The sequence below is a fragment of the Uliginosibacterium sp. 31-12 genome (genome assembly GCF_030548425.1).
GTDB classification, from domain to species: Bacteria; Pseudomonadota; Gammaproteobacteria; order Burkholderiales; family Rhodocyclaceae; genus Uliginosibacterium; species Uliginosibacterium aquaticum.
Map to the genome: position 1 here is coordinate 226,189 of NZ_JAUOOA010000002.1, position 57,671 is coordinate 283,859.

The window sequence follows — 57,671 nt, forward strand, 5'->3', positions numbered from 1 at the left end:
CGGACGCGACAGCTACCGCCTGATCTCCAAGCGCAGCAGCCTGGATGCCGAAGGCAACCCGGTGATCGTCGGCGCCAACTTCAATATCACCAGCTGGCGCGAAGCCGAGGAGCGCGCCGCGCGGGCCTCGGAAGCCAAGTCCATCTTCCTCGCCAGCATGAGTCACGAAATCCGCACCCCGCTGTCGGGCGTGATCGGCATGCTGCGGATCGCCTTACGCCGGGAAGCGCTCAGCGAAACTGCACGCGACAAACTCTCGATCTGCCTCGCCAATGCCGAGCACCTTTTGGCCATCATTAATGACATCCTCGACTTCTCGAAGATCGAGGCCGGCCAGCTGAGCCTGGAGAACATCGATTTCGCGCTGCGCCCCATGCTTGAAGAGGCCATGCAGCCCTTCCAGGTGCACGCCCAGGCCGCCAGCCTGTACTTCCGTATCGAACTGGATCCGGCCCTGCCCAGTGCGCTGCGCGGCGACCCCACGCGCCTGCGCCAGATCCTGATGAATCTGGTCAGCAATGCACTCAAGTTCACCGAACAGGGCGAAATCTGCTTGCGGGTCCAGAGCCTCATCACCACCGGCGGTCAGTGCACCCTGCGCTTTGCCGTGGAGGACACCGGCATCGGCATCCCGAGCGAGGCGCTACCGCGCCTCTTCGAGCAATTCCAGCAGGCCGACGCCTCCACCACCCGGCGCTACGGCGGCACCGGCCTGGGGCTCGCGATCTGTCGCCAGCTCGTGGATGCCATGGGCGGGCAGATCACGGTGCAGAGTCAGGTCGGCGTCGGCAGCTCGTTCAGCTTCGTGCTGAGCCTGCCGGTGGGCACGCTGGGCGAAACACAGAAAGCCTCGCCGCTGGCCCCGCATGCGCGCCGCCTGCGCATCCTGTGCGCCGAGGATTCCCCCACCAACCAGCTGATCGTGCAGGATCTGCTCGAAGAGATGGGCCACCATGTGGATATCGTCGCCAATGGTTTCGACGCCATCACGGCCCTCGCCCGCCGCGATTACGATCTGGTCCTCATGGACGGGCGCATGCCGCAGATGGATGGCATCGAGGCGACGCGCGCAATCCGCGCCGGTGGCCTGCCCGAATTCCGCGTGCGCAAACCACACATCCCGATCATTGCGATCACCGCCAACGCCAGCGAGGACGATCGCCAGCAGTGCCTGGACACCGGCATGGATGACTTCCTCACCAAGCCGATCAACGAACACAAGCTCCACACCATGCTTGCTGCATGGATCGAGCGCATCGAGCCGCCGCCCGCACCGCACCGCACCACGCATCACGGCGGCAGTTACACGCCCTCGCCACGCAAGGGGGATTTCGTCACCCGCCTGCGCAGCATGTTTGATGCAGAGCTGCCGCAACGCATCAGCGAAATCGAGCGCGCCATGGATGCGGAAGACTTCACCAGCCTGGCGCGTCAGTTCCACAGCATCCGTGGCGGCGCGGTCTATACCGGCGATGAACACCTGCTCGAGCTGGCCGAGGTGCTCGAAGCCAACGCCGATCAGCACGATCTGCCCAGCGTGCGCAAACTGTGGCCACAGTATCGCCGCCAGCTCGAAGAAACCGTCGCCAGCCGCGCCTCTGCCGAATCCTGAAAGCGGCCCAGCCTTGCGGGCAATCAAGCCCGCGCGGGGGGCGCCGTTAAGAAGCGGAAGAACCTTGCTTGCCGGAGCCCGCATGCCCCCTGCCTGGCGTCTGCCCGTACTGAGTCTGCTCGCCGCCCTGCTGCTCGCCAGCCTGCTGTGGCTGCTCGCCCTGCCCGCGCCGCTCAGTCTGGCGCTGGCGGCCCTCGGCGCCTGCGCAGTGCCCCTGCTCGGGCGACGCGGGCCGCACGAGCAGATCGATAGCGCCGACATGCAACACTTCGTGCAGCGCCTCATCGACGCGATTCCCCAGCCGATCTACGTCAAGGATGCCGAAGCCCGCTTCCTGATGGTCAATGAAGCGTTCGCCCACGAGCGCCGCCGCCCGGCCAGCGAGCTGATCGGCCTCTCCTCATTCGACCTCTCGCCCAGTGCGGCCATGAGCCAGACCATCAATGACGAGGATCACGCCGTACTGGCCGGCCACGCCGTGTTCAAGGAGCAGCACACCACCTACCCGGTCACCGGCGAGGAGTGCTATCGCCTCGTCTCCAAGCGTCTGTGCCAGGCCCCCAACGGCCAGCCCCTGATCATCGGCGCGCATGTCGACATCACCAGCCTGCGTCAGACCGAGGCGGGCCTGCAGCAGGCAGTGGCGCGCGAGAGCCTGCAGCGCGAACGCATCCAGACCTGGATGCAGCGCCTGATCAACGTGATCCCGCAACCGGTCTATGTGAAGGATGCCAACAGCCGCTACCTGCTGGTCAATGAAGCCTTCTGCAACGATCGCATGCTGGCGGCCGCCGAACTGCTCGGCAAGACGCCCTTCGACCTGGCACGGGATCCGGCTCACGCCCGCAAGGTGATGGCCGAAGATCAGGAAGTGCTCAATGGCGGCAAGGTCTACAAGGAAGAGCTGATCCAGCATCCTGTCACCGGCGAACCACGCTACCGCGTGATCTCCAAGGGCAGCTGCCCCGATGCTGATGGCCACCCGGTGATCGTCGGTGCCAACTTCGACATCACCAGTTGGCGTCAGGCCGAGCAGAACTGGCGTCAGGCCAGCGCCGCCAAATCCCAGTTCCTTGCCGCCATGAGCCACGAGATCCGCACCCCGCTCTCGGGCGTGATCGGTAGCCTGCGCCTGGCCCTGCGAGCGCCCGGTCTCGAAGACGAAGCCCGCAGCTACATCCAGACCGGCCTGGGTAGCGCCGAATCCCTGCTCACCATCATCAACGACATCCTCGACTTCTCGAAGATCGAAGCCGGCCAGTTGCGCCTCGAGCAGATCGATTTCGAACTCGCCACCACAGTGCGCGAAGCCACCCAGAGCTTCCGCGACAGTGCCCGCGCCCGCGGTCTGACCTTTGAAACCAGCATCGACCCGCAAGTGCCGCCCTTCCTCAAGGGCGACCCCACCCGCCTGCGCCAGATCCTCATCAATCTGATCGGCAACGCGGTGAAATTTACCGAGCGCGGCAGCGTGACCCTGCGCCTGCGCTGCAGCCCTGCTCCCGAAGGCAGCCTGCGCCTGTTCGGCGAAGTGGAAGACAGCGGCGTCGGCATTCCGCCGGAAGCCCAGGAACGTCTGTTCCAGGTTTTCCAGCAGGCCGACCTCACTACAACCCGGCGCTTCGGCGGCACCGGCCTGGGCCTCGCCATCTGCCGCCAACTGGTGGAAGCCATGGGCGGCAGCATCAGCCTGCGCAGCCAGCCGGGCCAGGGCAGCTGCTTCAGCTTTGATCTGCTCCTCGCCCCTGGCCGCAGCACGGCCCCCCCGGAAGAAGCGCCGATCACCCCGCACAGCCACCGCCTGCGCATCCTGTGCGCCGAAGACGTACGCGTGAACCAGCTGATCCTGCGCGGTCAGCTGGTTCACATGGGCCACGAAGTCGATATCGCCGAGAATGGTCGCGCCGCCGTACAAGCGCTGGCCCAGCAGGACTATGACCTCGTGCTGATGGACGGACGGATGCCCGAAATGGATGGCGCCGAAGCCTCCCGTGCAATCCGTGCCGGTGGTCTGCCCGGCTGCGCCGTGCGGAATCCATCGATCCGCATCGTGGCCGTCACCGCCAACGCCAGCGACGAAGATCGCGACTACTACCTCGCCGCCGGCATGGACGACTTCCTCACCAAACCCCTGCGCGAAGACGCCCTCCACACCATCATCAAAGACACCATCGCCGGCCTCGCCACCGAAGGCCGCCTGAATGCACGCCACGCCCTGCGGCAATGAGCGAAGCGATGCCGGCCACAGGCCTCTGCCCGGATCGCCACCCCGCCAGCTGCAGTGATGATGGGCGCCGCAGCGGCTTGCGCCACCTCGGGAAAGCCCGCCCGCTCAGCCACTCAAGCCACTATCCGGGCACGCCGTAATAATCCGTATCGCAGCCCCCGGAGAGATCTGCCCCCGGCCATGTCAGCCCTCACGCAGCGCATCCTCGCCCTGCTTGCCCAGAGCCTCGCCCTGGCCCTGATCGTAGCGGCGCTCAATCACGGGCTGGGCGCCGACCACGGCTTCGGCAGCAGCTTCCTGTCGGCCTTTTGTGCCCTGCTCCTGCTCGGCGGCCTGCACCTGCGCCAGGCCTGGTTGCAGCGCGAAGCCAAGCACACCCTGCACTCAGCCCTGGAGCGCGCCGGCCTGTCTCTGCTCCTGCTTGATGCCGAACGCGGCGTGCACCATGCCAATGCCAGCTTCCTCGCACTGGACGAGCGCAATCGCGAGGCCCGCAGCCTGCCGCACTTTGGCGTAGCCTGGCTGCACCCCCTGGAGCGCCACTTCAGTCAGGCTATGGGCAGCAAGGGTCAGTCGGAACCTGAAGAAGTGCTGCTCAAACCGGACGACGGCCGTGAGGCAATGCTCCTGCGCCTGTGCGCGACCCGTGTGAGCGACAGCCGAGGCGAGCCCTGCGTACTGATCAGTGCCGAGAACCTCAGCGCCCACAATCAGACCCTGGCGGCCGCCATCGCCCGCGAGCACGCCCTGCACACGCGCAGCCAGCGTTATGTGCAGACCCTCATCGACGTCATCCCGCAGCCGGTTTACGTGAAAGATGAGGAAGGCCGCTTCGTACTGGTGAACCAGAGCTTCTGCGCCCGCCACAACCTCACGGCCGGGGAACTCATCGGCCAGGCCCGTCAGGTGCTGGACGCCGACATCCTGCGAGCCGAGGATGCCTTGCACGAAGATCTGCGCGTGATGGCCGGCACCCCGATCTTCCGTGAGGAACATCTGCGCAAGAATGAGCAGGATCTCTACTTCATCATCAGCAAGCAAAGCTGCGAGGATCCGGAGGGGCGCCGCGTACTGGTGGGCACGCAGGTGGACATTACCCCCTGGCGAACGGCCGAGCAGGCCGTGAAAGATGCGCTGGAGCGCGAAACCGAGCGCCGCGAACGCACCCAGGCCTTCTTCCAGCGCCTGATCGATGTGCTGCCCTACCCGGTTTCAATCAAGAACGCCGAGAGCCGCTACCTGATGGTCAACGAGGCCTTCGCCCAGAGGCGCGGCATGCACCGCGACGCCTTGATCAACCTGACACCGCATGCCGTCATCGCCGCCGTCATCCCTCAGGACAGCCCCTATCGCGCAGTAGCGCTCCATCATGCCAGCCTGGGGCAGGAGGAAGACCGCCAGGTTCTGGCCGGTCTGCATCTGCGCAAGGAGGAAAACCGGCTCACTGGCCCGAACGGCGAGAGTCGCGACCAGATCGTCACCAAGACGGCCTGCGAAGATCCGGATGGCCAGCGCGTGATCGTAGTCTCCACCTTCGACATCACCGAACTGCGCAATGCCCAGCGCGAACTTCGCGCCGCTCTCGATGCCGAGCATGGCCGCGCCGAACGCATCCAGGCCTTCCTGCAGCGTCTGCTCGACGTGATCCCGGAACCCGTTTATGTGAAGGATGCCGAGGCACGCTACATCATGATCAACGAAGCCTTTGCCAGCCAGCGCCAGCAAACGGCCGCCGAGATCCTCGGCAAAACGGCACGCGAGCTGGCCCCCAGCCCCGAAGTGGCCGCCCGGGTACTGGCCGAGGATGAAGAAGTCCTCGCCGGCCGGATCATCCGCAACATTGACGACACCCCGCACCCGCTCACCGGCCAGGCACGCTGGCGGCTCATCACCAAGGGCTCTTGCCTCGACCCGGAGGGGCGCCCGGTCATCATCGGAGCGAACTTCGATATCACGGCGGTGCGCGAAGTCGAACGCCAGCTTGCCGCCTCCCTGGCTGCCGAGAAAGACCTGCGCAGCCGCACGCAGGACTTCATCCAGCGCCTCATCGATGCCATCCCCATCCCGATCGGCGTGCGCGATGCGGCAAGCCGCCATATGCACGTCAATGCTGCCTTCCTGAGCGATGCGGGCCTCGCGCGCGAGCAGATCATCGGTCAGCGCATGAGCGACTTTCTCACCGACCCGCTGCAGATCGAATCCTCGCTGCGCGAAGACCAGGCCGTGCTGGCCGGGCAAGACCTGTTTGAGGAAAAGCAGGATCTTGGCTTCAGCGGGCAGGATATCCGCGATCTGATTGTCTCCAAGCGTCGCTGCCTGGATGTGGACGGGCAGCCGGTGCTGGTCGTGGCCCAGATCGACGTGAGCTTGCAGCGCGAAGCCGAGCGCCAGGCACTGGCCTTGATGGCCAACGAGAAATCCCTGCGCCAGCGCACCCAGGCCTTCGTCCAGCGCATGATCGACGTCATCCCCCATCCCTTCTTCATCAAGGACCAGGCCGGCTGCTATGTGCTGGTGAACCAGGCCCTCCTCGATGAGCTGCAGCTCGACAGTGGAGCCCTGATCGGCCGCCACACCCTGGATATCGCCGCCAGCCCGGACGCCACCCGCGTGATCATTGAGGAAGAACAGCGCGTGCTGGCCGGCCAGGACATCAGCGAAGAGCGCCACGAACAGCCACTCAACGGCTGTGGCCCGTGGGCGGATCGCATCATCAGCAAGCGTCGCTGCCTGGACGTGGATGGCAAGCCGGTGATCGCCGTGCTGCATCTGGACATTACCGAACATCGCCGCATCGAACGTGCCCTGCAGGAAGCGCTGCAACGCGAAGCCGCCTTGCTCGGTCGCATGCAGGACTTCCTGCAACACGTCATCGACGTATTGCCGCAGGAGTTCTACATCAAGGATGCCGACAGCCGCGTCATGATGGTCAATCCGGCCTACCTCGCACGCCGCGGCCTGCTCGATGCCGCAGAAGCCCTTGGCAAGACTGGCCCACAGCTCGGCGCGGATTTCCTCGAACGCCACCCCCGCCTGCAGGCCGATCCGGCCTTGCTCGCCCAAGCCCGCGAAGCGCTGCAGCAGCGCTGGGCCGAAGCACGGAGCGAAGACCAGGAGGTGCTTGCCGGCAAGACCATCCTCAAAAAAGTGGCTCGTAGCCTGCCCGGCTGCTATGACGAGCATGTCGTAGTGATCGCCAAGGCTGGCTGTCTCGACCCCCAGGGGCGCCCGGTCATCGTCTGCGCGAGTTATGACCTGACCGAACTCGATACCCGCAGTCGCGCTGGTGACCCACCCGCCGCTACAGCTCGCGATACCTGAATGTGCGTCTGCAGCATCGAAAACCCTGCCAATTCCCGCAAATTGGCAACACAATCCATCCACTCGTATTGCTGCCAGGGCCACACACCGTGCGCAACCAATCCATCCTGATGCTCGCAGGCCTGGCCGCCCTGATTGCCGCGCTCCTCGCCGTCGGGCTGGAGCTGCCTCCGGCTGCTGCAGCCGTATTGGGCGCACTCCTCGTTGTGCCACTGCCACTGGCCCTCGCGCGCCAGCCAAGCCTCCGCCTGGCGGCGCAGCACGAAGACAATATCGCCGCGCTCGCTGCCTCGCCCCACCCACTACTCCTCCTGGATGCCGAGGGCCAGTTGCTCGCCTTCAGCCGGGGCCTGCACCAACTCGCCGCCCTTCCGCCCGCCGCACACCGACAGCCCATACAGGGCCTGCCAGCGCCCTGGCAGAGCCTGATCGTGGAGCTGCACGCCGAAGCCAGGCGTAATGGCAGCAGTCATCGCCAGCAGTGGTTGGCCCGCGCCGATGGGCAGCCCGCCCTCCAGATCGACGTGCATTGCGTACAACTATGCGGAGTGGATGCCAGTCCGCAGTTGCTGATGACCTGGACGCCACTGCCCCGCCCCGAACCGGCCCTGCACAACGAAGGCCCGCCAGAGCTCGCCGAGCGCAAGCGCGCCTTCCTGCAGACCCTGATCGACGTGATCCCGCAGCCGGTTTATATCCAGCGCCTGGAAGCCGATGGCAGCCACTACCTGCTGGTCAACGAAGCCTTCTGCGCCAGCCACAACCGCTCGCGCGAAAGCCTCATCGGCAGCGCCGCGGCCGAGCTGCTCGATCCGCTACAAGCCAATGCCCTGCTGCAGGAGGATCGTGCCATCGCCGCCGGCTCAGTGGTGTTCCGCGAGGAGCAGGCCGTCGATGCCAGCACTGGCCAGGAGCGCATCCTCATCGTCAGCAAGCAATCCTGCCTGTCGCCTGAGGGGGAGCGGGTGATTGTTGGCACCCACTTCGACATCACGCCCTGGCGCCTCGCCGAGCGTGAAGTACACCAAGCGCTCGACCGCGAACGCAGCCTGCGCGAGCGTACCCAGAGCTTCGTCCAACGCATCATCGATGTGATTCCCTACCCGGTTCACGTCAAGGATGCACATTCGCGCTACCTGCTCGTGAACGAAGCCTTTGTGCGCGAGCGCGGCTGCAGCCGCGCCGAACTGCTCGGCCATGATCCGAGCCAGATCGCTCGCCTGATGACCGACCACAAGGCCAGCGCACGCGAGGAAGAAAACCTGCGCGCCGAAACCTCCCTGCGTGAAGATCGTGCCGTGCTGGCCGGCGACACCGTGATCAAGGAAGAGCACAACCATCACAGCGTCACCGGCGAGGAGCGCTTCCGCACTGTGTTCAAGTGCGCCTGCGAGGATATCGAAGGCCAGCCGGCAATCGTCACGGCAATGTTCGACATCACCAAGTGGAGTATCGCCGAGCGCGAACTGCAGCAGACCCTGGCCCGCGAAAAGAGCCTGCGCGAGCGCACTCAGGCCTTCATCCAGCGCTTCATCGACGTCATCCCGCAGCCGCTCTACATCAAGGATGCGCAGAGCCGCTACCTGATGATCAATGAAGCCTTTGCCCGCGAATTGCGCCGCGATCGCAGCAGCGTCATCGGTCACAGTTCAAACGAACTGGCGCCCAGTGCTGGAATCGCCGCCGACTCAGCCCGGGAAGACGCGGCGGTACTGGGCGGGGCCGTGATCCTGTGCGAAAAGCGCGATCAACCCTACAGCGGCGCACCGGCACGTGAGCGCATCATTTCCAAGCGTCTGTGCCTGGATGTGGACGGCCAGCCGATCATCGTCGGCCACCATGTGGACATCAACGCACTGCGCGCCGCAGAGCAGGAACTGCAGGACGCGCGCCCAGGGCCGGCACCCGGATAGGAGCAAGCCCCTCTGCCGGGTTAAAATCGCCAATTCGCGAAAATTCAACCCGGATCCACCCCATGTCGTCCACGCAGGAAAAAGTCGCTTCCCATTACGACCACAGCGCCACCGAAAAAACCGCCCAGCAGTACTGGGAGCGCACCGCCGCCTTCAAGGCCGTCGAAGATGCGAGCAAGCCCAAGTACTACTGTCTGTCGATGTTCCCGTATCCGTCGGGCAAGCTGCACATGGGCCACGTGCGCAACTACACCATCGGCGACGTGCTCACCCGCTTCCACAAGATGCGCGGCTACAACGTGATGCAGCCCATGGGCTGGGACGCCTTCGGCCTGCCGGCTGAAAACGCGGCGATTGCCAACAAGGTGCCGCCTGCCAAGTGGACCTTCGACAACATCGACTACATGAAGGGCCAGCTCAAATCGCTGGGCTTTGCCATCGACTGGAGCCGCGAACTCGCCACCTGCAAGCCCGACTACTACAAGTGGAACCAGTGGCTGTTCTTGCGCATGCTCGAAAAGGGCATCGCCTACAAGAAGACCCAGACCGTGAACTGGGATCCGGTTGACCAGACAGTGCTGGCCAACGAACAGGTCATTGACGGCCGCGGCTGGCGTACCGGCGCGGTGGTCGAGAAGCGCGAAATTCCCGGCTACTACCTCGCCATTACGCAATATGCCGATGAGCTGCTGAACGATCTGGATACGCTGGACCAGTGGCCCGAGCGCGTGCGCCTGATGCAGGCCAACTGGATCGGCAAGAGCACCGGCGTGCGCTTCGCCTTCCCGCATGAGATCAAGGACGACTCGGGCGCGCTGATCAACGACGGCAAGCTGTGGGTCTTCACCACCCGCGCCGACACCATTATGGGCGTCACCTTCTGCGCCGTCGCCGCCGAGCACCCGCTGGCCACGCACGCCGCGCAGAACAACCCGGAACTCGCCGCCTTCATCGCCAAATGCAAGTCCGGTTCAGTCATGGAAGCCGACATGGCGACCATGGAAAAGGAAGGCCTGCCGACGGGCCTCTTCGTCACCCATCCGCTCACCGGCGAACAGGTCGAAGTGTGGGTCGGCAACTACGTGCTGATGAGCTACGGCGATGGCGCCGTGATGGCCGTGCCGGCGCACGACGAGCGCGACTTCGGTTTCGCGAAGAAATACAGCCTGCCGATCAAGCAGGTCGTTGCAGTCGGAGACAAGAGTTTCTCCACCGACGCTTGGCAGGAGTGGTACGGCAGCAAGGACGGCGCCTGCATCAACTCCGGCAAGTACGATGGCCTCGGCTACGAAGCTGCCGTGAATGCGATTGCCGATGACCTCGCAGCGAAGGGCGCGGGCGAAAAGAAGACCCAATGGCGCCTGCGCGACTGGGGCATTTCGCGCCAACGTTACTGGGGCTGCCCGATCCCCATCATCCATTGCGACGACTGCGGCTCGGTGCCGGTGCCGGATGACCAACTACCCGTCGTGCTGCCGGTGGATTGCGTGCCGGACGGCTCCGGCAACCCGCTGCACAAGCGCCCGGATTTCCTGAATGTGAATTGCCCGTGCTGCGGCAAGCCCGCACGCCGCGAGACGGACACCATGGACACCTTCGTGGATTCGTCTTGGTACTACGCCCGCTTCGCCACCCCGGGCAACGATGCCGCAATGGTGGATGAGCGTGTGAATTACTGGCTGCCGGTCGACCAGTACATCGGCGGCATTGAGCACGCCATCCTCCACCTGCTCTACTCGCGCTTCTGGACCAAGGTCATGGGCGACCTGAATCTGGTCACCTACCGCGAACCCTTCAAGCGTCTGCTCACGCAAGGCATGGTGCTGAATCACCTGTTCTCGCGCCGCTCGGACAAGACCGGCATCGAGTGGTTTGCACCCGAAGAAGTCGTGCTGCAAAAGGATGACGCCGGTCGCGTCACCGGCGCCACCGCCGTGCGCGACGGCAACCCGGTCGATTACGGCGGCTTCGGCACCATGAGCAAATCCAAGCGCAACGGCGTCGACCCGAACGCGATGATCGAGCAGTACGGTGCCGACACCTGCCGCTTCTTCATGATGTTCACCGCGCCGCCCGAGCAAACGCTGGAATGGTCGGACGCCGGCATCGAAGGCTCCTACCGCTTCCTCAAGCGCGTGTGGGCCTTCGGCCACGTCTTCGCCAGCCAGATCAAGCCGCAGATCCCCGGCCAGCGCAAACTCGCCAACACCAAATTGCCGGATGATCTCGCCGCCTTGCGCCGCGAAATCCACCTGAACCTGAAGCAGGCCAACTACGATCTGGGCAAGCAACAGTTCAACACCGTCGCCTCCTCGTGCATGAAGATGCTCAACGCGCTGGAAAAAGCGCCTCGCGACACAGGCCTCGCCGCCGAAGTCATCGAGGAATGCTTCGGCATCCTGCTGCGTGTGCTCTCGCCCATCACCCCGCACATCACCCACACCCTGTGGGCCGACCTGGGCTATGGCGAAGACATTCTCTCCGCCCAATGGCCGGAGCCGCTGGACGCCGCCCTGGTGCAGGACGAGATCGAACTGGTGCTGCAGGTGCTGGGCAAGACACGTGGCTCAGTGAAGGTGCCGGCTGCTGCTGACAAGGCGACGATCGAAGCCCTGGCCGTAGCATCCGAAGCGGCGCAGAAATTCATGGAAGGCAAGCCCGCGAAGAAGATCATCGTGGTGCCGGGTCGGCTTGTTAATATCGTCGTATGACAACAGGACTGAGGACTGAGGACTGAGGACTGAGCAGAACTTCCCGCCGGCCTGGCCGGCGTTGAGCTCCACTCCCTCGACACTCATTGCTCAGCACTTTTCCCTAAGGAAAAAAATGCTCCGTCGCGCCTTCATTGCTGTCGCCCTGCTTGCTTCGCTCACCGCCTGCGGCTTCCAGCTGCGCGGCGCGCAGTCGCTCCCCTTCGCCACGATCCAGCTGGGCATGAACCCTTACGAGGACTTCACCGCCGCCATCAAGCGCCAGATAGCCACCAGCGGCAGCACCCGTGTGGTCGAAAAGATCGAGGATGCAGAAGTACTGCTGCAAGTCGTACGCAACGAGAAGGAGAAACACATCCTCTCGCTGACCTCCACCGGCACGGTGCGCGAATACCAGCTGCGCCAACGCTTCTCTTTCCGTCTGGTCACCAGGGCAGGCGCAGAGATCATTTCGCGCAGCGATATTTTCGTCTATCGCGACGTGAGCTTCAGCGAAGGTCTCGAACTCGCCAAGGCGCAGGAAGATGCCCTGCTCTATCGCGACATGGAGAACGACATCGTGCAGCAGCTGATGCGCCGCCTCGCCAAGGCCAAGATGCCACCCGCTGCGCCTGAAGCAGCGGCCTCAGTACCAGCCGCCACGGCTTCGGCACCGGCCCGCTGAGCGGAGCACGCTTGAACCTGCGCCCGGAACAACTCGCCGCCCAGCTCCAGCGCGGCCTTGCACCACTTTACGTACTGCATGGCGACGAGCCGCTGCTGGTGATCGAGGCCGCCGACACCATCCGTGCTGCGGCACGTGCGGCCGGTATCACCGAGCGCGAAGTGATCGTCACACACCAGCATTACCGCTGGGACGAGCTCGGGCTCGCTGCCGGCAACCTCTCGCTGTTCGGTGATCGCAAACTGGTCGATCTGCGTATCCCCAACGGCAAGCCCGGCAAGCAGGGCGGCGAAGCGCTGACCCGCCTGGCGCGCGAGCTCGACCCGCACGCCACCGATATCACCCTGATTACCCTGCCCCTGCTGGATTGGGCCGCACGCAAAGCCGTATGGTTCGTCGCGCTGAGCGAGGCCGGCACCGTCGTGGAATGCAATGCACCGGAGCTCGCCCAGCTACCGAACTGGATCGCGGGCCGCCTCGCGCGCCAGCAGCAGAAGGCCCCGGCCGAAGCGCTGGACTTCATTGCCGGCCATGTGGAGGGCAATCTGCTCGCCGCTCACCAGGAAATCCAGAAGCTCGGCCTGCTCTACGAACCGGGCATGCTGAGTCTGGAGCAGGTTGAAGACGCGGTACTACATGTAGCCCGCTACGACACCGAAAAACTGCGCACCGCGCTGCTCGAAGGTGATGCCCCACGCTGCGCCCGCCTGCTTGAAGGCCTCAAGGGCGAAGGCGCCGCCACCCCACTGGTGCTGTGGGGCATGGCCAATGAGATCCGCACGCTTGCCAATGTGCGCGCAGCCATGGATGCCGGTCAGAGTGTGGATGCAGCGCTGAAGGCTGAACGCGTCTTCGGCCCGCGCCAGCAACTCGTCAAACGCGCCGTACAACGCCTCAAGAGCGGTGGCCTGCGCGCCGCCCTGCTGCATGCGGCACGCATAGACCGCCTTGCCAAGGGCATCGGCCGCGGCGACGTATGGGACGAGTTCCTGCAGCTTGCCCTGCGCGTGCGTACGCGCTGAACAAGTAGCCCCCTAAGACGCCAAAGCCCTTTTCTATGGAAATCCCCCACCGGACACAGCGCCGCTCGGTGAGCCGCTTCACGGTCTGAGCGCTCTATAGGCGGCTACAGGCAGGGACGCAGGGTTTCGTCCATACGCTAGCGGATATATGATCTGGGCACCGCCCTCTGCAACAAGGCGCCTCCATGCCGCACCTTCGCACCATCCTGCTCGCCCTGCTCCTGTATCTCGGCGCAACCACCCCGGTCGCCGGCCAGGATCTGCTGCGTATCCTGAGCTGGCCCGGCTATGTCAGCAAGGATGCGATCAGCGCCTTCGAGCAACGTCATCAAGTCAAAGTACAGGTGCAGGAAGTCACTAGCGATGACGCACTGTGGTCGCTCGCCAACGCCGCAAACGGCGGCGATTTCGATCTCATCGCAGTGAATACTGCCGAACTCACGCGTTATATCGAGGCCGATCTGCTCGCCCCGATCCGCACCGCAAACATTCCCAACACCCGGCGGCAAACGGCCCGTTTCCGCCATCCCCAGAGTATTCCGGGGCTGGTACGCAGCGGTGAGGTGTTCGGGATTCCCTACACTTACTCGGCCATGGGGCTGATCTATAACCGCAAGTTGATCACCATCCCGCCCACCTCCCTCAACGCGCTATGGGATCCACGCTACAAGGGCAAGGTACTGGCCTACGAGGGCAGCACGCATAACTTCAGCCTCGCAGCCCTATCGCTCGGCTACCACCGCCCCTTCAATCTCCAGCCAGAGCAGTTCGGCAAGGTTGTGAAGCGGCTCAAGGCCTTGCGCGAGAATGTGGCGAAGTTCTATGCCACTCCGGAAGAGGTCGTACAGGCCTTCCGCGAGCAGGAGATAGCGCTGGTCTTTGCCAATTACGGCGATCAGCAGATCCAGTTGCTGCTCAAGGCGGGTATGGACATCGGCTACGTGATCCCCAGCGAAGGCGCGCTGGCCTGGCTGGATTGCTGGGCTGTCATGCGCCGGGCAGGCAACCGGGCGCTGGCCGAAGCCTGGATCAACCACACGCTTAGCAAGGATGTGTCGTCCAGCCTCACCCTGCGCGAGGGTCTCGCCAATACGCTCAAGGACAGCCCTCGCCCAGCCATGCCGGACACGGGCAAACTGATCTGGCTGGAGCCGGTGGAAAACAGCGCCCTGCGCAGCAGTTACTGGGAACGCATCGTTACCCTGCCTCCGCGCGGGCACTGAGCGAGCGCGCTCAGACGTGTTCGGGCAGCGCCGCTTCCAGACTCAGCAAGGCGCGTAGCACGGCCGCTGCCGCACCTTGCGCAGCCGTCTGCACATCCACCCGCATGACCTGCACCTGCGGGGGATTGAGGCCGGAGTCGGCATACAGCTCATCGAGACGCGCACGCAAGCTAGGCATCAGATCACCGCCGAGCTGGAAGGCCGCGCCCCCCACGAAAACCCGCCCCGGATCATAGGTCTGACACAAGTTGTAAATGAAAGCGCCAAGATGCCGGCTCAAGCTCTGCAAGGCCGCCAGCGCACGCGGCTCGGCGGCCTGAACGGCGCTGCGCAACTCGCTCTGTAGTGCAGCGGGTGACAGGTTGCGCGGCAGCTCAAGTTGCCGCCCCATGGCTTCCAGGGTCAACATGGCCTGCACACACCCGGCACGCCCGCAACTGCAGGCAGGGCCTTCCAGCTGCAGCGTCTGGTGCGCCACATAGCCCGCCAGACCGTGACGGCCGCGCATCAGGCGATCATGCAGCATGGCCGAGACCGCTACATTCTGCCCCACATGGACATACAACAAGGCTTCGGACAGCTCCAGCCGATTGATCTCGGCATGCTGCAAGGCGATGCAGTTGGCCGCCCGATCCACGATGACCGGTACATCCTGCATGCCTTGCGCCGCCAGACGGGCCAGCAGGCCTGCGCGCACCGGCAAGCAACTCCAGCCCGTAGATTCGGAAAACCGCAGATCCCCCGTCAGCGGATCCACCGGCCCCGGCACAGCGACGCCAATCCCGCAGATACGCCGGCCGGCGATCTGGAAGCGCGCCTGCATGTCACTGATCTGGCGTGCCAGGGTATCGAGCACGGCTTCACCGGCAAGCCCCTCGGTGCTGAGCACGCTGAGTTCAAAAACCTCGCCGGCCAGAGTGCTGGCGACCACCCGCGAGCGCTCGCCATTAATATGCGCCCCCAGCAGTACCAGTCGGAACGCATCGAACACCAGCGGCGTCGGCCGGCGCCCGAGAGTCGTCGAAGCCAGTCTCGGTTCTTCGGCCAGCCAGCCTTCTTCAGTCAGGCCCTCGACAAGGCGCCCGATGGCAGCTCGCGTCAGTCCGGTCGCCTCGGCCAGGTCAGTCCGCGAAACCCCAGGCCGTTTGCGCACTTCGCGCAGGATCGCCATCCGGTTCACATTCTTGATGAGCTGCTGGTTTCCGGTAATGAGCATGAGTGGTCGCTGCAACCTCTGGTTTGGGGTCTATGCAAAATGCGGAACGATTCTGGTGCATGACTTGTGCGGCATGCAAGCCTGAAAACGCCAGAATCGTGGGCTTTCTGCTTGAAGTCACGAAATACAACAAAGAAAAAGCCGGCTTGCGCCGGCCTTTCCATACAGCTTGCGGTGCTCTGCTTACTGCTGGTAGGAACACTTGTTCGGATCGCCCAGCGGGTCGACACCGAAGACGGCAACGGTACAAGCGACACTCTTGCCCACGCCGACATACTTGGTCACCCACTTGCCCTTGCGGCCAAAAGCCACCCAGCCGGTGCCCTTGGTAACCGAGCAGGTTTCACCCAGTGCGGCGCACTTGGAGAAGCCGTCCGGATAGTCGCCCGTGCCGGTCAGGGTCGGGGCAGTGCTGGCGCTCGACGAAGCAGCCGCGCTGGAGGCCGCGGCACTGGAGGCGGCAGCCGACGAAGCCGTGCTGGAAGCCGCAGCACTGGAAGCAGCGGCGCTGGAGGCGGCGCTCGAGCTGCTCGCAGCGCTGGAAGCGGCACTCGAGCTGGTGGAGGAGCCGCTACAGGCCGAAGCCGTCAGCACAGCACCGTTCTTGCCCACGCCGGCATAGCTTGCCAGCTTGTCCTTCACGCATTGGGCCGTCACCGGCTCGTAGGTGTAGGTCAGGGTCTTCGGGAAGGTAGCCGTGTTGGTCCAGGCCGAAGCGCTCTTGTCGCCACTGGCCGGGGTGGTCCAGGTGATGTTGTAAGTGGCGAAATCAGCCGTGCTCAGGATGTTGTTGTTGCGCAGATCCCAGAAACCGCAGTTGCTGCCGCTGTCGTAGAAGCAAACCACCGGGTTGACGGCGTTCTGGAAGTAGTTGCGTTCGATCAGCGCGTAGCCGGCCTGACGAGTGTTAATGCCCGAGCTGGTGATGCCGTCGTACAGGTTGTTGTAGACGTGGATCCAGCCACCGCGTTGCAGCGGCAGGCGGGCATTCACGTTCTTGTAGTAGTTGTGGTGATAGGTGATCTCGCGGCCGCCATCGATATCGCTGGAGGAGGAGCCATCCAGGCCGACCTTCTTGCTGTCGTGGATGTAGTTGTACGACACGGTGATGTTGTGCGAGGCCTTCTTGATGTCGATGGCCGACTCGAAGGTCAGGTCGCCGTCGGGCGAGCCATTGCACTCGTTGTTCACCGCAAACATTTCGTTGTGGTCGATCAGCACATTGGAGGCGCTGTCGATACGGAACATGTCCGCATCGTTGCTAGCACCGCCCAGGGCACCGATCTTCATGTTCTTGACTACAACGTTGCTGGAACCGCCGTTGAGCACGATACCAAAGTTGGCCGAGGAGCCGTTGGCGCCTTCGATGGTCACACCGGCGGTGTAGTTCTTCACCTCGACGTAACGGTAAGCATCGCTCCAGTGCGGGGCCGGGCAGTTGCCGGAAGAATCCTTGGTGGAATCCTTGACGATCTGGGCAATCAGCGCATCTTCGTTGCCGGTATAGACGATGTGCAGCGGATAGGCGCCGGTGGCCACCTTGGTGCCCGCATCGTTGTAACGCGCATTGGCGATGATGGTGTTGATTTCCGCGTAGGTCGACACGGTGAACTTGCGGGCGGTCGAGATATTGCCGTCCGCGGTGGCGAAACCGCCGGTGGAGGCCGCGAAGGCGCTGCCGGTGAGCATGGCAATGGCTGCCGCGCTGGCTTTCAGTTTGAAGCTCATTTTGTCTCCTCAAGAGTAATGGTGCCAGCCTGAGCAGTTCATCCATGACTGCTCTTGAGCGGAAACGTCTTGTCAGAAACGCCCCGACAACTGGTGTCGGAATTAAATGCGCGGCCCGTTCAAATAACAATTCAAAGGGCGTCAACTGGGTAGTTTTTACAAGTGTTAGTTTGTATCCAGGTGTTAGCAATTAACCAAGCAAATTCATTTCATTGCCAAAAATTCAGAAAACACCTGAAAACAATAAAATAATTCTGCGGCAACGCACAAATTGTTAGCGAAACCATCCACAAATCGGATTCAAGCTGCGGCGCACAAAATCTATACATGGCGCGCTCCGAGTCGCAGCCACCGCCGCATTTCGACCGTTCGTCGGGAATGCACGACTCAACTGCTCAAAACCTGAGCAAATTTAATTTATTTACATATAGAGATTAAGAAAAATAAGGGTAATCACCTACACCACAAAACCTAAACTAAAGTAGTAAGACAAAGTTCTGCCCGGCGTTTACCGACGCATCGCATCAAAGGCGCAGCTGAACGCCAACGACAAATTAAAGCGTGCTTGGCCATGGCCAGCCAGTTTCTGCCCCCAGGCGGTTCGTCACACAGAGCGGAATGCGCACACGCGAAGAATGCTCACCGCTCGATGAGCACGCCAAACAAGCCTCCTGAATCAGGCCGCTCCGAACTCACAAACAAAGTGCAAGACCAGATCGGGTCAGCGATCAGCCATGCATGGCAAAGCGAGCAGGTCAGCCTACATTGCTCGAGACTGACCATGCAGTGCTTGTGATGTCTGCAACCGGCAGCGCCGGACCTGAGCCGGCTCAGTCTGAGCAAGTAACCGGGACCGCACCTGCGCACGGCCCCATCGTCAAACCGGCAGGCTCAGCCCAGGCCGGCCGAGGTCTAGCGGCATCACTTCTGGTTCAGCACCGAGGCTCGCTGCAGGCGTGCACACCAAGCCGGATACTCGCTGTCGAGCAGCTTGGCCGGCCACTGACCGTACCAGGCATAGCCCGTGCGTCGCTCGTGGTGGATGTCGGCATACTTCGCCACCCGGATGCCATCCCGGTTAGCCAGCACCACGCTGTTGTCCTTCAGGTCATAGAAGCGCGCCCACAACAGCGGCGCAGCCGGATCCTCGACCAGCAAACGGTCCGTCGTCGCGGTGTGGTACTCGTACTTGACCGGCTGATCGAGCTTGACCGTCTCGATCTTCAGTCCCTTCAGGGCCGAGCGCTCGAACCATTTCACCCCGCCTTCGATTGCGCGGATCTGGGCCGGCGTGGGTTTGTCGATCCCCATCAGGTAACGCAGCATCTCGATGCTCTCCTGCGACACGATGGAGGCCAGCTCGAAGCTGCGGCCATTGGCAGGAAGCAAGGTATCGGGGTGATATTGACCTGCCCAGCCGGCCAATTGGCCGTTCTGCACGATCTGCAACTGCAGCACGCAAGCATCACCACGCTTGACGGCAGCCCCTGCCCGCGCACGGGTAGCCGCGGGCATGAAGGCAAAGGGCGCGCTACCGGCGGCGATCTTGCGCAGGGTGCGCAGCACGCCGGAAGTCACCTCGTCCGCCATGGTGATGTAGGGGTGATAGGACTGCTCGCCCGGCACGGTGTGCGGCCAACCACCACACTTCTTGTGCTGATTGTTCAGGGTGAAGTCCAAACCACGCAGCAGGGCTTCGCGATAACGCGCCTCCCCCGTCTGCCCATACACGGCCGCCAAATATTCAATCTGTGAATAGACGTTGCGGTTGTCAAAGCTGGCCGACTCGATCTTCTGCTCTTCCTGGATCTGAGCCTTTTCGGCATAGCTCAGTACCCGTGTAGGGTCGCGATTCTCGATCCAGCCTCCGTTGAGGCGCTGGTAGAGCAACACATTGTTAGCGATCTCCCGGATCTGCTCCGGGGCGTACTTCTCGTACTTGTCGCCGTAGCGATTGCGCCAGTGCTTGATACCGTCGTCAAAGCCCTGCAGCGATACCGCAGTGTAGCCAGCCGCCACGGCCTGGCCACCCAGCATTCCAAGCAGTACCCCGAGCAGCGCGCTGCGAATCATCTTGCGAGTCATGTGTCCCCCCGGAACGGGTTATCGAGTGCCGGGGATCATAGCCCAGAGTGGATCAGGCAGAAGAACTGGAAATACCACGCAGAAAACGCTGCAGGATCACGCGCAACGACTCCTGCGCAAGTGGCTTGCTGAGGTAATCATTCATCCCTGCGGCAAGGCATTCATTACGATGTACTTCGATGAAATTGGCGGTCAGTGCCACAACCGGCAGGTCGTGTCGACGCAAGCTGGAATGAGGGTCGCAGATCTGGCAGATAGCATCCAGCCCGTCCATTACCAGGCCAAGGCAAGGCATCCAAGGGCTGAGCGAGGCCCCAGTAAGGACCATCGTCCAGGAACACCGGTACGCGGCAAATCAGCCCCCTCCCCCCCTGCACCAGCCTCACTGGTCCGGCCAGGAAAGGGCTGCGCTAGCGAAAGATCTTTAGATGGCCGGCCGTTGCTACGGATTGTCCGGGTAGTACCGCGCAATCGCACGCTCATTGCCAGCGAGCGGATCGACATGGCTGATCCGATTGCCGGGCACGATACCGATGTTGCGGATGGCGTGGCTGTTTCCATAGAGTATCGTCAGCACGCGGCATATTTCCTCGGCATGAACCTCGCCACGATCAGCGCGAATGAAGGCCTCCACACCGCTGACCAGGTAGAGCGTGGAGATCTGCTCGCTCTCGATCCGCGCGCGCAGGGCATACCGCCGTTGCAATCCTTCCTGCACGGTCTGACGCTTCCGCTCCTGGCGCACGAACAGCGCGCTCAGCGCGCCCCCGCCAGCAACAGGCACAGCGCCACCACAGCGGGTAAAAGCGCGGGATGCGTGTCTTCACGAGCAGAACGCCCAAAGTCTCCTGCCGGCCGGAGGAAACAGGCGCCCCTCACCACACCCGTCGGTAGGCACTAAAGGCAAAGCTGCCCAAGGCTTCAGCGGACGTAAAAAACCGGCCTCAGCGAGGCCGGTTTGTGGGGACACAAGTCCTCCCGAGGCTCAGGCCGCCACGGCGCCTTCACCACGAATCGCTGCGGCCAGGGCCATGTCACGCACCAGCACATGCTCGCGCAGCCAGCTGGCGAGAAACTGATCGATATCCAGCTGAGCGGTGCGGGCACCACGTGCCACGCGCGATTGCAAGGCACAGACCTCGCTCACGAAACGGTCGTGCTCGGCCTTGTGAGTGGGGTAATGCGGATAGCCGATCTGGCGCATGAAGGCTTCTTCGCGCGCGAAATGGGCTTCGGCGTAGTCACGCAGAGAATCCACGATGCTCTGGGTTTCCTGATTGATCTGACCGGAACTCATGTCCTGATGCAGGCGTTCGAGCAGGCTGAACAGGTTGCGGTGATCATCGTCGATAGCTGCGTTGCCAACAGCCAGATCACTAGTCCATTTGGCGAGACTCATGGGGAAATGCTCCTTGATACCGAGAGGAAAAACGGGTGCGCCGAAAGTCCCCGGCGCTTGGTGTCAATGATTGCCCCACTGGCAAGCGGCGGGTTGACGCAACACATCAAATTGCATTTTTTCACCGCCTCGTTGCAGTTTTCTATTGAGAGCCCTGCGCCAGCGCAAGTCCGACGGCAAGACGAAAAAAAGGCCGGCACCGCAGTGCCAGCCTTTACTTGTTACTTACCCGGAAGGCTCAATCCCGCGAGAGGCGGGCAGTAAACACTTCATCGGCGTGATCCGGAAACTGGTAGCGCTCGAAAGTGCCACGGATCTTGTCCATGTGACGTTCTGCGTCCTTGTCGAGAAAGCTGATGCCCAGCGGCTTGCCATTAGCCGCGAGGGTCATGAAGGCAAAACGCCAGCGCCAAGTTTCAGCCAGTCGCTCGCGCAACTCGCGTTCGTTGGTAATGGCCACGCCTGCCGCCTTGATCGACTCAAGAAACTCGACGTAGGTCTGATCGCAAATCTGTTGTCCCATCTCCTGCTTTCCTTTCAACGCAAAACTGCGTCCTCCATGCGGCAAATAACGCGGCCTGTACGGGCAGGTTGACAGGTTTTTGCAGTTTTTTTCAGGGCTCGCTACGTACCGGCCCTGTCAGGAGCGGAAACGGGCGCTGCGGCAGCATCGACAGCCAGGCCGCCACGCCCGCCAGCGCTATGCCGGCCAGTGCATCCAGCGCCACATGCTGACGCGTCGCCACGGTGGACCACACAATGGCCACACACCACAGCGCGCTCGCCCAGCGCAACCAGGCCGGGCTGCCGAAATCCCGCAGCAGGCGATGCAGCCAGATCGCGGAGAACACAGCCGTGGCCACATGCAGCGAGGGGCAGGCATTGCCGGCCGCATCCACCCCCTTGAGGAAGGCCATACCCGGATAGCGGGCCCAGTCGATATCCGCTGGCGGCACAGCCGTGGGCCACAGATAGAAACTCACCAGACCAACAATACACAGCAGACCGATGCGCACGCCGTAAGCCACGATATCGACGCGCCGGAGCATGAAGATCGGTGGCAGAGACACGTAGGCCCATAGAGAAAGGTAGGGAATCAGGGCAAGTGGATGGAAGCTGATCCATGAATCCAGCCAGATCCTGGGCATGATGAAAGTTACATTCGCCGGATTCTTAAGCAGATAGATGTAGGCCAGAAAGAAGACAAAGGTGAAGCCCATGGTGCCCAGGCTCTTGAACCAGAAGCAGCGGCGCAAGGTCTGCCAGAAGCGCTGCCCCCAACCCAGATGATGCATCTCGTGTTCCAAACCGGTCTCCGACTCTAACTGCAGCCACCCAGGGCATGCACCTGCTGCATTGTGCCAAAGCTCACCTGCCAGCGCTCACCCAGTGCGACGGAAAACGGCTGGACCCCGCTCTGCTGAAGGGATAAAATCCCGCACTTTTCAAAGACTTAGAAATCCACGTCAGCCCGATGAGCGGTTCGTGCGTTTCTTGTCTTGTCTGGGTAAACCCGCAGCAACACCATGAACCGAACTCGTTCCCGTCTGCCGCTGATAGACACGCTAAAGGCGATCGCCTCACAACTGATCGTTCTTCATCACCTCGCCTTTTACGGCCCGATGTCTGACATCGCCCTGCCCTTGGCGCCTGACGCCATCAGCTGGCTCTACGACCATGCGCGCATGGCGGTTCAGGTATTCCTCGTGCTGGCGGGCTTCCTGGCTGCCCGCAGCCTTGCCCCGGCAGCCCTGCCCGGCGCCATCCAGCCGCTGCGCCTGATCTGGCAACGCTACTACCGTCTTGCCGTACCGCTGGCCATCGCCCTGCTGATCAGCGTGCTGAGTGCTGCCCTGGCCCGCCAGCTTTTGAACCATGAATCCATTCCTGCCGCACCCACCCTGTGGCAGATGGTTTCTCACACACTCCTGCTGCAAGGCGTTCTGGGACAGGAGTCCCTGTCAGCCGGGGTCTGGTACATCGCCATCGATTTCCAGCTCTTCGCCATGCTCTGCCTGATCCTTGGTGCCGTCAGCAAGCTCACCCACCCGGCACGCGTCGCGCTGTGGCTAGTGGCGGGTCTGACCTGTGCCTCGCTCCTGCACTTCAACCTGCAGTCGGATTGGGACAACTGGGGGCTGTACTTCTTCGGCGCCTACGGTCTGGGCGTGATGGCTCAGTGGAGCTCCCGTCACCGGCATGGCCGGGCCTGGCTGCTACTGCTGTGTTCGCTGGGCCTCGCCGCACTGGCCTATGAATTCCGGCCACGCATTGCGCTTGCCTTCGCAACCGCCACGCTGCTGGCGGCCGCTGCCCGCTCCGGCTGGCTTGAGCGCTGGCCGGACTTCCGCCTCAGTGCCTGGCTGGGCCAGATTTCCTATTCGGTGTTCCTGATTCACTTCCCGGTCTGTCTGCTGGTCAATGCCGTGTTCTCACGCGTCGCGCCAGACTCACCCGCATTGAACCTCGCCGGCATGTTACTGGCTTGGCTGTTCAGCATCGGGGCCGGCCATCTGTTCTATCACCGCGTCGAAATCGGCCTGCGCCCGCAGGCTGCCGTCCGCGCACTGCGCACTGCACTCAGCGGAGTCTGACTTGAATCTGCCATCCCCCGCCGAGCGCCGTCAGCGCCAGCGTTTTGCCGCCCTGCGTGAGGGCAAGCCTTGTATCGAAATCCAGATCGGCGATGCGCGTGGCACGCTGATCGATCTGTCGCTGGATGGTTTCGGCCTGCCAGCCACACTTCCGCTGCCCAGTACCCCCTTCGACTTCGTCCTGCGCCTGATTGACGGTTTCGGAGACAAGGTGCGCGGGCGCGCCGAACTGGTCAGCCTGACCGGAGAAGGCTCGCAGCGCCAGCAAGGTTGCCGTTTCATCGAACTCGATGCTGCCGGCGCCCAGACCCTCAAGGAGTGGCTGGTGGTGATCGTGATCTGCAGCGCCTCGGTGCGCCTCTCCAGCCGCGAGGCCGAAGCCATCGTGCAAGGCCCGTCCCTGATCTGAGCATGCAGAAACACATCGTCATCCACAACGCCGAACGCGACAACATCGACACTTGGGTCAAGTATCGCAACGGGCTGTGCGACAGCTGCAATGCGGTGTGCTGCACCATGCCGGCCGAAGTGCGCGTGCGCGACCTGATCCGCCTTGGCGTGATCGAGGCCTTCGATCTTGAGACCGACCCCAAGCATCTCGCCAAGCGCCTGCAGAAGATGGGGGTGATCGAGCACTTCAACTTCCGCCACAGCCTGTTCACGCTGGCCCGCCGGGCAGGCGGCGACTGCCACTTCCTGGATGCCAGGACACGTCAATGCACCGTGTACGAGAAACGTCCGGACACCTGCCGCGACCACCCGCAGAAGATCGGCCCACGCCCCGGCTTCTGTCCTTACCGCCAGAAAAGCCGGCCAGCGGCACGCTCCGCCGACTGAATCCGCGATTGCCGTCTATAGTGAATGAGCGCCGCCCCTTGCAGTGGCGCATTCAAGGAGGCAGCCATGAGCCACAAGGAACAGCGCGGGAACAAGGAAACCAAGAAACCGGCTTCGCACAGCATGAAGGAAAAGCGCGAGCTCAAGCACGCCAAGAAGCATGCACGCGACACCCCGGTGATCGTGCCGCCGCACAGTCCGCACTAGGATCCATCACAGGGGCCAGACCGACCCTTAGTCAGCAAGCAGCTGATTGAGCAGTTGCGCCAGGCGCAGGCCGGCGCGCTCGATCTGTGCGCGGATCACGGCCACGCTGTGTTGCTGGTACGCAAGATCCAGCACGATCGGTTCGCGCAGTTTGGCGTCACATGAAAAGCCCGGCAGGGGTTCATACACTTCGCGCCGGGCGAGGTCGCGCGTTTCGATCATCCATTGCGTCGGGCTATCCACCGCCAGCCGCTCCCGGCTGACGGGCTGCGACTTGCGCGTCCAGCCAGCCAGCGCCGCATTGAGCAGCACGCCGTCCCACACGGTGTGGAAGGTGTCATCCGGCTTGAGACTCATGCCGGTTACGAGCACTTTTGCCCCGCCACCGTTGCGATTCACGCCCGAATGCAAGGGCATGTGCAGATCGCCCAGCAGATGCACCACCCACTTCAAAGCCTCATTGCGCGCTCGCTGCGGCTGCGAGCGATCAGCCAGCACGGCTGCGTAGCGGATGATCAGCTGATCGACGCAGTTGCCATCACGACAAGCGCCCAGTTGCTCACTGCAAATCTGGTTGCTACGCACATGCCAGCCCTTGTAGGCAGCGGGATCGGTTTTAACGGCCTCATCGCGGATCTCGTCCGGCCAGGACGCGATCTCGCTGAGGTGCTTGCGCCCCGAAGATTTCTCCTTGCGGTCCAGATCCCCCACCAGCAAGGCACTCACCTGTCGCAACGCAGCCGGGCTCAACTGCGCCTCGGCAATAGCGGCCACGGCGGCATGGCCCTGCGCATTCCAGGCACGCGCCCCGCCAGAGATGCAGAGCAATGCAGCCACAAGCAGAAGACGGGACAACATGACGCCTCCTGATCAGTAGTGCGGAGGGATTTCCTCGCGCAGATCGCGCTTCTCGGCACTCCCCTCCGCGCCCCCCTGCATCTGCTGGTAAAGCAGACGTAGCTGCGCCTGCAGATGATCAAGCTGTTCCTGCTGGCGCCACACGGTGCGATTGAGTTCCTCGAGCAGATCCTCAGCCAGACAGAGCTTGCTCTCGAGATTGATGATGCGATCTTCCATGGGGCACTCGGCAAGGCGGATGAAGGCCGCCATTGTACCCGCCCCTCCCCGCCCGCCAGCGTTTGCCCGATACTGTGCTCCCATCGGCAGCCTCGTCTGCCATTGACTTGCCCGCCGCCAAGGAGCCCCGCCCGATGCACACCACGATCATCAGTGCCGCCACCCTGCAAGCCCATCTCGCTGATCCGGCCTGGGTCGTTCTGGATGTGCGCCACGAACTCTCCGACCCGCAAGCCGGCCGTGCGGCCTATTCGGCCGGCCACCTGCCCGGAGCGTTCTTCCTGCATCTGGATGAGGACCTCTCCGGCCCGAAGAACGGCAGCAATGGTCGCCACCCGCTGCCGGATCGCGCCAGTTTCGCCGCCCGCTTGGCCGGCCTGGGTGTCAATCAGGCTTCGCAGGTGGTGATCTATGACGCTCAGGGCAGCATGATGGCCGCACGCCTGTGGTGGATGTTGCGCTGGATTGGCCACCAGGCCGCAGCGGTTCTGGATGGTGGCATGCCGGCATGGCTGGCCGCTGGCGGGGAAATCAAGAGCGCACTACCGCCCGCTCGGAACGCGGGAGACCTTATCGCCGGTGAATCCCTGGTGGGTAGCATTGATGCCGCCGGAGTCATGAGCAATCTCGCCGCGCAGGACAAGCTGGTCATCGACGCGCGCGCGCCGGATCGCTTCCGTGGCGAGAACGAAACCCTTGATGCGGTTGGCGGCCACATCCCGGGCGCGTGCAACCGCTTCTTTCGCGACAACCTGCAAGCAGATGGCCGCTTCAAGCCCGCGGCTGAGCTACGGGCGGACTTCACCGCCCTGCTCGGTGCCCGCCCGGCCTCCCGCATCATTGCCCAGTGCGGCTCCGGCGTGACCGCCTGTCACAACCTGCTGGCACTGGAGATCTCCGGCCTGCCGGGCGCCATTCTTTATCCGGGTTCGTGGAGTGAATGGAGCAGTGATCCGGCCCGGCCGGTCGCGACCGGCAACTGATCAGGCATGCATGCCCAGGGTGTGCTTGCAGTGTGGATAGGCCCGGCACCCCCAGTAGCGCCCCTGCCCGTTCTGGCGCGGAATCATCTTGAGGAGGCAGCCGGGGCAGGTGGGCGTCGTGTAGTCACCCTCCACCGCCAAGTTCAGCAGGCGCTGACTGCTTTCCTGCGGCAAACGTCCCAGCAGGGCGAGAAACATACGGTCATCCACCAGGGTGATCTGCTGCCCCCGGGCGAATTCCTTGGCGGCGCTGCTGAAACGCCAGGCCCCCATGAAGAAGGCCCGCTCCACGCCAGCCTCGTGCATCCGCTGCACAAGAGGCTGGAGGGCCTCGACGTCAACCTCCTGGCGCCCGCGCGCCTTGCAGTGCAGCAGCGAGAAAGGCTGCTCACTGCCGGCCTGGCACAGCAAAGCCTCCAGACTGCCATCCGCACCGGCCGTTACCTCCCGCGCAAGCAGTTCTCGCTCCCTGTAGAAGGCCAGGCACAGATCCCCCATGCGCTTCCATTCCAGCGCATGCAACAAGGCGAGGCTCCAGTCGCGGGGTTTGGCCGCAGGCTGACTGGCCAGGCTGACCACCGCATCCAGCGGTGCCGGACTTGCTGCGGCATCGTCAAGCTCAGGGGCCTCATCCTCGGGCGCATCCTGAATGTGTCCGAGCCCGCGCAGAATGGCCAGCACCAGCAAGCCATAGCACACGGGCAGAACCAGCCACGACAGCCAGCCGGCCGATCCGCTGTGCACCGCACGCGGCAACACATCCCCCAGCACGAAGAGCGCGAACGCCCGCAGTGCCGGCCCCTGCCAGCCGGTGCCGAGCCAACGGGATGCACCAAGCAGCGCAATGGATCCAGAGGGAACAGAGTCAGCAGCATGCATAGCAGCGTCTCGCGGTAAGCGTGTCATTCCCCGATCATAGCCAGCGCATTCTTCCCCGTTCCCCGCAGGCCACCAACAGCGGACGAGTGGCCGAATCGACAAGCCTTGCGGGCGCTAGACTGCGGCTTCTGCCACCCCGGGTCCATCGCATGGACGCAACTCGCAGCTCTACCGCTCCGCAGCATCTACTGCTGGCCCTCGTGCTCGCAGGCCTCCTGCTGTTTGCGGCACATGCGGCCAGCACGCGCCTGCTTGCCCCTGCGCCGGTAGCGGCCGCGCAAGCGACGGCCAGCGCCCCCAGTGATCTCGTTGCCCGCGCTGAAGAAGCCAATCAGGCTGAACTGCGTCGTGCCCGCGTCGCCCGTGAGCAGCAACTCATCGAAACCGATCGCCAGCGCCGCGAGCAGAACATGCAGGCCGCCCTTGCAGCCCGCGAGCAGGCCGATGCCTTCGACCGCATCGAGCGCGAGCGAAAGGAGCAGGCCTGGCAGCGTTTCTATGTCAAACCGCGCAAGTGCAACAATGCCAGTGAGCCGGCGATCACCGTCGAATGCAGCAACCACTTCCTGCGCGAGCAACAACGCTTCGAGAAACAGTGGGCCGAGGGCAAGCCGGACAAGCCTTGATCTACAATCGTGGCTGACCACCCTACCGGCCCGCCATGCTCAGCTATCGCCACTCCTATCACGCCGGCAACCACGCCGATGTGCTCAAGCATTCCATCCTGGTCCAGCTCCTGGCTTATCTCGGCCAGAAGGACAAGGCTTTCCAGATCATCGACACCCATGCTGGCGCCGGCCTGTATGCGCTCGACTCCGTCCATGCCGAGAAGCTTGGCGAGTTTCGTGGCGGCATTGGCCGTCTGTGGGACCGCACCGACCTGCCACCGATGCTGGCCGCGTATGTCGCCGAAGTGCGTGCGCTCAATGGCGACGGCACGCTACAGGCCTACCCCGGCTCGCCCTGGTTTTCCCAGCGCGCATTGCGCGAGCAGGACCGCATGCGCCTGTTCGAACTGCACAGTACCGACTTCCGCACCCTGGATAGCTACTTTGGCCAGCAAGGCAAGCAGTGCAAGGTATTTGCGGACGATGGCTTTGCCAACCTCAAAGCCCTGCTACCGCCACCGAGCCGGCGTGGCCTGACCCTGATCGATCCTTCCTACGAGCTGCGCGAGGATTACAGCCGCCTGATCCAGGCCCTCAAGGATTCGCTCCTGCGCTTCCCCACTGGCATGTACGCCATCTGGTACCCGATGCTAGCCAAGCCCGAATCGAAGCAGCTGCCCCGCCAGCTCAAGGCACTCGGCGCCAGCAACTGGCTGCACGCCACCCTGAGCGTCCGTGGCCCCTCACCGGAGGGCTTCGGCATGAATGGCAGCGGCATGTTCATCATCAATCCGCCATGGACGCTGGCCGCCACGCTGCAGGCGGAACTCCCCTGGCTCACGGCCGCACTTGCCGAAGATGAGGGAGCCTGCCACACCCTTGAGCATGAAAGCACCTGAAAAGCGCAGTGGCATGTGCCGGAGGTCATGACGCAGCGCTAGAATGGCTCGCCTTCCGGCATTCCCGCCACACAAAGGAGAGTCCCCCATGCGCAAGATCGTGATCGCCAGCCTCGTCGCCCTGTTTGCCAGCAGCGCCTTTGCCGCCACCTGCGATGAGCAGGCCGCCGACAAGAAGCTTGCCGGAGCCGCGAAGACCAGCTTCCTCAAGAAGTGCAACGCCGATGCCTCGGCCGCAACCCCCAGCGCCTGTGATGCCCAGGCTGCCGAGAAAAAGCTCGCAGGCGCCGCCAAGAATAGCTTCCTCAAGAAGTGCGAAGCCGACAGCAAGGCCACCAGCGCCGGCAACACCTGTGAAACCCAAGCCGCCGAGAAGAAACTCGCGGGAGCCGCCAAGAACAGCTTCGTGAAGAAGTGCGTGGCTGACGCTAGCGCCACCAAGTAAGCCCTGGTCACCTGACGACGGGCCTGCCCACAAGTACTCTCGGGCAGGCACGCCGCCGGGCCGTTACCGATAGCTGGCCTTGCCTGTTTACCCCGTCACAATGAATCTGCACTGGTTCGATCAGCTCTTCAGCAAGCATCCTCATCCGGATGCACGTCCCTTGCTGCGCCGCTTGCGCCAGGGCGTGCTGGTGTTCTACGCGCTGACCCTGCTGATCGTGCTGCTGGCCGTGGCCTGGATCAGCTATGCCGACTATCAGGGCACCTTGCGCAGCGCTGAACGCCAGGCCCTGTCCCTGGCCCGCTCACTGGACGAGCACGCCACCCGCTCACTGGTCTCGGTCGAGCAGGCCATGCAGAACGTGGCCGAAGACGTCGAGCGCGCCGGCGGCATGAATAGCCTGGATGAACACTGGGCGCACGAACGGATGAAGGGCAAAGTCGAGCTCACCCCGCAGATCCGCGCCATCATCGTCATGAATAGCCGCGGCACCCTTGCCGCCCATGGCCTCGAATACCCGACCCGGCGCGTGGACCTCTCCGACCGCGCCTACTTCGCCTATCACCGCAGCCACAACGATGTGCGCCTGCGCATCGGCGAGCCGATCATCAGCCGTACCGACTACAAGTGGCTGATCCCGCTGACCCGCCGCATCAATACAGCCGACAGCCAGTTCGATGGCGTGATGCTCTCCGGCGTGGAGCCGGATTACTTCCTGCGCTTCTACGATTCCCTGCAGCTCGAGCGCGGCACCAGCATCCAGTTACTGCGCACCGATGGCGTGCTGCTGCTCAATCACCCGCTGGACATCACCCAGCTAGGCAAGAACCTGCGCGACAACGACAGCGCCAGCTTCGATGCACTGCAGCTCAACCGCACCGCCTTCTTCCGTGACCAGAGCGCAGAGGGCGATCACTTCGTCGCCCAGCTGGTCAGCGCCTCCAGCGTGCCAGTGATCGTGCGGGTAAAGCTCGATACCGAACGCGTGCTGGCCAAGTTCGTGACCGATACGCGGATGCGTGTCGCGCTCTCCTCACTGATCCTGGTCGCCCTGAGCCTGATGCTCTTCGTGCTGCTGCGCCAGATCCGTCACGTCGAGGAATCCGAATCACGCCTGCAACTGACCCAGTTCGCGATGGATGAGTCGCCCGAAATGATCCTCTGGTGCGACTCCGGTGGTCATCTTCAGTATGCCAACCGGCGCCTTGCCGAGGTCAGCCAGTTCAGCGCCAGCGAGCTGCTGTCGATGGGTTTCGGTGAGCTGATCGGCGACTCCGAGCAACGCTGGGAGCAACTCGAGAACACCCTACGCATCGTTGGCCGGCAGAGCCAGGAAAGCGTCCTGCGCTGCAAGAATGGCCAGCGCGTACCGCTGGAGCTGACCGCTGCACGCATCTCGGACAAACATCGCCATTACCTGTGCATCACTGCCCGCGACATCAGCGAACGCCTTGCCGCCGAGGAAGAGCTGCGCCGCCATCGCGATCACCTGCAGGAGATGGTCACCGAGCGCACGGCGGAAGTACGCACCGTCCTGGATGCCAACCCGCTTGCCATCGTGCTCTCGGTGCAGGAGCACATGCAGCTCGTCAACCCGGCCTTCGAAGCCCTCTTTGGCTACGGCATGAGCAGCATCAACGGCCTGCCCGAGCGCCTGATTCATGCCTCGGAAGAATCCTACAGCCAGACCCGGCGAGCCATCGAGAATCGCGTCGCCCTCGGCGGCACCTACCGCGGTGAAGCCGAGCTGCGCCGCAGCGACGGCTCGATGTTCTGGGCCATGCTGTTTGCCCGCGCACTGGTGCCGAACGAGCCCGAGCGCGGCCTGGTCTTCATCATCGAGGATGTAACCGCCCAGCGCACCGCTGCGCTCGCCCTGCGTCAATCCGAGCAGCTCAAGCGCTCGGTGCTCGACACCACCGCCGACAGCTTCGCCCTGATCGACCGCCAGCGCCGCTTCGTAGACGTCAACCAGGCGCTATGCCTGCAACTGGGCATCAGCCGCGGCGCCCTGCTTGGCCAGACTCCCGAAGCCGTATGGGGCGAAGCCATCGCCGGACGCCTCTTCCCGCAAGATGACAAACAACTCTCCGCCACGGCCAGGCGCGAGATCATCCTGCCGATTCAGGATGGCCAGCGCCATCCCTTCATGGTCAGCTACGGCCTGATTCCGGACGATCGCGGCGAGACCGAATATGTGTTCGCCTTCCTGTCGGACATCTCACGCCAGAAGGAAATCGAGAAGACCCTGCTCGAAGCCAAGGAAGCAGCCGAAGCGGCCAGCCACGCCAAGAGCACCTTCCTCACCAACATGTCACACGAGCTGCGCACGCCGATGCACGCCATCCTCTCCTTCTCCGAGATGGGCCTGCACAAGTCCGGCGCCAATGAGGCGAGCGAACTCGCACGCTACTTCGAGCGGATCCAGAACGCCGGAAAACGCCTGCTTGCGCTGCTCAACGACCTGCTCGACATGTCGCGCCTGGAAGCGGACAAGATGAGCTACGACAAGGCCCGCCACTACCTGCAGAACACCGTGCAGGCCGCCATCGCCGAGGTGTCCTCACTGACCATGGCGAAAGCACTGAGCCTGCTCAACAATGACAGCTACCCGCGCCTCCTGGCCACCTACGACAAGGCCCGCCTCACCCAGGTGCTAATCAATCTGCTCTCGAACGCCATCAAGTTCAGCCCCGCCAAAAGCAGCATCGAGATCGACTATCTCAGCGAGGCGGACCCGGTCACTGGTCAGCCGGTGGTCGGCCTCACCGTGCGCGATCATGGCCCCGGCATCCCTGAAGGCGAGCTCGAACTGATCTTCGACTCCTTCGAACAGAGCAGCAAGGCGCCAAGCCCTGGCGGCACCGGCCTGGGGCTCACCATCAGTCGCCGCATCATGCTTGATCATGGCGGCAGCATCTGCGCAGCCAATCATCCCGATGGCGGCGCCGTCTTCACCATTCGCCTGCCCGCCGAAGCGCCCAGCCCGGCACTTACCGAGCACGCCTGAAACACCCCGCGCGCCGCAACTGCGGCGCTGCATGACGCCCTGCTGCACCAGATCAAAGATTCGCTCCCGCTTGCCGTAAACGACAGGATGAGCGGTGCTGGGCCAAGGGCGTGGCACGTTGCTTGCACTATCGCGCAAGCCCGGCTCCAGGCACTACCGGCACGAGCGGAGAATGATGAACGCACGCCTCACCGAGACTCTTCGCCTAAACCTGTTGCTGGCCGCTGCCAGCGCCGGGCTGGGCGCGCTCGCCCTGCGTGTTGCGATCGACCCCGGCATCACCACACCGATCTTCCCCGGCACCGGCATCGCCCTGGCCGCCCTGCTGCTCTTTGGCCTGCGCGTACTGCCCGGCCTCTACCTTGGCATGCTGTGCGTGCAGCTCGCCACCTCGCTCAAGTTCGGCTTCAATCCGCTGCTCCTGCTGGGGCTGCCGGCCAGCGTCTGCCTGCAGGCCCTGTTTGGCCAGTGGCTGGCGCGCAGCCTCAAAGCATATCCCTCAGCCCTCGACGAAACCCGCGAAGTCGCCCTCTTCGTTGGCATCGTCGCCCCCATCGGTTGCCTGCCCAGCGCCACGCTCGCCACCTTGCTGCTGCAAGTGGGCACCCAGGATGCGGGGCACGCCGATTTCTTCAACTGGGCCAACTGGTGGATCGGCGACACCCTCGGCGTGCTGATCTTCACCCCGATCTGCTTCACCCTGCTGGGCCGGCCAGCCAGCCACTGGGAAGGCCGCCGCCGCACGCTGGGCATCCCGCTGCTGCTGGCCACCCTGGTCATTGCCGGCGCCCTGATGCTGGTCCGTCAGCGTGAAGAGATCCGCCTCCAGTCCGAATTCCTGCGCGACGCCGAAAGCGTTGCCAGCGTTCTGCATAGTCGCCTGCAAGCCAAGCTAGACATGCTCCTGGCCCTCGAGCGCCATCTGAGCCTCAACGAAACCCCACTCACCCCGCGCGACTGGCAACGCCTCACTCATGCCTGGCTCAACCGCTATCCCGGCATCGTCAACCTGACCTGGAACCCACGCATCCGCTTGGCCGATCTGGCCAACTTCGAGCGTGCCCAGCAGCGCGCCGGGCGCAGCGGCTTCCGGGTCATGGACCGCGATCTCGCCGGGCATCTGAAACCCGCCGAGCCCGCAGACGAATACTTCCCGATCACCCTGATCGAGCCACTCGCTGGCAATGAAAAAGTCCTGGGCCTGAACCCGGCCGGCTACGCACGCGGAGCCATCCCGATCGGCGTCTCGCGCAGCACCGGTCGCCCTGCGGCCAGCGATCCGATCACCCTGGTTCAGGGAGACCGCAGCCAACCCGGCGTGATCGTGTATCAGCCGGTATTTTCAGACGACACCCTCAACCTGCGCGGCATGGTGACACTTGCCATGCGCATGGAAGACATCGTCGCCCTCGCCCGCGAGCAGATCATCTCGCCACACATCAGCCTGTGCCTCGCCGACCGCAGCGCCGAACCCTCCTCCCAGCGCCTCGCCGGCCCGGCCGACTGCGCCCGCCCGGACTGGGCCGACAGCGGCCGCATCCTGATCCGCAGTATCGGGTTTGCCGACCGCGAATGGCAGATCATCCTGCGCAGCGAAGCCCATTTTTCCTCGGCCAGCCGCAGTTGGGCCTCGGGCGCCGCAATCGGCTCGGCGCTGGTCTTCTCGGCCCTGCTGAGCGCCTTCCTGCTGCTCACCTCGGGGCGGGCACGCCGCACCGCCGAACTGGTGGCCCAACGCACTGCCGAGCTGGCCCGCGCCAGCACCCGCCTGCGCGACCAGCAGGCCCTGCTGGCCCAGGCTCAGCGCATCGCACGGATGGGCAGCTGGGAACTCACCCCGGGTGGCGGCACCCTGCACTGCTCGGAAGAGTTCCTGCGTTTGCTGGAGCTGCCGGGCAGCACCCGCGTGCAGCGCGAGGACTTGCTGCTACGCCTGATCCCTGACGATCGTTCGCATCTCGATATGGCACTCGAAGAAGCTGCCCGCAACGGCAGCAGCCAGGCGCTGGACTGCCGCATGGCCGATCAGAACGGCGTCGAGCAGATCCTGCATTTCCAGGTCGAGAGCGAATGGTTCATGGGCCGCCTGATGCGCGTGTATGGCACCGCCCAGAACGTGACCAGCGCCCGCCAGGCCGAGGCCCACATCCAGTACCTCGCCCGTTTTGATGCCCTCACCGGCCTGCCCAACCGCAATTACTGGCTGGAACAGGCCCGCGCCGTACTGGCCGGCGCGCATCGCCATAGCGATCAGGCTGCAGTCCTGTTCCTCGATCTCGATCACTTCAAGACCATCAATGACTCCCTGGGCCATCAGGTAGGCGATGAACTGCTGGCCACCGTGGCCCAGCGTTTGCGCCAATGCCTGCGCGCCGAAGATCTGCTGGCCCGCCAGGGGGGCGACGAGTTCGTACTGCTGCTACCGCGCCTGAGCCACATCGAGGAGATCACGGCAGTGGCCGGCAAGCTCGTCAGAAGCCTGGCGGCCCCTTTGCAGATCGACGGGCACGAACTCAGCGTCTCGGCCAGCATCGGCATTGCCCACTATCCGAGCGACGCCGAGGATATCGACACCTTGCTCAAGCATGCGGACGTGGCGATGTACAGCGCCAAGCAGTCCGGCCGCAACAACTACCAGTTCTTCGTGCCGGAGATGAATCAGCGCGCGATGCAGCGCCTGCAGCTCGAAACGGCCCTGCGCCGGGCCATCGAACGCGGCGAGATGGTGCTCCATTACCAGCCTCAGATGGAGCTTGAAACGGCACGCATCGACGGCTGCGAAGCCCTGGTGCGCTGGCAGCACCCGGAACGCGGCATGGTGCCGCCGATCGAGTTCATCCCGCTGGCTGAAGAATCCGGCCTGATTCTGCCACTGGGCGATTGGGTGCTGCGTGAAGCCTGTGCACAGCAAGCCCGCTGGGCCAGAGCAGGTATGCCGCTGGCGATGGCTATCAACATCGCCGCATTGCAGTTCCAGCAGGCAGACTTTGTGCCCAGGCTGCGCCAGATTCTGGAGGAAACAGGGGCCGACCCACGCTACATCGAACTGGAGATCACCGAGGGCGCACTCCTCGCATCCACGGACGAGCTGGTCGAACGCCTCGACGCGCTCTGCGCCATGGGGCTCTCTCTCGCCCTGGACGACTTCGGCACCGGCTACTCCTGCCTCGCCTACCTCAAACGCCTGCCCATCCAGCGCCTGAAGATCGACCGCTCCTTCATCAAGGACTTGCCGGGTGATCTCGAAGACGCGGCCATCGCCGCAGCCACCCTGTCCATGGCGCGCGACCTGGGCATGCGCGTCGTGGCAGAAGGCGTAGAAAACCCGGCGCAACGCGACTACTTGATGGCGCGAGGCTGCCACGCAATCCAGGGCTATCTGATCGGGAAACCCCAGCCTGCCGCAGCCTTCGAAGCCTGGCTACGGCAGCAGGAAGGCCTCCCGGGCAGGTCCGAGTCAGATTGAGTGGGCACCTCCGCCAGCGGCGCATAATTCCGCTCAACCTGCTGCGGATGTCCGCAACTGGGTTCCAGAAAAGGAGCAGCAGCATGCACAAGTCGCTTTCCGCGAGTCTGATCGCACTCGCCTGCCTCATATCCAGCAATGCGCTGGCGCAATACGTCTATCCGGCCAAAGGCCAGTCTGCCGAGCAACAGAAGAAGGACGAATACGAATGCCACAGCTGGGCCGTCGGCCAGACCGGCGTGGACCCCACCAAACCTGCTGCGGCCGCACCCGCTCCTGCCCCCGCACCAACGGGCGGACGGGTACGCGGAGCCGCCGCCGGTGCGGCGGTAGCGGCCATCACTGACAATGACGTTGGCAAAGGCGCAGCCGCCGGAGCCGTGGGCGGTGCGGCGGCCCAACGTGGCCAAAGGCGCCAGCAGGCCGCGGCCCAGCAGCAACAGGCCACCGCCCAGACGCAGGGCAACAGCGCCGCTTACAACCAAGCCCGCGCCGCCTGCCTCAGCGGCCGCGGCTACAGCGTCAAGTAAGACGCGTGCCGGGCGGCCCCGCCGTCCGCCCGGCCGCTCACTGCGCCCGGGGCGCCCCCGACTCAGCCCCGCCGAGCGCGGCATACAGCTGCAGCAGCGCCGCCTGCGAGCCGCGCGAGGCCTGCACCGCACTGAGCTCAGCCGCCAGCAGATCCTGCTGGGCATTGAGCACCTCAAAGTAATCCGTCACCCCGGCGCGGTAGCGCATGTCCGCCAGACGCAAGCGCTCTCGCGTGGCCTTCACACGCCGTGCCAGAGCATCGCTCTGCTCAGACAGACGCTGGAAGCCGACGATCGCATCCTCCACCTCGCGCAGGCCCTGCAGCACGCTACCCGCGTAGGTTTCGGCCGCTTCGCGCTGGCGCGCCTCGGCCAGATCAAGCTGGGCCATCAAGCTGCCACCGTTGAAGATCGGCAGATTGATCACACCTCCCGCCGACCAGGCCTCGGTGCCGGTGCTGACGACTTTCGAAAGATCGTAACTGGCCCAGCCCAGCATGCCGGTGAGCTTGATCGACGGCAGCCAAGCCTTGCGCGCGGCGAATACGCCATGCTGGGTGGATTCCAGCGCACGTTCAGCGGCCCGCACATCCGGCCGGTTCAGCAGCAGATCAGCGGGCAGCCCCACCGGCAGTGCGGTCGGGCGCGACAAATCGCTGACCATGCCGCTACGCGGCACCGCATGCGGCGGGCGACCGATCAGGATGGCCAGCGCATTCTCCGCCTGGGCACAGGCTCGCCCGATATCGGCGCGAGTCGACTCGGCGCCGGCCAGCGCAGACTCAGCCTGATTCACATCCACCATCGACACCACGCCGCCCTTGAAGCGGCGCCGCACCAGATCCAGGGAGGTGGCCTGACTGGCCACGGTACGCTCGGCAATCAGCAACTGCTCATCAAGCTCCAGCAGCAGCAACCAGCCCCCTGCAACCTGGGTATCCAGGCTGACCTGGGCAGCCCGGTAGGTTTCCTCGGCGGAGAGCCAGCTCTGGCGACCGGACTCGGCCTGATCGGCAATACGCCCCCACAGATCGAGTTCCCAGCTCAGTGCGGCGGCCAGTTGGGTGGATTCGCCGATCTGGTTGTCCAGTGCGGCACTCACCGGCTGCTTGCCGCGTGAGGCCGCGCCCTGCGCGTTCAGCGCCGGCCAGCGCTGGGCGCGCAGCACGCCATAGCTGGCAGCAGCCGCATCGACGCGGGCCGCCGCGGCACGCAGGCTGCGGTTATTGTCGCGCGCGGCCTGCAGCAGTGCGGCCAGATCCGGCCGCGCAAACAGTGCCGCCCAAGGGGCCGGCGCATCCGCCACGGTCTGGCTGGGCAGGCTGCGCCATTGCTCTGGTATTTCGAGGGCCGGACGATCTACCGTGCCCGGCGTGGCACAGCCGGCCAGCCACAGGCTGATCGAGAGAACGAGGCAGGTGTGCTTCATCATGCGTCCTCCCCCTGACGGTCTGCCGTGCCACGCCCCGCATCCCGCGCCGCATCGCGCGAACGATTCATGGCGTAGAAAAACAGCGGCGTGAAGAACACCCCGACCAGGGTCGCCGCGAGCATCCCGCCCATGATGCCGGTGCCTACCGAATGCTGGGTCGCAGCGCCGGCCCCCGAAGCCGTCACCAGCGGAATCACGCCGAGGATGAAAGCCAGCGAGGTCATCACGATCGGCCGCAGGCGCAGCTTCGCGGCTTCGATGGCCGCGTCACGGCTGCTCATGCCCTCCTCCCATTTCTGCTTGGCAAACTCCACAATCAGGATGCCGTTCTTACCAGCCAGACCGATCAGGGTAATCAGGCCGACCTGGAAGAACACATCATTGGCCGAGCCACGCAGAAGCAGCGCCAGCAGCGCACCGAAAATACCGATTGGCACCACCAGGAAGACCGCTACCGGCAGCCGGAAGCTCTCGTAAAGCGCCGACAGGAACAGGAACACGAAGATCAGCGAGAGCAGGAACACGAAGCCCTGCTGGCCGCCGGAGAGCTTCTCCTGCAGCGACTGGCCGGCCCACACAAAGCTCACCCCCTGCGGCAGCTCGGCCTTTGAAATGCGCTCCATGGCCTCGATCGCCTCGCCCGAGCTGCGCCCTGGTGCCGAAACACCATTGAGCTGGATGGCGGGATAGCCATTGAAGCGGCTCAGCGAGATCGGCGCCGAGCGCCATTCCGTTGTCGCCAGCGAGGAGAAAGGCACCAGCTTGCCTTCGGCATTGCGCAGATTGAAGTTGCCCAGAAACTCAGGATCGGAACGGAAACGTGGATCGGCCTGGAGCTTCACTTTCAGGTTGGTACCGAACTGGGTGAATTGATTCACGAAGCTGGAGCCCATCAATGCACCGACCCCGGTGTATAGCTCGGAGAGGTTCACTCCCATGGCCTTGGCCTTATTGCGATCCACATCAAGAAACAGGGTCTGCACATCAGGCGCAGCCACGCTGCGCACGCCTGCAATCGAAGCTTCCTGCGTAGCGGCCTGGACCAGCTTCAGCGCGGTTTCATTGAGTTTGACGCGGTCCCCGTCGGTGGAGATCAGGCGGTAGTCGAAGCCCGAGATCATGCCCATGCCTGAAATGGCAGGCTCGTTGATGGCAAAGATGCGCGCCTCCGGAATCGTGTACAGCGCCCGGTTGGCGCGCTGCACGATGGTAAAGGCATGATCCTTGGCCTCACGCGCAGCCCAGTCCTTGAGGGTGATGAAGAAGAAGGCCTGGTTAGCGTAACGGTAGAAGATCGAGAAGCCCTTGATCGCCAGCACCTGCTCCACTGCGGGCTCCTGGCTCATGAAGTACTGCTCGGCCTTTTCCACCACCGCCTGGGTGCGCTCGGGCGAAGCACCGGAAGGCAGATCGATGGCCACCATCACGGTGCCCTTGTCCTCGTCCGGCACGAAGCCACCGGGAATGGTCTTGAGCAGGAACGCCATGCCGCCGAGCAGCACGGCATAGAGGATGAAGCAGCGCACCCCGCGCCCGAGCATGAAACTCACCACCCCGGTAAAACGGCCTGTCAGGCGCTCAAAAAACGCATCGAATTTCTGGATCAGCTTCGGCTTATGCACGCCCGGCTTGAGAATCAGCGCACACAGAGCCGGCGTGAGGGTCAGCGCGACGATGGCCGAGAGCAGCGTGGAAATCGTGATGGTGATGGCGAACTGCTTGTAGAGCGTGCCGGTCACGCCACCCAGGAAGGCAATCGGCACGAACACCGCACAGATCACCGAGGTAACGCCCACGATGGCGCCACCAATGCCCTGCATGGCTTTCTTCGCCGCGTCTTTCGGTGAGCGCTTCTCGCTGTGCATCAGATGCTCAACGGCTTCGACCACCACGATCGCATCATCCACCACGATACCGATTGCCAGCACCATGCCGAAGAGGGTCAGCATGTTGATCGAAAAGCCCATCACCAGCATGCCGGCCAGGGTGCCGATGATGGAGACCGGAATCGCGATCAGCGGCACAAGTGTGGCCCGCACGCTGCCAAGGAAGAGGTACACCACGACCAGCACCAGCAGGAAGGCTTCGATAAAGGTATGCACCACCAGCTCGATCGACGCATTCACGAAACGCGTCGTGTCATACGAGATCACGCTCTTGATTTCGGCTGGCAAATCGGCGCCCAGCTCATCCATGCGGCTGCGCACCGCCTTGGCAAGCGCCAGAGCATTCGCCCCGGGGCGCAGGTAGATGCCCAGCGCAATAGCCGGCTTGCCATTGAGGCGCGAGGAGATCGAATACTCCTCGCTGCCCAGTTCAACGCGCGCCACATCGCGCAGGCGCACCACAGAACCATCCTTGTTGGCACGCAGGATGATGTCCTCGAACTCTTTCACCTCCACCAGCCCGCCACGCGTCTGCATCGGGAAGGTCAACACCTGACCGCTCGGGGCGGGCGCCTGACCAATTTCGCCGACGGCAAAATTCTGGTTCTGTTCGCGCACACCGTTGATCACGTCGGTCACGGACATGCCGTACTTGGCCAGCGAATCCGGCTCCACCCACAAGCGCATCGAGTACGGATTGCCGAAGAGTGACACATCACCCGCTCCCGGCAGACGCTTGAGTTCATTCACATAGCGCGAGTAAGCCAGGTTGGCGAGATAGGCGGCGTCAAAGCGCGGATCATCCGACTGCAGCGCCACGATCATCAGCATCGAAGGATTGGACTTCGACACACGCAGCCCCTGCTGCAACACCACTTCCGGCAGCAGTGGCTCGACGCGCTTGACGCTGTTGTTCACATCCACCGCAGCAAGATTCAGATCGGTGCCAGGCTCGAAGGAGATGGTCAGCTCCATCAGGCCGCTGGCCGATGCGGTGGACTGCATGTCGAGCAAGCCTTCGATGCCATTCATCTCACGCTCGATCGGCGCGGCCACGGTGGTTTCGATGGTTTCCGGGCTGGCGCCGGGATAGACCGCCGTGATTTTGACTTGCGGCGGTGCGACGTTGGGATACTGCTCCACCGCCAGCTGCTTAACCGAGAGCAGGCCCAGCAGGGTGATGAACAGCGCGATGACGGTCGCGAAGACCGGACGATTGACGAAGAACCCCATGCCGCTCTCCTCAGCGCGCGGCCGGCACGCTGACAGAGGGAGCGGATGCAGCCGCGGGCGTTGGCACAAAAGTCTGCGCGCCCGGGCTCAGTTTCTGCCCGCCTTCCACCACCACCATTTCGCCTGCGCCAAGACCTTTGTCGATAGCCCATTTCTCGCGCTGCCACTTGCCAACCACCACATCGCGACGCTCGGCGCGACCCTTCGCATCCACCACCCACAGATAGTGCCCAGTGGGTGACTTCATCACGGCCTGCTGTGGCACCAGGATGGTGTTGGGAGACTCTCCCGAAGTCAGCTCGATACGCACGAAGAGGCCGGGCAGCAACTCAGCCTTGGGATTCGGCAGCACCGCACGCAGGGCAATGGTGCCGGAGCTTTCGCTCACTTCGATGTCAGCGAAATCAATGCGCCCGGTGGGCTTGAGCTGCGAGCCATCGGGCATGATGATGCGCGCCACCGAATCGCCATGCTCCTGAATCGCGCCGCTCTGCAGCGCCTTGCGGAAGGCCAGCGCATCGCGGTCCGAAATCGTAAAGGACACATAGATCGGATCGAGCTTATCGATCACGGTCAGGCGGGTCGGTGAGCCCTTTCCAACCAGACGCCCCTCAGGCATTTCACTACGCCCGATACGCCCGCTCTCGGTGGCCAGGATGCGCGTGTACTCAAGATTCAGCTTGGCCCGATCGACCTGCGATTCAGCGGCTGCTACCGTGGCTTCGGACTCCTTCATCGAAGCCACGGCATTGTCATACTCCTGCTGGCTGATGGCGTTTTCCTTCACCAGCGGCGCCAGGCGCGCTTCGCGCGAGGCCGCATTGACGGCGGTGGCCTTCTGTTTGGCCAGGCTAGCCTCGGCATCCCGCAGCGCCGCCTCATAGGGTGCGCGCTCCAGCGAATAAAGCAGATCGCCCTTCCTGACCTGGCTGCCCTCAACAAAGTGACGCGTCTCCAGAATGCCTTCCACGCGCGCCATGATTTCCACCGATCGATATGCCTGCGCTCGGCCAACAAACTCGGTCACCACCGGCACCGTTTCACGGGTGGACTTCTCGAGGCGTACCGGCACCGGCGGCGGGCCGGCCTTCGCTACATCCTGCTTGCCATCACAACCAGCCAGCAGGCTCGCCAGCAGCCCCGCCACTCCGATCATTATCGTGCCGCGCATGGAATTCCCCCGTTGAGTCCCTTGCAGCCTCACAGACCACTTGTAATCGGCCGCACCGCCCCTGCGGTATGGATGAGACCTGGCCATTCGGCCACAGGGCCATGCCAACGGCAAGCGCGCGGCAGCCGGACTTTCGGGCAAGGGCGCCGCGCCGTGGGCAGCGCAGCACGGCTCAGGACTTGGCGGGTGCCACGTAGCGCTCGGCGCGCTGGCCACTGAGGCGATAGCTGGCCACGCCGAAGGGACTGTCGATGTGCTCGATGCGCAGCTCCCCACTGATCCAGAAGGGCTCCATCATGCGGCCCCTGAAGGGCTTGTCCATCACCACATGGATCGTCTGGTTGGAGGGTGGCGGCGGCGAATGGATGCAGGCGCCGAAGTAAGGCACCAGCAGGAACTCACGAATATTTTCACGCTCGGCATCGAGTGGCACCAGAAACCCGGCAATTCGTACGTTCTGGCGATCCAGCGCCGGCACCGCCGGAGCCTTGTCCCAGGCTTCACGCATCTTCTGCATGAGCTGATTGGCCTGCGGATCGCCATCCTGCAGGCGGGCGATGTCCTCCTGCTGGATGCCAGCCAGCGGATCCCAGTCCTTCGGCGTGAGATCCTCCCAGAACAATTCACGATAGCTGCTGGCCGCCTTCACGGCAGCCGGCGCGAGACGCTCACCGAGCTTGTAGGCAGGAGCGTCAGTCTGCTGCGGGCCACAGGCCGCCAGCAGCAAAACCATCAGACTGAGGATCAGGCAAAGCAGTCGCTTCAGCTTCATCTCAGAACTCGTTCTGAAGCTTCTTGTAACCCGCCACCAACTCGTTGTTGGTCCGCACCACATCTTCCGAAAACTCCGCCGCTGAAGCCGTCACTTTCGGAATCGTGGCCAAATCGGTGTTCGCGTTGATGTAGGTCGTGGAGGGGACGTAGAAGCCTGCTGGCAGATCACAACCGTCAACCACCGAGTTGTGGCGCACCACACAGCCCTCCCCCACCTTGCAGTTGAAAACCACGCTGTTGAAGCCGATGAACACGCGCCGGCCAATCTCGCAGGGGCCGTGCACAATGCTGCGGTGGGCAATCGAGCTGTGCTCGCCGATCTTCACGGCAGCACCCGACTTTGAATGGATCACCACCCCGTCCTGAATGTTGCTATGCGCACCGATCACGATCGGCTGCATGCCGCCCGAAGCATCCACCTCGTCGGCACGGATCACCGCATAAGGGCCAATGAATACATTGTCGTGCACGATGACTTTGCCGCAGATGATTGCGGTCGGATCGACAAAAGCGGATTCGGCAATCACAGGAAGATCGCCACTGGGGTTCTTGCGAATCATGGAACAGCTTCTCCGGGGTTGGAAAGAATGACGATCTCGTCACCCAGTACGGCATTGTAAAAGCAGGACGAGCGCCCCGTGTGACAGGCTCCGGCGTTCTGGTCGACACGCAGCAACAGGGCGTCGCCATCGCAATCGAAGCGTGCTTCGATCAGATGCTGGGTCGCGCCGGAAGTTTCCCCTTTTCGCCACAGCTTTTGTCTGGAACGAGACCAGTAGCAAACGCGGCCCGCAAGCAATGTTTCTTCGAGTGCCGTGCGATTCATCCAGGCCAGCATCAGCACTTCACCGCTATCGTGCTGCTGGGCTATCGCCGCGATCAGGCCCTCGGCACTCCAGGGTAAGTTATCGAGCACGGCAGCCAATGGCAGACGGGTGCCGCCCACATCCATCTCATGCGCGCCGAGCAGATTGGCGGCTTTCATGAATGCAGATCCTCTAGCCTAGCAGCACGTAGCGCCGGGAAATCTAGCGGCATAACCATCAGACTGGACGGCTGGCCGCAGGAAAGCGCTGCGGACGTTGGAACTCAGTCGCTTTCAGCACGCTTGCGCTCCAGCTTCTGTTCGCGTCGCCGCCGGTCGTGAAGGATCTGATGACGGCGCGTGTCGCTCATCTTTTTCCAGCTGCGCGCCTCTTCGCGCGTGCGCAAGCAGCTCGTGCAAAAACCGGTTTTCCCGTCAAACACGCAGACGTCGATGCAGGGTGAGGGCACGGCCATAGATCAGGCTTCCTCCACGTCCTCAATGGTCTGCCAGTCCGGAAAGGGGTCCACCAAACGGGCCCAGGCAAACGGTCCGGCCTCCATCTCCAGCCCGGTCAGCAGGCAGGTGTCGAGCCGAGCGCGCAGGGCATCCTGGTCCATGGAGGTGCCGATGATGACGATCTCCTGACGGCGGTCGCCGAAGGTTTTGTCCCAACGCTCCTGGATGCGCGATTGCGCGGCTTCGTCCTGCGGCCACTGGCTGCGGTCGACTGACGCCCACCACAGGCCTGCCGGGCCGTGGCGGCGCACGGCACCGGCCAGCGCCCATTCGCCGGCCAGATCCATGCGCGAGGCGAGCCAGAAGTAGCCCTTGGCACGCAGTACGCCGGGCCATTCCTGATGCGCAACCCGCCAGAAGCGCTCGGGGTGAAAGGGGCGGCGTGCGCGATAGACGAAGCTCGTGATGCCGTATTCCTCGGTCTCCGGCGTGTGCGTGCCGCGAAGCTCTTGCAGCCAGCCCGGCGATTGCGCGGCCTGCTCGAAGTTGAAGAGGCCGGTGTCCAGCACGGTGTTGAGCGGCACGCGGCCGAACTCGGCTTCCACGATGCGCGCACGCGGATTGAATTTCTTCAGGATGCCGTAGAGTTCGTGCCGTTCCTCGGCGCTGATCAGATCGATCTTGTTGAGCACGATCACGTCGCAGAATTCGACCTGCTCGATCAAGAGATCGACCACCGAGCGCTCGTCCTCTTCGCCCAGCGATTCGCCTCGGTCCTGCAGGCTGTCGCGGCTGCCGTAGTCGCGCAGGAAATTGAAGGCGTCGACCACTGTGACCATGGTGTCGAGCCGCGCCACGTCGCCGAGGCTCTGACCCTGTTCGTCGGTAAAGGTGAAGGTTTCGGCTACCGGCAGCGGCTCCGAGATGCCGGTCGATTCGATTACGAGGCAGTCGAAACGGCCTTCCTCCGCCAGCTTGCGCACCTCGATCAGCAGGTCTTCGCGCAGCGTGCAGCAGATGCAGCCATTGCTCATCTCGACCATCTTTTCGTCGGTGCGTGAGAGTGTGGCACTGCCTTGCCGCAGGAGTTCCGCGTCGATGTTTACGTCCGACATGTCATTGACGATCAGCGCCACGCGGCGCCCCTCGCGGTTTTCGAGGATGTGCTTGAGAAGCGTGGTCTTGCCAGCGCCGAGGAAGCCGGAAAGAACCGTCACGGGGAGTGCTTGCATGAAAATCCTCCAGTCAATTCCAGATTGCATCCAGCGCCAAGACGACGCGTGGCATGTCTTGTTCAATTACCGCTGGAGAGCGGTGAATCGCGCCGTGTGCAGCGTTGCCGGGCCAGGCACTCCCCTTGAGCAGGGTGATCGCGTGCAGCGGCACCCGAGCAATGCCATCTGCATTCACGATCAGGCCGGAACTTTCATCGCTGGCGCCGCCTGCCAGCCCTAGGCGCGCCCGGTCGGCCGCCTCGCCATGAAGATACTCGGTGCCTGTGCCGCGATAAGTGCACAGCATGCGGATGCCGACCCGGTCGACATGAAAACGCGGGCACATTGGTTTACGCAGCACTTCAAGACGCAGGCCTACGTTCTCGCAATCGAGCAGATCACGCATCAGTTCGACCAGCCAGGCAATGTCTGCCAGCAAGGCGTCGCGGCCCGGCGCTTCCGGCAGGGCGTTAGCCGGCAGGAATTCGTCGGCGCCGAGCTCGTGGCGCAAGCCAGAGCCCAGGCCGCGCTGAACGTCCGGCAAGGAGAGGTAGGTCGAGATGGCGGCGAGCGGTGCGCGCTCCAGCAGCACGGCATTGGTGTCCGCCTCAAAGATGCGGGTCAGATCCAGCAATTCGCTGCAAGGTCGCAAGCCAGGCTCCACACGGGGCACCGGGAAATCAGCGCTGCCCATCGATCAGCTCCATGATTTCTTCGAAGGCCGCGTCGCCCAGTGCATCGGCGCCCACCACGCACTTGCCGATCACGCGGCGGAATTCGGCTTCGGGCAGCTTGTCGCCGATAAAGACCAGCACCGACTCGCGTGGCCCGTCCGGCAGCCAGGGCTCGGCCAGGTTCAGGGCCATCAGCATGTGCACGCCCTGCATCACCACCTTCATCTCCTGATCTTCGAAGTGAAGAATGCCCTTGTAGCGCATCAGGCGCGGGCCGTATTTGTCGATCAGGGCGCCGAGCGCGAAGCGCAGGCGCAGGCCATTGAAGGGCTGCTGCGCACGGATCACGAAGGAGCCCACGTCATCGTCATGATGGTGGTGCAGAGCCTGCAGGAATTCCGGTTCGATGGACTCGGCCACCTCTAGGCTGAAGGCATCGATGTCCAGGATCTGTTCCAGCGCGGTCTCGCCGAAATGCACCTCGGCGATCGGAGCACGCAGATTGATGCCGGCAAGGCGATCCCGCAGGGCCTGCAAGGCCTCCTGCAGCACCAGATCGGCCTTGGAAATCAACAATCGGTCAGCAAAGCCGACCTGCTCCTGCGCCTCGTGGTGCGCATCGAGCTGGCTCATGCCATGCACTGCATCCACCACGGTAATGACCGCGTCGAGCCGGTAAAAGTCGGCAATCGCCGGTTCGACGAAAAAGGTCTGCGCCACCGGCGCGGGGTCGGCCAGACCGGTGGTTTCGATGATGACCCGCTCGAACGTCAGCTCGCCGGCGGCATGGCGCTCGGCCAGCTCGCCCAACATACGCACCAGGTCACCACGCACCGTGCAGCAGATGCAGCCGTTGTTCATCATCACCACCTGCTCTTCGGAGCGGTGGGCCAGCAAAGCATTGTCGATGCCGGCCTCGCCGAACTCATTCTCGATCACCGCAATACGATGGCCATGCGGCTCGGCGAGGATTCGATTGAGCAAGGTGGTTTTTCCGGCGCCAAGAAAGCCGGTGAGCACGGTGACAGGAATTCTGGCGGGGAGATTAGGCATGGCGAAAGGCTCTTATGCAACAGTGTTGCATTCTATCGCCACAGCCCTTTAATGCAACCGTGTTGCAATAAAAATCAAGATCTGCCGCGCTACAGCCTCGGACTCAAACCGTCGGCGAGCGAGATGCGATAGGCGCGCCAAGCCGGCAGCAGGCTGGCCAGCAACCCGGTGGCGGCAATCCCGCCCAGCCGGAGGCATTCCTCCTGCCCCGGCCACACACCGGCCAGCACAATGCCGAAACGGCTCTGCAGCCAGGCTCCGCCCAGCCACACACCCAGTTGCAACAAGGCGAGCCCCAGCAGACAGCCAGCCAGCGTGGTCCCCAGACCTTCGATGATCAGCAGGGCCAGCACTTCGCGTGGCCGCGCGCCGACCGAACGCAGGATCGCCAGTTCGCGCCGACGCGCATCCAGCCCGGCGAGGATCACGGCCATCAGCCCGGCGAGGCTCACCGCTGCCACCAGCGCGGACACCGCCTGTAGCGTCCGCTCGCCTGCGGCCAGCATCTGCCACAACTGATCGAGCACCACGCCGGGCATGGCTGCACTCAGCGCTTCGCCCGGAGCGGTATTGAGTTCGCGCTGGAGGCGGAACACATCGCTGCGATGCTTGAGGCCGACGAGCTGGGCAGTGATGGTTTTCGGCGTGAGATCAAACTTGCGGACCAGCTCCGGCGGCACTGAAAAGCCCGCCAGCGGCATACCGCCCTGCCAGTCGACATGGATGGCCTCCATCGAAGCGAGCGAGATGTGCACGCTGCGATCGACCGGTGTGCCAGTGGGCGCGAGGATGCCGACCACGCGAAAGGGTTTGTCGCGGTGCTCGGCACCTTCCAGCTCGGGGCTGCCATGCGCCAGCACGATGGACTGATCGAGCGTGTAACCCAGCTCACGCGCCACGCTGGCGCCGATCACGGCTTCGAACAGGCTGTCGAACAGGCGGCCACGGGTCAATGCAAGCGCCTGTGCATCACCGTACTGGTAGCGCTTGAAATAGTTCGGCTGGGTGCCCACCACCGGGAAACCGCGATGCGCGTCGCCCAACGAGATCGGCACCGTCCAGGCCACGGCAGGATGCGCAGCGATGCGCTGGGCCGCCGCCCAGCTCAGATTCGGCGTGGGCTCACCAATCCGGAATACGCTGTAGAGCAACAGATGGGCATGGCTGCCCCGCGCACCGACCACCAGATCGGTACCGGATAGCGCGCTTGAAAAGCCTTCGCGGGCACCGGCCCGCAAGCGCTCCACCCCCAGCAGCAGAGCAGCCGCCAGGGTGATCGAAAGCAGGGTCAGGCCCAGGGCATAGCGGCGGTTCCAGGCACTGGCGAGCGCCAGCCGCAGCAGGATGAGCGCCTTCATGCAGCGCCTCCGGCATTGAATTCACTGAGCGCCTGCACGCGGCCGAAGTGAGCGGCCAGGCGCTGGTCGTGGCTGACGAAAATCAGGCTGCTGCCAGCTTCGTTTGCCTCGTGCAGCAGCAGGTCTACAAAGTCCTGCTGACGCTGGGCATCCAGTGCCGAAGTTGGCTCGTCGGCCAGCAGCAGTTCGGGTTGGCCGATCAGGGCGCGGGCGGCGGCCACGCGTTGCTGCTGGCCGACCGAGAGGGCGCTGACCGGTCTTTGCCAATCCGCCGCAAACAGGTCCAGATGGCTCAGGAGGCGCTGCGCTTCGGCCTGCAGAGAAGCAGCCCCGCGGCTCAGCGCTCGCGCCTTGCGCCGCGATGAGAAGCGGCAGGGCAACAGCACATTGTCGATCACGGACAAGTAAGGCAAGAGATTGAACTGTTGGAAGATGTAGCCGATGTGCTCACCACGCAGGCGATCGCGTATCGCCGCGGGCAGATGGTCGACACGCTCACCCAGCAGATGGATTTCGCCCGCAGTTGGCCGCAGTACGCCAGCCAGCAGGCTCAGCAGGCTGCTCTTGCCGCTGCCGCTGGCGCCATGCAGGAACAGGTGCTCGCCGGGCTGCAGGGCGAAATGCGTGATGGCGAGGCAGTCTGCAGACTGGCCGGGCCAGCGTTGGCGCAGCCCGCGCAGTTCGATCAGCGGGGCGCTCACCAGACAAGGCCGCGCGACGGACCGGTGAGCCGGGCAGCACGCTGCACTTTGCTCGTCACCAGCCGGGCCTCGATCACGCGCAGGCGCTTGAAGGTGTCAAAAAAAGCCACTTCCAGGCGCTTCAGTTCCGCCGGTCGGGCACATTTGAAGCGGTAGTGCGCATCCAGATCAGCGTGCTCCTGCTCGCTGGCTCCGGCTGCAGCAGATGTCGCCTTCTCGCCGAGCAACTCGGGGGAGATGGCCGCCGAGGCCAGGCTTACCCCAGACAGCGCGCAGCCGGCCGCCGGGCTCGGCAGGAGCAACGAGTCCCCATTTCGCAGCAGCGTTGCCAGCTCACGCACCCTGGCCAGATCCTGCGCGGATTTCGGTGCCCGCTCAAAACCGAGCAGGCTTTCGAGTGGCAGTTCCAGTTCAACGCTGAAAACATCGCCCTCCAGGCTGGCGTTGAGATGACCCACGCCATGACTATGCCCCTCGGCGGCCTGTGCTGCGGCCGAAGAGAGCAGAAGCAGGATCAGGGCGACAAGTTTGCGCATGGCGGAATTCTCGACGAGGTGGATGGCCGGGAATTTGAGCACAGCCCGCGCTCAGATGCAACTTCGTTGCGTTAATAAAAAGCAGGCTGCTCACAGCCCGAGCCGGGCCGGGTCCACGCTGTCGATCTGCTCCGCACGCAGGTAGCGCCCGGCATAGTCGAGATACACGCCGCTGCGCACGAAAAGTGCGAACAACTCGGCATCGAGATGCCCTTCCGCCACCATGCGGGCCATGATCTGCAGGGCCTCCGAAAGCGTCTTGGGCGCCTTGTAGGGGCGATCCGCCGCGGTGAGGGCTTCAAACACATCCGCGATCGCCATGATCCGTGCCGGCACACTCATCTGGCTACCGTTGAGGCGGCGCGGATAACCCTTGCCATCCATGCGTTCGTGGTGGCTACCGGCAATCTCGGGCACCGCGCGCAGATGGCGCGGGAAAGGCAGGCCCCCAAGCATGACGATGGTCTGCACGATGTGCGCATTGATGATGTAGCGCTCTTCCTCCGTGAGCGTGCCACGGCTCACGCACAGGTTGTGGAGCTCACCCCGGTTGAACCTGGCCGCAGGCACATCCATGTGAAAGCCCCAGGGATTGTCAGGCGCAATCTGCTCGCCAGGCGGACGGGCGACGAGGTGCTCGGGCTTGTCGGCAAGCAGCCGTTCAGTGGCCGGCAGACGGGCCGCAGGCTGAGCCGCCAGCAACTGGGCCTCTTCTCGCGACAGACCGAGGCGGTCGTCAAGCGTACGCAGCCAGGTACGCGCACCAATCGACTCAAGCCGTGCGATGCGCTCGGCATCAAGGTACTCGCCGCCCTGATTGCAGGCGGCGACAAAGGCAAACTCGTCATCCAGGTTCTGCCACTCGGCCTGCAGCGCCGCCAGCTCCTGCGCGGTGGGTGCGGACGAGCTGCGCGCGCGCCAGAAAGCAAGCTCGGCATCTCGCTTGAGCAGCTCGAAGCGGGTACGGATCTCGTGGATGCGGTTGTAGAGGGTTTCAAGCTTGGTGGCCTTATCCACCACGTATTCCGGCGTGGTCAGCTTGCCACAATCGTGCAGCCAAGCCGCGATGCGCACCGCTTCGCGTTCATTCATGCTGAGCCGGAATTCGCGCAAGGCCCCCTCCTCGCTGGCGTGAGCCGCTTCAGCAAGCATCAGGGTCAGCTCGGGCACGCGCTGGCAATGGCCGCCGGTATAGGGGCTCTTGGCATCAATCGCACCGGCCAGCAACTTGATGATGGCGTCGAGCAAGTGCTTCTGGCTTTCGACCAGGCCGCGCGTTTCGATGGCCACCGCAGCGGTGGATGACAGTGCCTCTACGAAAGCCAACTGGGGATCACGCTGGCTGCCAACGCCACGGCCGAGCGGGCGGCTGGGTTCTAGCACCAGTACGCCGACGAAATTGCGCTCGAAGGTTTCGAGCGCCACGGCGAAGACTTCGCTGCCGCGCTCACCCTGCATGCCAATCACGCTCTGGCGCGACAGCGCCACCTGCACCACGGGATGCGCGGCGTCCGCCTCCAGCGCCAGGCGCAGCGGATAAGGCGGCATGCCCTCGCCGCGTTGCTGCGAGCAGCTCAGCGTGCGCAAATCCGGATCGAAGAGATACAGCGCGCCGGAGCGGGCCTGCACGGCCGCCAGCACATCATCAAGCACCATCCCCAACAACTGTTCGAGCTGGATCTGCGAATTCAGCGCGGAATTCACTTCGAGAAAGCGCGAGATCGTGGCCCGCATCTGCCCGGTGGCACTGGTCAGCAGATCGACCTCGGCAATCCACGAGCGCTTGAGGCGGCTCGGACGAAAATCGAAACTGGTCACCGCCCGCGCCTCTTCAGCCAGATCGCGCAGCGGCCGCACCACCCGCTGGGTCAGCCAGAAGCACAGCGGAATGGAGCCCAGTACCAGCGCCAGGATCACCCACAGCTGGCGCCACAAGAGGCGCTGGGCCTCACCGAAGAGTTCGCTGCCGGGCACCGCCATGAGCACCCGCAAAGCCTTGCCACGCGCATGCAATTCTATCGGAACCGAAATCAGCTCCCAGGTTTCACGCCCCAGCAGCACTTCGCTACGCTGCGACGCGCTGGCTGGCAAGCGCGCGGCGGCCACCAGCGCCGGCAGCCCCAGATCGCCCAGACGCGCCAGACGCGCTTCGCCTAGGCTGGCGTCGAGTACCACGGAGTGGCGGGCGTCCTCGAGTGCCACGGTCGAGGACGAGGCATCGATGATCGCCACCTGACTGCCTGGCGAAAGCTTAAGCTCGCCAAGCTCCTTGCCCAGGTCGCGCAGGGTGGCATCTGCCCCCACTACCGGGCCACCTTCGTGCACCAGGCGCGCCAGCGTCACGCCAGGCTGACGAGTCGTGAAGAAGAGATAGGGATCGGTAATGACCGAGGCGCCAGAGCCTTGCTGCTTGGCCTGGATAAACCAGGGCCGGGCGCGCGGATCGAAGCTGTAAGCGGGACGCTCTTCACGCCGCAGCAGATGGCCGGCGGCGTTGTAGAACAGGAATTCGCCGATCTGCCTCCCACTGGGGCCATTGCTGAGCGACTGCACCAGCAGGCTGGCGCCTGCCGGCGCCTGGAAACTCTCGCGCAGGCGAGCCTCCCGCAACGGACGGAAGAGAATGAAATCGCCCCCCGGATAGCCCACATACCAGGCATCGAGCAGCGGGTTGGCCTTCAACGCAGCCTGAGCCATGCCTACCGAGAGCAGACGCTCGGACAAGGTGCGGGCGCGCACGATCTCGCTGAAGCTCAACAGCTCCAGCTGGTTCTCAGCCGGCTGCAGAATGCCGCGCAGCTTTTCAGTCAGCGAACGCGACACATGACGGATCGATTCATTCACGGCCGAAGAGGCCACGGCGCGGGTGCTGTAATACGAATGCACCACCAGCACGGCAGCCATCAGTACCAGCAACAACGCCATCCCGGCGGCCGCCAGCACATGCAAAGGAAGCCTCAAGTGGCCGTGCTCGCCCCGCTCCTTCATTGCACGCACCCCATCATCATCGCGACACGCCGGCTAATGCGCCATCAGCACGCACACAGGGCGATCTCCCGCCCCTCAGCCATGCTGATCGCCACGGCCTCGGTGAAAGCCATGTATTTCACACCCTCCGCAAAGCGTGTGTGACTCACAACCTCCAGGCCACGAATGGCGCTGATGAATTCTTCTTCGACACGCCAGCCGCCCGCCTCCTCCACCGGGATCGGCACCGGCTGCAGCACGGCATCTCCGCGCCGCCCGCCGCTGAGCTCGCCGTCGGCAAAGCGCAGCGTGCCTTCGCTGCCAAAGAGCACGATTTCACTGGATTTGTACAACCCGCTCACGGCAGAAATCGTGAAGCAGGCCTGCGCGCCACAGACCATGTCGGCCAACACGCTCACATGCTCCGGCACCCGCACGGCGCGCAGGCGGCCTTCCGCATCGACACGCTGGGTCACGAAAGTACGGCCCTTGGCCATCACGCTGCTAGCCTCGCCCACCCAGCGCATCAAGCTCTCGTACCAGATGCCCAGACTCATCACGTTGAGGCCGGAGAGTTCTGCATCCTGGCGCCAGTTGAGCGGTGCAGCAGGATCGAGAAAGCGACCGTCGGCCACCCGAACCTCGATGTTCAACAAGCGGCCGACAAAGCCCTCGCGCAGCAGACGCTGCACGGTACGATCCACCCCAAGGGTGAAGGGCGCCGGCACCACCTGCGCCACCAGATCCGGCCGGGCCAGGGCCGCGGCATGCATCTGGCGCGCCTCGGCAAGATTCATCGCTAGGCGCGCCTCAGTCAGCACATGCTTACCGGCGGCCAGCGCAGCCAGGCTCACCGGGCAGTGCAAGTAGGGCCAGGTGCCAATCATCACCGCGTCGATTCCCGCATCATTGATCAGCGCACGCCAGTCTGCGGCCACCTGCGGAATGCCGTACTCGGCAGCCACCTTTTCCGAGGAGGCACGCGAACGGTTCGCGACGCACACCACCTCCACACCGGGCTGCGCACGCAACCCCGGTATGTGCTTCTCGCGCGTATTGGCGCCAGCCCCGACGATACCGACGCGAATCACCTGTTTGCCTGAAGTCATTTCATTTCTCCCTTACTCCAGCCACATGCCGGTGCATTTGAAGCCTACTCCAGCCAAGTTGAGAATGACCGCCGACTCATACCGAATGACAGCACTACGACCTTGTCGTACCTCAAAATGAATCAGCCCTCTACGGCGAATATCTATCTGCAGACTATCAAAGCGCATAGGGCTGCCACTAAAGCAATCCCTCGTAATGAAAAAACCACAAATTTTCGACTGATCCACGCCCTCTTCTATTGCTGAAGAATGGCGTCAGCACTCCAAATGCCTGGGGCCTTCTTCACGAGCAGCTCAGCATAGCGGCGTGCTTGGGCCATACGACCTTGCTGTTTGTGATAGCTCACGAGTGCCATCAGGATATCGACGTCATTTGGATATCGCACCGAGGCTTCAGCCAACAGCCTGATAGCGCGCTCCTTTTCACCGCTATCAAACAGCGCAACGGCGTGCACATACGTATAACGCGCATTTTCGGGGCTCAAACTCGCTGCTTTTCCAAGTGAGGCCAGCGCCGGCTTCATCTGCTGCGCCCGTACATAATGCAGACCAATGGCGTGCTCGATATCTGCGTGTTCGCCCAGTACGCTTCGCGCCTGCAGCAGAATGGCTTCGGCTTTATCGCCTTGCTGCTGCTGGCTGTAGAGATCGGCCAGATTGACGTAGGCCGAGGCGTATGCCGGACCCAGTCGCAGGGCTTGTTGATAGGCTTGTTCGGCCTTGCCCTGATCGCCCAGCGCGCTGTACAGCAGCCCCAGATTGATGTGTGACTGGGGGTGTTCAGCGTTGGTGTGCGCCACCTTGATGTATTCCGCAATGCCACGCTCCAGTAGTGCCTGTTCGTTCGTGCTCAGACTACTGCGCGGCACAGGCGCCAGCACGCGTGCGGCTTCGATGCGTACCGCCAGCACCGGGTCGGTCAGCAGGCCACCGGCGAGGCGCCAGCGCTGTTCGGGCGCGAGGGCTTCGAGCGGCAGCAAAGCCGAGCGTCGCACCAGGGGCGAGGGGTCTTTCAACAGGCGTGGCACAACGGCAAAAGTGGCCTGGTCGACATAGCGCGCCAAGGCGTTGGCCGCGCTGGCGCGCGCGATGTCCGGAAACTTCGGGCTGGCGGCGAGTGCCATCAGATCCGGGCCTGCCGTGAGCTGGCCCTGATTAGCGGCGTACAGGCTCTCGCCGAAATGCCAGTTCTCCATCCAGTCCTTGCCGTACCACTTCTGCATGGCGCGGCTGGCCCAGGTCGCGCTCTTGTCGGTGTGGCACTGATTGCAGGCATTCGGCGTATTGAGTTTGAGCGACAGGTCGGGACGTGGCACCCGGATGCTGTGGTCATGGCGGGCGTGCACCACCATGAAGTTCTGCGTCGGCATGTGGCAGGCCACACACTCTGCGCCTTTGCTGCCCTGCTTGTGATGGTGATGCGTTTCGGTGACGTACTGATCTGCGCGGTGGCAGGTGAGGCAAACGGTACTTCCGGGCGCGCGCAATTTCTGGCTATGCGGGTCGTGGCAATCGGTGCAGGTCACGCCCTTGCTGTGCATCTTGCTTTGCAGGAAGGATGCGTACTCGAAGTCCTCCCCCTTGATCTGGCCATCCGGGTGAAACAGGGGCGGGCTCAGCAAGGCAGGCAGATGGCTGTCCAGCAGCGGCTTGCCGTGCTGGTAGTCCTCGCTCAGGGTGCTGCGCCGCGCGTGGCAGCGTGCGCAGGTATCGATCTCCTTGCTTGTGTTGCGCGGCTGGCTGCGCTCCGCGACCTTACCTTCTCCAACGAAATTCCAGCTCACGCCCTTGCGTTCGTCCAGGCGGTGCACGAGGCCCTTATTGGGCATTGTGTGAGCCTTGGCTGGTTCAGCAGCCCATGTTAGATGGGCAGAGGCCGGGCCGTGGCAGGCTTCGCAAGAGACATTGATTTCAGCCCATTTCGTCTTGAAAGTATTGCTGGCCAGGTCGTAATTCTTCTTCAGCTCGGTGGAGTGGCACTCCGCGCACATGTAGTTCCAGTTCTGCGAGAGCTTGGTCCAGTGCAGTTCGTCCTTGTGGTCGACCTTCTCCATCGGATACTGGTGAAACCAGCGTTGCCCGCCCTCGGCCTGCGGCCGTGCGTCCCAGCTCAGGGCGAGCGCCTGCATGCGCCCACCGGGAAATTCAATCAGGTACTGTTGCAGTGGGTAGACGCCGAAGGTGTACTTGATTTCAAAATCCTGCAGGCTGCCATCGGCGCCGTCCGTGTTCACGAAGAAACGGCCGTCGCGCTTGAAAAAACGACTGCTGATGCCGTTGTAAGTGAAGCGTGCATCGTTGAAATCGCCCAGCACCGTTTTATCGTTGGCATGCTGCATCGCCTGTTCGTGATGCGAGCCTTTCCAGGCGGTGAACTGCGGCGCATGGCAGCTGGCGCAGCTTTGCGCCCCGACGTAAACAGGCGTGCTTTCGGTGGCGGGGGCTTGAGCTGTCGATCGCTGATCAAGCGCGATCCAGGCGCCGATACCCAGCACGGTAGCCAGCAGCAGCCCGGCAATGGCATGGCTCGATTTCATTGGTTCTTGACGTGGTGAGAAGTGCGGTCAGTGTAACGTCAGCCCTGCCCGCAACGGAGATGCGGGCAGGTTCATGAAGGAGATCCGCGCTTCCTTACTGCTTCGGATAGATCTGTTGCCAGTCGTTTTTCATGTCGACCACCGTCCAGCCCTTGGCCTTTGCTTCGTCGAGGCCTTTGTCGAGTTTGCCGATAGGTGACTTGCGGTCGTAGGCCCATTCGCGCTCGGCATCAGTGTGATGTACGTAGAGCGCGAAGCGTGGCCCGCTACCGGCCATCGTCCATTGCAGCATCTGCAGGTCGCCGTCGGAATTGCCGAAGGCCGCAATCGGGCGGCGCCCGATGTGACGCTGGATGCCAACGGGTTTGCCGTCCTTGTCGTCGTTAAGCACCAGGCTTGGCAGCTTGACGATCACGGGTTTGCCGTCGCGGACTTCGTATTTCAACCCGCCACTGGAACCCACCACCTGCTCGGGCGGGATGCCATAGGTTTTCTCGGTCCATGGGCGCATGAACTCGATGCCACCCCCCGAGACGATGAAGGTCTTGAAACCCTTGGCACGCAGGTAGCTCATGAGTTCCAGCATCGGTTGATAGACCATGGCGGTGTATGGCTTGCCGGTCTTGGGGTGCTTGGCGCTAGCCATCCAGTCAGCGACCGACTTTTCGAATTCTTCGGTCGTCATGCCGGCGTGGGTGGCCATGACCAGCGTGACCAGGCCTTTCTCGCCAGAGGCCATCAAGCCTTTCATGTCACCTTTGAGGATGGAAGCAAAGGGCTCCTTGGTCTTCCATTCGGGATGCTGAGGCGCGAGCGCCTTGACGCGGTCAATCGCGAAGAACAGCTGGAAGTAGGCCGGCTGTTCGGACCATAGCGTGCCGTCGTTATCGAAGGTGGCGATGCGCTGCGGCAGCGGCACGAAGTCCGGCGAGCCTTCCTGGGTGACTTTCTCGACGAACTGGAGGATGGCCTGCTTGGAGGCGCCTTCATTCCAGGACGGCAGCGGGTCGGCCGCATGGGCTGTCGTCGCCAGCCATGCGGTACTCAGCAAAATCAGCAGTTTCTTCATGATGTCCTCAGTCTGAGAGTGTGCGGGAGGTATTTCG

Annotated in this window: 47 protein-coding genes (1 of these 47 running past the window's edge); 19 read left to right on the forward strand and 28 right to left on the reverse strand. The window is 63.4% G+C overall.

Annotation, left to right across the window (positions count from 1 at the left end):
• The 8 genes from Q3Y64_RS06250 to Q3Y64_RS06285 form a co-directional block, all read left to right on the forward strand.
• On the forward strand, nucleotides 1–1,612 hold the final stretch of the coding sequence (locus Q3Y64_RS06250) for a PAS domain-containing protein (RefSeq protein ID WP_303560498.1). Its footprint begins 1,670 nt before the window's first position; only the last 1,612 of its 3,282 coding nucleotides appear in the window; the start codon falls outside the window, past its left edge; the stop codon is at nucleotides 1,610–1,612.
• A gap of 82 nt (nucleotides 1,613–1,694) precedes the next feature.
• Complete coding sequence (locus Q3Y64_RS06255) at nucleotides 1,695–3,839, forward strand: ATP-binding protein (RefSeq protein ID WP_303560499.1); 2,145 nt, start codon at nucleotides 1,695–1,697, stop codon at nucleotides 3,837–3,839.
• Between the two features lie 180 nt (nucleotides 3,840–4,019).
• A complete protein-coding gene (locus Q3Y64_RS06260) occupies nucleotides 4,020–7,160 on the forward strand; it encodes a PAS domain-containing protein (RefSeq protein WP_303560500.1) in 3,141 nt (1,046 codons plus the stop codon).
• 89 nt (nucleotides 7,161–7,249) lie between these two features.
• The gene (locus Q3Y64_RS06265) at nucleotides 7,250–9,073 is read left to right on the forward strand and encodes a PAS domain-containing protein (RefSeq protein ID WP_303560501.1); all 1,824 of its coding nucleotides are present in this window, start codon (nucleotides 7,250–7,252) and stop codon (nucleotides 9,071–9,073) included.
• A gap of 62 nt (nucleotides 9,074–9,135) precedes the next feature.
• Nucleotides 9,136–11,784: a leucine--tRNA ligase gene (leuS, locus tag Q3Y64_RS06270; protein WP_303560502.1), complete on the forward strand. Its 2,649-nt coding sequence runs from the start codon at nucleotides 9,136–9,138 to the stop codon at nucleotides 11,782–11,784.
• Nucleotides 11,785–11,899: 115 nt separating this feature from the next.
• Nucleotides 11,900–12,448 (forward strand): LPS assembly lipoprotein LptE, encoded by a 549-nt coding sequence (gene lptE / locus Q3Y64_RS06275; RefSeq protein ID WP_101941406.1) that lies wholly within the window; start codon nucleotides 11,900–11,902, stop codon nucleotides 12,446–12,448.
• 11 nt (nucleotides 12,449–12,459) lie between these two features.
• The gene (gene holA / locus Q3Y64_RS06280) at nucleotides 12,460–13,470 is read left to right on the forward strand and encodes a DNA polymerase III subunit delta (protein ID WP_303560503.1); all 1,011 of its coding nucleotides are present in this window, start codon (nucleotides 12,460–12,462) and stop codon (nucleotides 13,468–13,470) included.
• A gap of 185 nt (nucleotides 13,471–13,655) precedes the next feature.
• Entirely contained in the window at nucleotides 13,656–14,693 is a 1,038-nt protein-coding gene (locus Q3Y64_RS06285; RefSeq protein WP_303560504.1) for an extracellular solute-binding protein, read from the forward strand.
• 10 nt (nucleotides 14,694–14,703) lie between these two features.
• Here the strand turns inward: Q3Y64_RS06285 and Q3Y64_RS06290 are convergent, their stop codons facing one another.
• The 8 genes from Q3Y64_RS06290 to Q3Y64_RS06325 all read right to left on the reverse strand — a co-directional run bounded on the left by Q3Y64_RS06290 (nucleotide 14,704) and on the right by Q3Y64_RS06325 (nucleotide 22,416).
• On the reverse strand, nucleotides 14,704–15,909 hold the full coding sequence (locus Q3Y64_RS06290; protein ID WP_303560505.1) for an ROK family transcriptional regulator: 1,206 nt from the start codon (nucleotides 15,907–15,909) through the stop codon (nucleotides 14,704–14,706).
• A 183-nt stretch (nucleotides 15,910–16,092) separates the two neighbouring features.
• Nucleotides 16,093–17,637, reverse strand: coding sequence for a pectate lyase (locus Q3Y64_RS06295; RefSeq protein WP_101941410.1), 1,545 nt, complete (start codon nucleotides 17,635–17,637; stop codon nucleotides 16,093–16,095).
• Nucleotides 17,638–18,558: 921 nt separating this feature from the next.
• Nucleotides 18,559–19,722 (reverse strand): pectate lyase, encoded by a 1,164-nt coding sequence (gene pelA, locus Q3Y64_RS06300; protein WP_303560506.1) that lies wholly within the window; start codon nucleotides 19,720–19,722, stop codon nucleotides 18,559–18,561.
• 52 nt (nucleotides 19,723–19,774) lie between these two features.
• Nucleotides 19,775–19,996, reverse strand: coding sequence for a response regulator (locus Q3Y64_RS06305; protein ID WP_303560507.1), 222 nt, complete (start codon nucleotides 19,994–19,996; stop codon nucleotides 19,775–19,777).
• Between the two features lie 168 nt (nucleotides 19,997–20,164).
• Nucleotides 20,165–20,506: a hypothetical protein gene (locus Q3Y64_RS06310; RefSeq protein ID WP_303560508.1), complete on the reverse strand. Its 342-nt coding sequence runs from the start codon at nucleotides 20,504–20,506 to the stop codon at nucleotides 20,165–20,167.
• 201 nt (nucleotides 20,507–20,707) lie between these two features.
• Nucleotides 20,708–21,121 carry a bacteriohemerythrin gene (locus Q3Y64_RS06315; RefSeq protein WP_101941413.1) on the reverse strand — a complete coding sequence of 138 codons (414 nt, stop codon included), beginning with the start codon at nucleotides 21,119–21,121 and terminating at the stop codon, nucleotides 20,708–20,710.
• Between the two features lie 238 nt (nucleotides 21,122–21,359).
• Nucleotides 21,360–21,644: a hypothetical protein gene (locus Q3Y64_RS06320; protein ID WP_101941414.1), complete on the reverse strand. Its 285-nt coding sequence runs from the start codon at nucleotides 21,642–21,644 to the stop codon at nucleotides 21,360–21,362.
• Between the two features lie 91 nt (nucleotides 21,645–21,735).
• Nucleotides 21,736–22,416 (reverse strand): phosphatase PAP2 family protein, encoded by a 681-nt coding sequence (locus Q3Y64_RS06325; protein ID WP_303560509.1) that lies wholly within the window; start codon nucleotides 22,414–22,416, stop codon nucleotides 21,736–21,738.
• A gap of 231 nt (nucleotides 22,417–22,647) precedes the next feature.
• On the opposite strand from Q3Y64_RS06325, the gene Q3Y64_RS06330 reads away from it, so the two are divergent.
• The 4 genes from Q3Y64_RS06330 (at nucleotide 22,648) to Q3Y64_RS06345 (ending at nucleotide 24,759) form a co-directional block, all read left to right on the forward strand.
• Nucleotides 22,648–23,715: an acyltransferase gene (locus tag Q3Y64_RS06330; RefSeq protein WP_303560510.1), complete on the forward strand. Its 1,068-nt coding sequence runs from the start codon at nucleotides 22,648–22,650 to the stop codon at nucleotides 23,713–23,715.
• A gap of 1 nt (nucleotide 23,716) precedes the next feature.
• Complete coding sequence (locus tag Q3Y64_RS06335; protein ID WP_158239152.1) at nucleotides 23,717–24,124, forward strand: PilZ domain-containing protein; 408 nt, start codon at nucleotides 23,717–23,719, stop codon at nucleotides 24,122–24,124.
• 2 nt (nucleotides 24,125–24,126) lie between these two features.
• Nucleotides 24,127–24,552 (forward strand): YkgJ family cysteine cluster protein, encoded by a 426-nt coding sequence (locus tag Q3Y64_RS06340; RefSeq protein ID WP_101941418.1) that lies wholly within the window; start codon nucleotides 24,127–24,129, stop codon nucleotides 24,550–24,552.
• 66 nt (nucleotides 24,553–24,618) lie between these two features.
• Nucleotides 24,619–24,759 (forward strand): hypothetical protein, encoded by a 141-nt coding sequence (locus Q3Y64_RS06345; protein ID WP_170020670.1) that lies wholly within the window; start codon nucleotides 24,619–24,621, stop codon nucleotides 24,757–24,759.
• 27 nt (nucleotides 24,760–24,786) lie between these two features.
• On the opposite strand, the gene Q3Y64_RS06350 is transcribed toward Q3Y64_RS06345, so the two are convergent.
• Entirely contained in the window at nucleotides 24,787–25,617 is an 831-nt protein-coding gene (locus Q3Y64_RS06350; RefSeq protein ID WP_303560512.1) for a S1/P1 nuclease, read from the reverse strand.
• Between the two features lie 12 nt (nucleotides 25,618–25,629).
• Nucleotides 25,630–25,836, reverse strand: coding sequence for a SlyX family protein (locus Q3Y64_RS06355; protein WP_101941681.1), 207 nt, complete (start codon nucleotides 25,834–25,836; stop codon nucleotides 25,630–25,632).
• Between the two features lie 134 nt (nucleotides 25,837–25,970).
• Between Q3Y64_RS06355 and Q3Y64_RS06360 the strand changes: the two genes are divergently transcribed.
• Nucleotides 25,971–26,819: a sulfurtransferase gene (locus Q3Y64_RS06360; protein ID WP_303560513.1), complete on the forward strand. Its 849-nt coding sequence runs from the start codon at nucleotides 25,971–25,973 to the stop codon at nucleotides 26,817–26,819.
• On the opposite strand, the gene Q3Y64_RS06365 is transcribed toward Q3Y64_RS06360, so the two are convergent.
• Entirely contained in the window at nucleotides 26,820–27,698 is an 879-nt protein-coding gene (locus tag Q3Y64_RS06365; protein WP_303560514.1) for a restriction endonuclease, read from the reverse strand.
• Nucleotides 27,699–27,847: 149 nt separating this feature from the next.
• Here Q3Y64_RS06365 and Q3Y64_RS06370 point away from each other — a divergent pair, with 149 nt between their 5' ends.
• The 6 genes from Q3Y64_RS06370 to Q3Y64_RS06395 all read left to right on the forward strand — a co-directional run bounded on the left by Q3Y64_RS06370 (nucleotide 27,848) and on the right by Q3Y64_RS06395 (nucleotide 36,656).
• Nucleotides 27,848–28,324 carry a hypothetical protein gene (locus tag Q3Y64_RS06370; RefSeq protein WP_303560515.1) on the forward strand — a complete coding sequence of 159 codons (477 nt, stop codon included), beginning with the start codon at nucleotides 27,848–27,850 and terminating at the stop codon, nucleotides 28,322–28,324.
• Nucleotides 28,325–28,359: 35 nt separating this feature from the next.
• Nucleotides 28,360–29,205 (forward strand): 23S rRNA (adenine(2030)-N(6))-methyltransferase RlmJ, encoded by an 846-nt coding sequence (locus Q3Y64_RS06375; protein WP_303560516.1) that lies wholly within the window; start codon nucleotides 28,360–28,362, stop codon nucleotides 29,203–29,205.
• A gap of 88 nt (nucleotides 29,206–29,293) precedes the next feature.
• Entirely contained in the window at nucleotides 29,294–29,650 is a 357-nt protein-coding gene (locus Q3Y64_RS06380) for a hypothetical protein (protein ID WP_101941424.1), read from the forward strand.
• A gap of 100 nt (nucleotides 29,651–29,750) precedes the next feature.
• On the forward strand, nucleotides 29,751–32,660 hold the full coding sequence (locus Q3Y64_RS06385; RefSeq protein ID WP_101941425.1) for a PAS domain S-box protein: 2,910 nt from the start codon (nucleotides 29,751–29,753) through the stop codon (nucleotides 32,658–32,660).
• 172 nt (nucleotides 32,661–32,832) lie between these two features.
• Complete coding sequence (locus tag Q3Y64_RS06390) at nucleotides 32,833–36,126, forward strand: EAL domain-containing protein (protein WP_303560517.1); 3,294 nt, start codon at nucleotides 32,833–32,835, stop codon at nucleotides 36,124–36,126.
• An 83-nt stretch (nucleotides 36,127–36,209) separates the two neighbouring features.
• The gene (locus tag Q3Y64_RS06395; RefSeq protein WP_303560518.1) at nucleotides 36,210–36,656 is read left to right on the forward strand and encodes a hypothetical protein; all 447 of its coding nucleotides are present in this window, start codon (nucleotides 36,210–36,212) and stop codon (nucleotides 36,654–36,656) included.
• Between the two features lie 37 nt (nucleotides 36,657–36,693).
• On the opposite strand, the gene Q3Y64_RS06400 is transcribed toward Q3Y64_RS06395, so the two are convergent.
• The 17 genes from Q3Y64_RS06400 to Q3Y64_RS06475 form a co-directional block, all read right to left on the reverse strand.
• The gene (locus Q3Y64_RS06400; RefSeq protein ID WP_101941427.1) at nucleotides 36,694–38,088 is read right to left on the reverse strand and encodes an efflux transporter outer membrane subunit; all 1,395 of its coding nucleotides are present in this window, start codon (nucleotides 38,086–38,088) and stop codon (nucleotides 36,694–36,696) included.
• Nucleotides 38,085–41,207: a multidrug efflux RND transporter permease subunit gene (locus tag Q3Y64_RS06405; RefSeq protein ID WP_303560519.1), complete on the reverse strand. Its 3,123-nt coding sequence runs from the start codon at nucleotides 41,205–41,207 to the stop codon at nucleotides 38,085–38,087. The genes Q3Y64_RS06400 and Q3Y64_RS06405 overlap by 4 nt, the downstream gene beginning before the upstream one ends.
• Before the next feature lie 10 nt (nucleotides 41,208–41,217).
• Entirely contained in the window at nucleotides 41,218–42,378 is a 1,161-nt protein-coding gene (locus Q3Y64_RS06410; RefSeq protein ID WP_303560520.1) for an efflux RND transporter periplasmic adaptor subunit, read from the reverse strand.
• 172 nt (nucleotides 42,379–42,550) lie between these two features.
• Entirely contained in the window at nucleotides 42,551–43,150 is a 600-nt protein-coding gene (locus tag Q3Y64_RS06415; RefSeq protein ID WP_303560521.1) for a DUF3299 domain-containing protein, read from the reverse strand.
• 1 nt (nucleotide 43,151) lies between these two features.
• Nucleotides 43,152–43,712 (reverse strand): carbonate dehydratase, encoded by a 561-nt coding sequence (locus Q3Y64_RS06420; RefSeq protein ID WP_101941431.1) that lies wholly within the window; start codon nucleotides 43,710–43,712, stop codon nucleotides 43,152–43,154.
• Nucleotides 43,709–44,137, reverse strand: a complete 429-nt coding sequence (gene hisI, locus Q3Y64_RS06425; RefSeq protein ID WP_303560522.1) for a phosphoribosyl-AMP cyclohydrolase — start codon at nucleotides 44,135–44,137, stop codon at nucleotides 43,709–43,711. Before hisI ends, Q3Y64_RS06420 begins: the two co-directional genes overlap by 4 nt.
• 104 nt (nucleotides 44,138–44,241) lie before the next feature.
• Complete coding sequence (locus Q3Y64_RS19495; RefSeq protein ID WP_101941433.1) at nucleotides 44,242–44,433, reverse strand: DUF1289 domain-containing protein; 192 nt, start codon at nucleotides 44,431–44,433, stop codon at nucleotides 44,242–44,244.
• A gap of 3 nt (nucleotides 44,434–44,436) precedes the next feature.
• Complete coding sequence (zigA, locus tag Q3Y64_RS06430) at nucleotides 44,437–45,648, reverse strand: zinc metallochaperone GTPase ZigA (protein WP_303560523.1); 1,212 nt, start codon at nucleotides 45,646–45,648, stop codon at nucleotides 44,437–44,439.
• A gap of 13 nt (nucleotides 45,649–45,661) precedes the next feature.
• The gene (locus tag Q3Y64_RS06435) at nucleotides 45,662–46,324 is read right to left on the reverse strand and encodes a DUF1826 domain-containing protein (protein WP_303560524.1); all 663 of its coding nucleotides are present in this window, start codon (nucleotides 46,322–46,324) and stop codon (nucleotides 45,662–45,664) included.
• Entirely contained in the window at nucleotides 46,311–47,357 is a 1,047-nt protein-coding gene (locus Q3Y64_RS06440; protein ID WP_303560525.1) for a GTP-binding protein, read from the reverse strand. The genes Q3Y64_RS06435 and Q3Y64_RS06440 overlap by 14 nt, the downstream gene beginning before the upstream one ends.
• 89 nt (nucleotides 47,358–47,446) lie before the next feature.
• Nucleotides 47,447–48,715, reverse strand: a complete 1,269-nt coding sequence (locus Q3Y64_RS06445; RefSeq protein WP_303560526.1) for an ABC transporter permease — start codon at nucleotides 48,713–48,715, stop codon at nucleotides 47,447–47,449.
• Nucleotides 48,712–49,416, reverse strand: a complete 705-nt coding sequence (locus Q3Y64_RS06450) for an ATP-binding cassette domain-containing protein (protein ID WP_101941438.1) — start codon at nucleotides 49,414–49,416, stop codon at nucleotides 48,712–48,714. Before Q3Y64_RS06450 ends, Q3Y64_RS06445 begins: the two co-directional genes overlap by 4 nt.
• Nucleotides 49,413–49,952, reverse strand: coding sequence for a DUF2796 domain-containing protein (locus Q3Y64_RS06455; RefSeq protein ID WP_303560527.1), 540 nt, complete (start codon nucleotides 49,950–49,952; stop codon nucleotides 49,413–49,415). Before Q3Y64_RS06455 ends, Q3Y64_RS06450 begins: the two co-directional genes overlap by 4 nt.
• Nucleotides 49,953–50,042: 90 nt before the next feature.
• A complete protein-coding gene (locus Q3Y64_RS06460; RefSeq protein WP_303560528.1) occupies nucleotides 50,043–52,913 on the reverse strand; it encodes an HD domain-containing phosphohydrolase in 2,871 nt (956 codons plus the stop codon).
• Nucleotides 52,914–52,984: 71 nt separating this feature from the next.
• On the reverse strand, nucleotides 52,985–54,028 hold the full coding sequence (locus Q3Y64_RS06465) for a Gfo/Idh/MocA family protein (protein ID WP_303560529.1): 1,044 nt from the start codon (nucleotides 54,026–54,028) through the stop codon (nucleotides 52,985–52,987).
• Nucleotides 54,029–54,264: 236 nt separating this feature from the next.
• Nucleotides 54,265–56,565, reverse strand: coding sequence for a tetratricopeptide repeat protein (locus Q3Y64_RS06470; RefSeq protein ID WP_303560530.1), 2,301 nt, complete (start codon nucleotides 56,563–56,565; stop codon nucleotides 54,265–54,267).
• Nucleotides 56,566–56,659: 94 nt separating this feature from the next.
• A complete protein-coding gene (locus tag Q3Y64_RS06475; protein ID WP_303560531.1) occupies nucleotides 56,660–57,634 on the reverse strand; it encodes an HAD family phosphatase in 975 nt (324 codons plus the stop codon).
• Nucleotides 57,635–57,671: the final 37 nt, after the last annotated feature.

Excerpts from the sequence above, each read along its gene's own strand:
- Q3Y64_RS06315 (WP_101941413.1), bottom strand. The coding sequence starts at position 21,121 with ATGAGTCTCGCCAAATGGACTAGTGATCTGGCTGTTGGCAACGCAGCT.
- Q3Y64_RS06330 (WP_303560510.1), top strand. The coding sequence starts at position 22,648 with ATGAACCGAACTCGTTCCCGTCTGCCGCTGATAGACACGCTAAAGGCG.
- Q3Y64_RS06260 (WP_303560500.1), top strand. The coding sequence starts at position 4,020 with ATGTCAGCCCTCACGCAGCGCATCCTCGCCCTGCTTGCCCAGAGCCTC.
- Q3Y64_RS06395 (WP_303560518.1), top strand. The coding sequence starts at position 36,210 with ATGCACAAGTCGCTTTCCGCGAGTCTGATCGCACTCGCCTGCCTCATA.
- hisI (WP_303560522.1), bottom strand. The coding sequence starts at position 44,137 with ATGAAAGCCGCCAATCTGCTCGGCGCGCATGAGATGGATGTGGGCGGC.
- Q3Y64_RS06320 (WP_101941414.1), bottom strand. The coding sequence starts at position 21,644 with ATGGGACAACAGATTTGCGATCAGACCTACGTCGAGTTTCTTGAGTCG.
- Q3Y64_RS06255 (WP_303560499.1), top strand. The coding sequence starts at position 1,695 with ATGCCCCCTGCCTGGCGTCTGCCCGTACTGAGTCTGCTCGCCGCCCTG.
- Q3Y64_RS06420 (WP_101941431.1), bottom strand. The coding sequence starts at position 43,712 with ATGATTCGCAAGAACCCCAGTGGCGATCTTCCTGTGATTGCCGAATCC.
- Q3Y64_RS06475 (WP_303560531.1), bottom strand. The coding sequence starts at position 57,634 with ATGAAGAAACTGCTGATTTTGCTGAGTACCGCATGGCTGGCGACGACA.
- zigA (WP_303560523.1), bottom strand. The coding sequence starts at position 45,648 with ATGCAAGCACTCCCCGTGACGGTTCTTTCCGGCTTCCTCGGCGCTGGC.
- pelA (WP_303560506.1), bottom strand. The coding sequence starts at position 19,722 with ATGACTCGCAAGATGATTCGCAGCGCGCTGCTCGGGGTACTGCTTGGA.
- Q3Y64_RS06400 (WP_101941427.1), bottom strand. The coding sequence starts at position 38,088 with ATGATGAAGCACACCTGCCTCGTTCTCTCGATCAGCCTGTGGCTGGCC.
- Q3Y64_RS06285 (WP_303560504.1), top strand. The coding sequence starts at position 13,656 with ATGCCGCACCTTCGCACCATCCTGCTCGCCCTGCTCCTGTATCTCGGC.
- lptE (WP_101941406.1), top strand. The coding sequence starts at position 11,900 with ATGCTCCGTCGCGCCTTCATTGCTGTCGCCCTGCTTGCTTCGCTCACC.
- Q3Y64_RS06470 (WP_303560530.1), bottom strand. The coding sequence starts at position 56,565 with ATGAAATCGAGCCATGCCATTGCCGGGCTGCTGCTGGCTACCGTGCTG.
- Q3Y64_RS06405 (WP_303560519.1), bottom strand. The coding sequence starts at position 41,207 with ATGGGGTTCTTCGTCAATCGTCCGGTCTTCGCGACCGTCATCGCGCTG.
- Q3Y64_RS06365 (WP_303560514.1), bottom strand. The coding sequence starts at position 27,698 with ATGCATGCTGCTGACTCTGTTCCCTCTGGATCCATTGCGCTGCTTGGT.
- Q3Y64_RS06370 (WP_303560515.1), top strand. The coding sequence starts at position 27,848 with ATGGACGCAACTCGCAGCTCTACCGCTCCGCAGCATCTACTGCTGGCC.
- Q3Y64_RS06380 (WP_101941424.1), top strand. The coding sequence starts at position 29,294 with ATGCGCAAGATCGTGATCGCCAGCCTCGTCGCCCTGTTTGCCAGCAGC.
- Q3Y64_RS06340 (WP_101941418.1), top strand. The coding sequence starts at position 24,127 with ATGCAGAAACACATCGTCATCCACAACGCCGAACGCGACAACATCGAC.
- Q3Y64_RS19495 (WP_101941433.1), bottom strand. The coding sequence starts at position 44,433 with ATGGCCGTGCCCTCACCCTGCATCGACGTCTGCGTGTTTGACGGGAAA.
- Q3Y64_RS06350 (WP_303560512.1), bottom strand. The coding sequence starts at position 25,617 with ATGTTGTCCCGTCTTCTGCTTGTGGCTGCATTGCTCTGCATCTCTGGC.
- Q3Y64_RS06390 (WP_303560517.1), top strand. The coding sequence starts at position 32,833 with ATGATGAACGCACGCCTCACCGAGACTCTTCGCCTAAACCTGTTGCTG.
- Q3Y64_RS06360 (WP_303560513.1), top strand. The coding sequence starts at position 25,971 with ATGCACACCACGATCATCAGTGCCGCCACCCTGCAAGCCCATCTCGCT.
- Q3Y64_RS06345 (WP_170020670.1), top strand. The coding sequence starts at position 24,619 with ATGAGCCACAAGGAACAGCGCGGGAACAAGGAAACCAAGAAACCGGCT.
- Q3Y64_RS06465 (WP_303560529.1), bottom strand. The coding sequence starts at position 54,028 with ATGACTTCAGGCAAACAGGTGATTCGCGTCGGTATCGTCGGGGCTGGC.
- Q3Y64_RS06375 (WP_303560516.1), top strand. The coding sequence starts at position 28,360 with ATGCTCAGCTATCGCCACTCCTATCACGCCGGCAACCACGCCGATGTG.
- Q3Y64_RS06455 (WP_303560527.1), bottom strand. The coding sequence starts at position 49,952 with ATGCGCAAACTTGTCGCCCTGATCCTGCTTCTGCTCTCTTCGGCCGCA.
- Q3Y64_RS06385 (WP_101941425.1), top strand. The coding sequence starts at position 29,751 with ATGAATCTGCACTGGTTCGATCAGCTCTTCAGCAAGCATCCTCATCCG.
- Q3Y64_RS06415 (WP_303560521.1), bottom strand. The coding sequence starts at position 43,150 with ATGAAGCTGAAGCGACTGCTTTGCCTGATCCTCAGTCTGATGGTTTTG.
- Q3Y64_RS06435 (WP_303560524.1), bottom strand. The coding sequence starts at position 46,324 with ATGGGCAGCGCTGATTTCCCGGTGCCCCGTGTGGAGCCTGGCTTGCGA.
- Q3Y64_RS06440 (WP_303560525.1), bottom strand. The coding sequence starts at position 47,357 with ATGCCTAATCTCCCCGCCAGAATTCCTGTCACCGTGCTCACCGGCTTT.
- Q3Y64_RS06355 (WP_101941681.1), bottom strand. The coding sequence starts at position 25,836 with ATGGAAGATCGCATCATCAATCTCGAGAGCAAGCTCTGTCTGGCTGAG.
- Q3Y64_RS06325 (WP_303560509.1), bottom strand. The coding sequence starts at position 22,416 with ATGCATCATCTGGGTTGGGGGCAGCGCTTCTGGCAGACCTTGCGCCGC.
- Q3Y64_RS06445 (WP_303560526.1), bottom strand. The coding sequence starts at position 48,715 with ATGAAGGCGCTCATCCTGCTGCGGCTGGCGCTCGCCAGTGCCTGGAAC.
- Q3Y64_RS06305 (WP_303560507.1), bottom strand. The coding sequence starts at position 19,996 with ATGGACGGGCTGGATGCTATCTGCCAGATCTGCGACCCTCATTCCAGC.
- leuS (WP_303560502.1), top strand. The coding sequence starts at position 9,136 with ATGTCGTCCACGCAGGAAAAAGTCGCTTCCCATTACGACCACAGCGCC.
- Q3Y64_RS06295 (WP_101941410.1), bottom strand. The coding sequence starts at position 17,637 with ATGAGCTTCAAACTGAAAGCCAGCGCGGCAGCCATTGCCATGCTCACC.
- Q3Y64_RS06410 (WP_303560520.1), bottom strand. The coding sequence starts at position 42,378 with ATGCGCGGCACGATAATGATCGGAGTGGCGGGGCTGCTGGCGAGCCTG.
- Q3Y64_RS06290 (WP_303560505.1), bottom strand. The coding sequence starts at position 15,909 with ATGCTCATTACCGGAAACCAGCAGCTCATCAAGAATGTGAACCGGATG.